We start from the raw sequence: 57,671 nt of genomic DNA, 5'->3' as shown, positions 1-57,671 counted from the left end.
CCCAAGCGATGGGTGGTCTTACAACCAATTACGAGCTGGTGAAATACGATAAGCTGGATGAAGCTGCCTTGAATAAGGATGTAGCTGATGGAGTTATCGAAGGGTATATTCAATTTCAAGCACAAGAGGGAAGTGAATTCCCGGCTGTAATTTATAGCTCAGAAGATGATGCCATTAGTCCAGAGCTTCAATCTACACTGCAAGCTGCACTCCAAGGACCTAAGACCCGCAGCGTAGTGGAAGGGTTAACCCTAACGGATGAGCAGATTAAAGAGATTAATACCCCTGTTCAGATTAATGCTCAAAGTGTCAGCGGTTTAGGCACTGGAGAAGAGAACGGTACGCCTGCTGAAAAAGCAGAAGATGAAGCCATCAATTACGTAGTTGTATATGCACTGGTTATTTTGTTCTTCGTCACGCTGATGGGAACAGGAAACATGATTGCGTCGGAGGTTACAACGGAGAAAAGCTCCCGTATTATGGAGATCCTCATTACAAGTGTATCTCCACTCAGTCAAATGTTCGGTAAAGTCATCGGAATGTTCTTACTCGGACTTGCACAGATTGCTGCTTTTGGTGTGGTTGTCGCTGTGAACTTGATGCTTCCGCACAATGTTGATGCATTATCATCCCTGAATTTAGATTTGAATGCTGTTGATCCCATGTTACTCGTGTTCGGGCTTATCTTCTACATCTTTGGATATTTCCTATATGCGGTTATTTACGCAGCTGTTGGTTCCATTGTGAGCCGCACAGAAGATCTTGGTCAAGCGATTATGCCAATCACTATGCTGTCGCTTGCAGCATTCTACATTGCAATCTTCAGTCTCGGTGCACCGGACTCTACGCTGATGAAGGTAGCATCATACATTCCATTCATATCGCCAACGTCGATGATCGTCCGTATCGGTCTTGGGGAACCACCACTGTGGGAAATTCTCGCATCCCTTGCGATCCTGATCGTATCGATCTTACTCTTGGGTTGGTTGTCAGCGAAGATCTACCGCACCGGTGTTCTCATGTACGGTAAGCGTCCTAGCTTGAAAGAGCTTGGTAAAGCGATGAAAGCTTATAAGATGTAGAATTTTAGTAAATCTATTTAGCACAACTAAACTAAATAAAAAACACCTCCAAGAAGTTGCATTCATATCGAAAGATATGGATACAGTCTTGGAGGTGTTTTTTATTGGCGGCAAGGTTGTATGACAATTGAAATGAAACAGTTGTATGGCCTAAAAAGTATTATTTCGAATTAAATACTGAAAACTCCCAGAGAGAATATCCAAATATCGTCGCTCTTTTGTGACAGACTATTCTCACATATCGTCCAACAAGATTTAGATTATCGAGTTCATGTATTCCTTCCTTGCCTGCATGCTCGGAGTAAATCGTAGACCATTCTTCTGCGTCCTCAGAGATTTGAATATCATACGCTAAGGCGTGAGCACCCTCCCAGTGAAGTCGAATTTTGTTAAACTCCTTCTTCCAACCTAAGTCCACATAGATGGATTGATTGTCATTGTAATCACTGCTCCATCGGGTAGCTGGGTTGCCATCAACAACAAAGCAACTTAGAAACTCTTTACTTTCAACGGAGGATGCAAAAACAGGTTTATAGGATGATAGATTTCCATGCGTCTTTAATTCTGTGGTTGTGGCTACAACTTGTTTCTTTTCACTGATCTGCCCATATTGATTTTTTGCAATGATATGAACGGAATAGTCTTTGAGTGGTTCTAGATTGGGAATCGTATATTGGTTACAATCGCAACTTGCAATAAGTTCGTTGTTAAGAAAGATGTCATACTGTATGGATTCAAATTCCTGCTGCGGGTCTTCCCACACTAACCACATACTCGTATCGGTTACGTGTTCAACTAGAAATGTATTTGGGGGGGATAATTCATTTAGGATAAGGGTCTTTTTAACACCTGTTTTTATTTCATGTTGAATGTCTTGGAGACATTTCATGTCGAGTTGTTTAAGAACATCGCATTTTTCTTGGAACGTATTAATATCGAATCTTTTAGGGGCATAGGTAGCTTTCATGAGATAGTTCTTGATGGATTCTGCACTTTTGGAGATATGTTGCAAGGAAACGGTGGATGCCTCTGAAAAAGATGTTGCGTTCATAAACAAAGAGGTTAGCGCTCGCGACAGTGAAATAACACCAAAAACTTGAATGGTTCTGGTCATCCAGTGCTTCCATTCCATATGATGATAGTCATTTACGACCCCATCGTAAATAGAAAAATCATGAGAGAGATTTTGGATGCAATGCTCAAACAAAAGGATGAGCTTATTTTTTGCCTTATTATCGATTTCCGGATTGGTTAGCGCATACCGTGTTACGGTTCGTTTTTCTGCATTTACATGGTCGAAGCCTGCCTGGATAATTTCTTTTGAATAACTTTGTTCAAAGGGATAATCAATTACTGAATAACTGCCCTCAACATAGGATGTCAGTGTAAGGGAATGTTCACCATCAGGGTCGCTGTCCGTCATCTCCATATGAGGTATATACTTGTTTCTTGTCCAAATATAAACCTCAGATGAATGACTTAACATATCAGATATATGATGTTCAGCGGAATCGAAGTTTTCAAAAAGGACTTCAATTTCCTGGATACCAAGTAGTTCGTTGTCTAATTCAATGGCCCATGGATAACTCCAGCCATTCTTCCCACCTTGCATAATTTCCTTATAAATATTTGCATTATCTTCATACGCATTGAAAAAAAGATACTCAATAGGTGCTTTCCCTGTGAGCTGACGTAAAACTTGGGATTTTCGACAGTTCATATAACTATAGAATAAGGTGTTTGACAAAATATCCATATAATTAGATCGCCCCATAACTTATATTCTTGTTTCTCCACCTTTAAATTGGTAAATATTATACTATTTTACGTAATTAATCTATTTTATATCTCTAAATAAGTCAACAGTTTTATGCCTTTAAAACCGAATATCTCTTCGTTTTATTATTACATATATTTACTTATTATTTATATATTAGATTATTTTAGCATATCGATGAATATTATCACATTTTTTGTAAAATTCGTGGAAAACTATAATAAATCAGCGTTTAATAACCTTGTTGAGGTATTTTAACTGGAATAAACTACTAAATAGTATATTTATATACTTTTATTTCGTTTTCTTTTCAATAGGGATTTAATATTCGAAAAGTGAGGTAATTAATTTGGCCAAAAATGAAGTAGTAGTATGTAAGACATTTAGTTTTGATAGTGCACACCAGTTGGTAAACCACAAAGGGAAATGCGCAAATCTTCACGGACACACGTATAAATTAGAAGTGAAATTAAAATCAAGTCTTATCAGTGAATCGAATCCTTCTGACGAGGGTTTTGTAATTGATTTTAGTGATTTGAAATCAATTGTAAAAAGAGAGATCGTTGATAAACTGGATCATGCCTTTATTGCTCAGGGGAATGAACCGGCTTATGAAAAAATGATCGAATCCGGTTCTAAAGTATGTCATTTAGGTTTCCGTACAACAGTCGAAAATATGGCTTTATATATTTGCTGGCGTTTGATGGAGCTTAAGTTACCGTTATATTCTGTGCGTCTGTGGGAAACTCCAACCGGATGGGCAGAAGTTATGGCTGAAGATATCCCTGAGACTGGACCTTACTTTATGGCTGAATTAGGGGCGTACATTAATGAATAAGACAGTTAAGAAGTCAATCATTCCCATTTCGGAGATTTTTGGTCCAACCATTCAAGGTGAAGGCATGATAATTGGTAGAAAGACGATGTTCGTGAGAACATCCGGCTGTGATTATTCATGCTCATGGTGTGATTCTGCATTTACATGGAATGGTACTGAAAAAGCGACGATCCTAGAGCCAGGTAAAGTACTAGAGGAACTTAGAACTTTAGGTAAGGATAACTTCGATCACGTTACAATTACGGGCGGAAATCCGGCTTTAATTGGTCAAGGTATGCAAGATTTAATTCATCTCCTTCATGAAGATGGAATTTCAGTAGGGGTAGAAACTCAAGGTAGTAAGTATCAAGAGTGGTTTCTAAGCGTAGACGATATGGTCCTTTCTCCAAAACCACCAAGTTCAAAAATGAAGCCTGATCTCGAAACACTTGATGAAATAGTGAATAAGGTGAGCCAAGAGGGTAGGAAACTTAGCTTAAAAGTAGTTGTTTTTGATCAAGAGGATTATGATTTCGCAAAATTTTTGCATGATCGCTACCCATCCATTGAATTTTATTTATCCGTAGGAAATATCGAACCTTATAGTGAAGATGACGGCATTGACCACATCTTGAAAGGTTTAAGATGGCTATGTGATCGTGTCATTCAGGACCCGAGCATGAACGATGTCAGAGTATTGCCTCAACTGCACACATTAATTTGGGGAAACCAAAGAAAAGTGTAATTCAATCACACACCCTGAAATTCCATTACTCAACTCTTTTATTGCAAGATTTGAAATGTGCTCTGCACCGGTATTGGTACATTAATTGAAAATAAAATAGTAGGTTGTGATCTGAATGAAAAAAATAGAGTTTAGCAAGAAAGGACAACTAATTCTTGGTTTAAATGGATGGTTAGAAAGCGGACATGATGCATCTGCAGTACTTATTGAAGTCACGCCTCATTCCTGTGAGATTTTAGGGGGACTTGAAGAAGAAAAAGTTACACGGAATAAATGCGCCTTTGATACGTTCCCTGTAAAATCGATTGATTATTTGCTACAGACCTTTCAATTGGATGTAAATGATATTGACTATATCGTTTTTGGTTGGAATTATCCGAAGTTATACGATTTAAAGGGTGCTCGTTTTCCTTTTCCAGATGATAAGGATTTATTAAAGGAGCTATTCCCCGGTGCTGAGATTCATAAAGCTATTCCTATTAAATATATCGATCATCACCTGGCGCATGCCGCAAGTTCTTATAGAACATCAGGGTACAGTGATTCGTTGATTTTTGTGCTAGATGGACAAGGAGAAACAGAGTCTTCAAGTATTTGGATCGCGAAGAATGATAGTATCCAGCTTATTGATAATATTCAGGTAACAGAGTCTTTGGGCTACTTATATGAGGCAGTAAACAGAATGCTTAACTTTCAAAATCACGAATCTGGAAAAACGATGGGACTAGCTTCTTATGGAACCCCCCGTTATTTGGATGAGCTAAAAAAGTGCTTTGTTTTTAACGAGGGTAAAGTACATCTAAACGAATCGATGAACAGTATATACAAAAGGATAAATAGATTTGCAGATAAGAGTGCTCTTGGAGATCAAGCTGGTATAACAGCGATGTGGGAATTTTACTTTAAGGAAACACTAGGAATATCTCATTTGAAGGAAAAAGTAAATTCTTTCTACGAATTTGATGATGTCTATAAAGATCTGGCTGCTTCTGTTCAAGCATTACTCGAAAGTATTGCTTCACAAATGGTGGAGTGGCATGTGGGGATACATGGCATAGACCATATCTGTATGAGTGGTGGAGTAGCTTTAAATTGTATTATGAACGGTAAATTATTGAATTTGGATGGTGTCGAGAGCATTTTTATTAATCCAGCAGCAAATGATGCAGGTGTTTCACTCGGAGCTGGGTTAGAACTTGCTTATCAGTTAGGTTATCCAGTAAAACTAGAGGGCGATTTCTTCAACCCCTTTATTGGCATTGAGTATGAGAATGAAGAAATCATTGAACATTTAAATCGAAGGAATCTATCTTTTGAAGTGACCGATCGTGCCGAATCTTCCATTGCTGAAAGCATTGCAGAAGGCCATGTTGTTGCGTTATTCCAAGGTCGAAACGAATGGGGACCTCGTGCCTTAGGAAATCGAAGCATTATCTCTTCCGCCAAAGACGTAAAACGTCTGGATTACATTAATAGCGACATAAAGGTAAGAGAATTAGGGAGACCACTCGGACCTAGTATGTTAATAGCTGATAGTGTAGAAGTTGTAGACCATCTGAAATTGTATGGGAAATATATGAATATCGCTTATAAGGCAAGTGATTCTAGTTTAGCGCATCCTGCTATTATTCATGTGGATCAGACATTTAGACCCGAGTTTGTTGAAGAGGCTTTCAATCACGATTATTATAACCAGCTTTTAGCTATACGAAATAAAGTCGGAAGTTCAATTGTAATTAATACCTCATTTAATTTAAAGACACCCATTATCTTTCATATAGAGGACGCAATTGATTATTTTGTTAATAGTCCTTTAAATGTTTTAGTGTTTAACAACCAAATCATATTGAAGAAATGAAAATGAATGTACGATGTATCAATTTAAATAGGAGATCCAACTCCTCAACTACTAACAATAGGATGTGTATATATTATGGAACATTTATATAAAGAAATTATCGAAGGTATTGGAGAAGATAGCACGAGAGAGGGACTGCTAAAGACACCAGCACGTGCTGCTAAAGCGATGAGTTTTCTTACAAGTGGATACAATGAAGACTTAGATGAACTATTCAATGGAGCTATATTTAATGAAGACTCTCACGATCTAGTTATCGTAAAAAATATTGAATTTTATAGTTTGTGTGAACATCATTTGCTTCCTTTCTGGGGGACTTGCCACGTAGGTTATATCCCAAATGGAAAGATTGTAGGTTTGAGTAAAGTAGCACGGCTTGTCAATCATTATGCAAGAAGACTTCAAGTGCAAGAGAGATTGACTCAACAAGTTGCGAATACGCTTACAGACTATCTAGGAGCACAAGGGGTGTCTGTAATAATACAGGCAAAACATCTTTGCATGATGATGCGGGGGGTTGAAAAACAGAGCAGCGATACGTTAACCAAATCCATGACGGGTTGTTTCCTAGATTTAGACAGGAGAAACGATGAGTTTATGAAGTTAGTAGGCATGGGCTAATGGAAGGAGCAAATAAATTGGAGCATTCCTTAAGTGAAACTGTCATTCAACATATTGTTTCTCTTAAAAATATGGACTCAGAACGAATAGTTGACCTTGATAAGCCGCTTATTAGTTATGGAGTTGATTCTGTTACATTTATTCAACTCATACTCAGAATAGAGGAAGAGTTTGATGTTGAATTTGATGATAGCGTGCTGAATCAGAACGATTTATCTTCCATTAACAAGATTGTAATGCATCTTCAAGAATACCTTCGGAAGAAAAACTGTGAGGTTCTCTGATGAGATATTTAAATGAAATAGATTGTGAGCGTATTTCTCCCAGTTGGTCTGACACGATTACAGTAATCGAAAAAGCGGTTAGTTGTATGGATACGAAAGATTATGCTCAGCCTATTAAACCCTATTTAAAATATCGCGAGCCAGACAATCGAATCATTGCTATGCCTGCTTTTCTTGGTGGTGATTTCGATGTGGCAGGAATCAAATGGATAGCTAGTTTTCCTCGCAATCATAATTTAGGGCTGCCCCGTGCACATAGCAGCATCATACTGAACGACTCGCACACGGGCAAACCTATTAGTTTCATTAACGGTGCTTTATTAAGCATTATTAGAACGGCTTCAGTAAGTGGATTAATAATAAAGAAGTATTTGGAAGCAAGAGAAGATCAGTCAGTCAAAGTAGGCATTATAGGGTTTGGACCGATTGGTCAGTATCACTTGAATATGTGTGAACATTTAATTGGAAGTAAGCTCGATCAAGTCTATCTATATGATAAGAAAGGGATCGATCCTGACAAGATTAAGGAAGTCGCACCGTCTTGCAAGGTCAATATTGTTGATCATTGGGAAGATAGTTATGAAGAAGTTGATATTTGTATTACTTGTACAGTAGCTAGCGAAAGATACATAAATAAGAAACCTAAACAGGGCTCATTATTATTAAATGTATCATTACGTGATTATTGTACAGAAGCCATTTCTTTAGATGAGATGGTGATCGTCGTTGATGATTGGGATGAAGTTGCAAGAGCAGATACAGATATTGAAAGGCTGAAAGATTGTTATGGTTTAAGTAGAGAACAATGTATCTCGATAATGGAAGTTGTTTGCCATAATTACTTGAAATCGGTTTCTAGAAACCAATCGGTTATGTTCAACCCTATGGGGATGAGTGTGTTCGATGTTGCTATTGGGCATTGTTTTTATGAAGAAGCGGTTAAACGAGGCATCGGATTGATATTGGATTAAAAATCGTTAAAAGAATGGGGAATATTATGCAGTTATTAGAAAAAGTCGGTAATACGCCTCTGATAACGCTATTCATGAACGGATTTGAAGAGTTGGAACTATTCATCAAATTAGAATATTACAATCCCACTGGAAGTATCAAGGATAGAGCTGCATCGTTTATTTTGAATAAATTACTTGAAGAACGTCTGATTGATAAAGAGACAACAATTATTGAATCTTCTTCCGGGAATTTTGGAATCGCTCTATCTACTTACTGTAAATATCTTGGTTTAAAGTTTTTATGTGTAATTGATCCGAATATTACGAAAGTGAATGAAGCGTTAATTAGGAGCTTAAGTCATGAAGTTATAAAAGTAAGTTCCCCAGATAAACATGGAGGTTATTTGCTAAACAGAATTGAGAAAGTTCAAGAAGTGTTAGCTACACGTGATAATGCATACTGGATAAATCAATATGGAAGTCGTTATAACGCAGATGCCTATTATTCATCTCTTGGGAATGAGCTTTGTAATGAATTGGATCATATTGATTATGTTTTTATCGGTGTGAGTTCAGGGGGGACAATCACAGGTCTTTCAAGACGTATAAAGGAACAATATCCGAACTGTAAAATAGTAGCCGTAGATGCTGTCGGATCTGTAATTTTTGGAGGCTCTGCGAAGAAAAGATTTATCCCGGGTGTTGGTTCTAGTATGGTTCCTGACATTTTAGCCGATTCCCTTATAGATGAAGTCGTTAAAGTAGAGGAATTTAAAGCAATAAAAATGTGTCATCGCTTACTTAATGAATCCTTTATTCTTGCAGGAGGGTCCTCTGGTCTGGTGATTAGTGCTATAGAGGAATATTTTAAAGGGAAAGTGTTAACGAAAAAGCCTAAGGTATTAACCATATTTCCAGACAGAGGCGATCGATACATGGATACGATTTACAATCAAGATTGGATCCATCAACATTTTACAGCCTCAAATCTTGCGAATGAATTTTAGGGAGAGTGAATCTGATGAGTCAATTGGTGCATGATTATTTGAGAGATAATTTAGTACGTACAAGTGACAATGTTCTATTAAAAGAAAATAATGTGTGTATGACACACGGAGAACTTGAAAAGCATTCTAATCAGTTTTGTAACTTTTTGTTTGAATTAGGTGTTAGTAAAGGTGATAGGATCACATTATTAATGGATGCTTCTATAGATGCTATTGTGATGTTAGTGGGCATCATGAAGAGTGGTGCAATCTATGTCCCTATCAATGTCACTAGCAGTAAAGATAATATGAATCATATCATTAATGAGACGGAGTCGAAGTTGTTAATAGCAGAAGATAGATATCTGCACGATCTATTGCCTTTAGAGCGAATGAAGGAATTAAAAATTATTGTTCATGGTGACGGAAATGACCTGGCAGACTGCATCTTATTTGAAGAATATTCCCGTTTTCCTTTAGAGCTAGTAAAGAGGCCGATCATTGTAAGTAAAGATATTATAAACATTATGTTTACATCAGGAACAACTGGAAAGCCCAAGGGCGTCATGGTTAGACATGAAAATATTACTCCATTTATGAATTATGTTACTAAACGATTTAATCATAACGAAGGAACAAGAACTTTATGTAAAACGCCACTTTCATTTGATCCATTCCTTACAGAGATTGTCCCAAGCTTTATCGGTGGTGGATTCGTATATTTATATAAAGATATAGTATCCATAAAACATTTTCTTAAGGTACTGCAAGAAGAGAAAATAACAAATTTCGGGTGTGGTCCTTCTTTGTTATTACTTCTTGCAGAGCATAAAGATGTCCTTATTAAATATGACTTATCGCAGCTTGAGCAAATATATTTTGGATATGAAAATTGTCCAATTAATACAATCCGAGCATTACAGCAGTACTTACCTCAAACTACATTTATTAATGGATACGGCACAACCGAGACATATGCTTGTAGTACTTTCCACGAAATCAACTATATAGTTCCTGATCATATAGAAGGATTTCCTTTAGGAGAACCGATAGATGGTACAGAATTAATGATATTAAATGAGTCGAACCTAGTTACGGAACCCGATGAGATCGGAGAGTTGGTTGTAAGAGGGAACAGTATTATGAGTGGGTATTGGAAGAATCCGGATGCTACTTCAAATGCACTGCGTCTAAACCCATTATTCCCTGAAAGCATGGAGAAAGTATATTTTACAGGAGATCTAGTGAAGAGGAATCTGAATGGCGATATTTTGTTTGTTGGGCGTAAAGACACTCAAATAAAAATACAAGGTTATCGTGTGGAGATTTCTGAAGTGCAAATGATGATAGAAGCGCATTCGATAGTTAAAGAATGTTGTGTTATCGCTGTAGAAGATAGAGGGACCCATAAAATGATTTGTTATCTTGTTACAAAAGGTAACGCTAATAGTGAACTTGAGGAAGTTAAATCATATTTAATTGCCAATATTGAACCGTTTAAAGTACCCCAAGAGTGGATATTGATAGATTCGATCCCTAGAAACGCCAATAGCAAAGTGGATAGAAAAATGCTCCTGTCCAAATATCAAACGGTTTAATAGAAGGGGGAAAAGTGATGCATCCAACATCATTTGAAGAATTATCCGATAAATATGATTCTCGGGTTCATGTATTGATGGTATCCGGTAACGAACAAAAAGATAAATCAGCTATAACTAAAATGTTAGACTCCAACGTGCCCTCTAGATATATACTTCCATTAATGATTGCGCCTAATCATAATCCTCGTTACCAAACTTATTTATCTCAGTTAGTTATGACCTTCGACCTTCAAGACCATGAAATATATTATATTGAAGAAATACAGGCATTATACTCCGAAACTAGTGAGAAGAATATTCTTACGGAAGGTGAGGATGTATATGCTTTACCTCATTATTTTCTGACGGTTCTCTCTCTAGCCATTGCAAGAACGGAAGCAGTGGGGAGTGAATATCTGTGGGTTCCATGGACGAAACATGATATTCAGAACATTTCGTACCAAGTTAATGAATATATTGATGCAATCAATGAATTGGCGAATGTAGGAACATTAGAGGGGCATTTTATAGATATCAAATTCCCTATTCTAAATATGGATTTCCAATCTCGTGTCGATCAACCTGAACCGATCAGCGTAAATGACGATGAAGCCCTTATTATGTTCTCCGGAGGATTAGATTGCACAGTTGCTGCATACATCATGAAAGAATTGGGCAAAGGCATATCACTATACAACGTTCAATACGGCCAATCCAACCGTTATCAGGAACAATATTCGATCAAAAAAATAATTAATGACTTTAGGCAACATGACAATGTACCATATGACGAAATAACGCTGAGCTGCATCTCGAAGATTGGAGGCTCAGCTCTGTTACGAGATGATACTAAATTGCAGAATGATAATTCCAAATTAGAATATGTGCCTTTCCGTAATACAAACCTCCTTAACTTTGGAATTATCTATGCACTGAAAAATAACATTAAATTTATCGTCACAGGTGGACATCATGACGATACCCTCTCACCAGATAATAGACTCCCGTATTTTGAAGTGTTTCAAAAAGTCCTTAATCTCCAGAACTGCTCAAAAGAAATTGAACTGTACCCCGTACTATTGTATTTAGGTGGTAAAAGCGAATTGGTATATGTGGGTAGCCATTTGAATATTAATTTTAAACATTGCTGGTCGTGTCTGAATTATGTAGATCCCAAAGATGTGGGTGCTCATTACAAAGCATGTGGAAGCTGTGGTAACTGTGTTACTAGATATCATGCTTTTAGGAGAGTTGGCTTGGTTGATCCTATCGACTATGAAGTTGTGCCACGCGCGAGGGAACAATGGTATGGTTGGGCGAACGGTAGTGAAGAACTGCTTAAGAAGATGAATATTAGAAAAATAGAATTAACCACTAGTTCTTAGGAATTAGGAGGGGTGATGTACATGGTTAAGATCTATCGGAATGCTAACACAAATATCGAATATCGTGAAAAGTATGTTGAACATTTAGGTAGCAACCGAGTGCTAGATTTCCATAAGAGAATTCCTGGTTATCAACTTAGCCCACTCTGCAACATGGATGAGCTAGCTAGAGAAATTGGTGTTGGTGAATTGGTTGTAAAAGATGAGTCCAATCGGTATGGAATACAATCATTCAAAGGTTTGGGTGCGAGTTATTCTATATATTGTATCATCCGTGATATTTGGGGAAAAGTGAAACAAACAACATTTGAAGTGGAGTATTTATGGGATTCATCTCTTAATACACTAGAGTCTATTACTTTTACAGCAGCAACAGATGGTAATCATGGCAAGGCAGTTGCCTGGTTTTCGAAATTAATAGATCAACATGCTGTGATATATATGCCTAAGGATAGTGCTGATTCAAGAATTAAGAATATAGAGACAGAAGGGGCGAAAGTTGTACTCATCGACGGAACTTATGATGATTGTGTACAAGAGTGTAATAGGGATGCCCTTCAAAAGGGATGGCATATTGTATCTGATACGGCATATCCCAATAATATGGACCGACCACTTGATATCGTATTAGGCTATACTTCGTTGTTTAAAGAGTTGGAAATTCAAAGAGACAGAAGTTTTGACTATGTAATTGTTCCAGTGGGGGTTGGAGGTATTGCTTCAGCTGCAGCCCTTTATTTTCATCATTATAGAAAGTCTAACACCAAGATTATAACAGTCGAACCTTTAAGCTCAGACTGTATGATGGAATCTTTAATCAAAGGCGAGCCAACATTTAGCATAGGCAAACAAGATTCAATTATGGCGGGGCTAAATTGTGGATATCCCTCGCTAATAGCATGGGATTTATTGAAGAACAGCATCTATTTAAGTGTTGCAATATCAGATAATTACGTGACTAAAGCAATGAGAATGTATCATGAAGAAGGAATCATGGCAGGTGAAAGCGGTGCAGCTGCACTTGCTGGATTATTGGCCATTATGGATAATCAGGAGCTAGCCTGTGATTTGAATTTAGATAGCTCCTCCATTCTTCTTTTAAATACGGAAGGCATTACGAATCCTTCTTTCTACACTTCTATTATTGGAAATTAGGATTATATTAAAGTAGTTACTGATTAATAGGAGGAAATATGGACCTGACCATTCTAATTGCAGTGGCGAATGATTTGAGAATAGAACAATGTATTCAATCCATTGATGAAGATTGTGAAATACTCGTCATTGCTAACGGACCAACGCAAGAAGTTATGAAATTGCTTCAAAAATTGCAAGAAGAGAAGCAAAAACTAAGGATAGTAACGATTGATGAGAGGAATTTAAGTAAAGCAAGAGACGTTGGTATGCATGCTGCTACATATCCAAAGGTCATATTAATGGACTCTGATTGTGTGTTTTCAGCTGGGACCATTAGAAAGTTTTATGATGCATTGGAAGACGAAATGATTGTTAACGGGAAGATTAATTTTATGAGTAATGGTTGGGAGAGTAATATTGTTAAACAAGCGCGTGAGTATCTTAATGACCCAACCAATACAGGTTTTGCCTTTGCCCCTGGACTAGGTCTTAGAAAGGAACTTATTGATTATGTATATGGCTATTACTTTGATCATCAGATCAAATGGGTTGAGGATGCAGAACTCAATGTACGTATACGAAAATCTAAAGTTAGGGTCTTTCCTTTACCTACAGCAGAAATAAATCATGTACCGCTGAAGATAAAACAAGATCTACGTGCTGCTTTTTATTATGGGACTGGAAAAAGAATAGGAGTCAAGAAAGGGATTATGAGTGGTGTAGGGGCTTTCTGGCACGAAGTTCCTGATGTTGCGCGCAAAAAGGGTATTCAAACAGCAATATTTATGGTTGTGTGGAATTTGTTATATACATCGGGTTACTATCTGCAACCATATATTAAAACATAAACATATGTATACTCCTGGAGGGATTTTGCTTGTTAAAAAAGTGTTTTCTCATCTTTAAGTGGTGGATTGTTGCTTATATCGTTTTAGGATTTTTTCTGCAGTTTTGTAATACCTACGGAATAATGGTTTTTCAAAAAATACTAGATAAGGTATTGGTGGTCAATCAGCTTGAAGAACTTTTGCAACTGCTTATTCTTTACGGGGTATTGCTTGGTGCCTCCACGATAATTAGTTATGTCGTTGAGTATCCCCAAGTGTACTTATCGAATAGTATTTTAGAGCGTCTTAAAGTGATGGCATTAGGCAAAGTCTCAAAAATTGATTACCGCTCCTATCAAAATATAGGTACTGGAGAAATGATCAAGGTAATTGATAATGGTGCCTCTGCAGGGATGAACATGATTTATTCCTTCTATTTAAGGATATTTCATGAGTTATTGCCTACGATCATTTTCAGTTTATTATTTATCAGTTTTTACAATATCAAGATTATGTTCGTTATTGCTTTTGGATATCTTGTTATTTTTGTGCTTACCAATATACTGTTGAAATTTTTATACAATATCAAATCCTCCTTACTAGTCAGCCAAGAGAAAATGTCGAAGTATTCCATAAGAGGCTTCATGGAGCTTGTCGTCTTTCGAGTGAACAAAAGATATGAAAAAGAAATCAATCGCCTGAATATGACGGCAAATGATATTGTTAAGAAAAGTGCTCAAATCAGAATGATCCATGAATCATTCTTTGCTATCTTCGCTCTTTTGGTGAACATCATTAAAATTATTGTGTTGATTGTCGGCGTGAATAATATCTTAGCAGGAAATGCTTCGATTGGTATGATTGTGGCACTGATTATGTTTATTGATAAAGTATATATGCCAGTTGCGATTTTCAATGTCATCTATGTCGATTACAAATTAAATAAAGTGACCTACAAAAGATTCGAAGAATTCTTAAACTCACCTGAAGATAAAAACTTAGAGTCTGGAGAGGAATTAAAAAGTTTCTCTGGTGCAGTTAAATTTGAAGACGTGACATTTAGTTATGGAGATACCAATTTCTTGAATCATATTTCGTTTTCAATAGACAAGGGTAGTTCTGTAGCGATTGTCGGGTTAAGTGGAAGCGGGAAGTCGACGATTGTTAAATTAATGTTAGGGCTTTTGAAGAAGTCGTCTGGAAAAATATTGATTGATAATCAGGACATTGATAATGTTAAACTTAACAGCTTTTACGATCATATTTCATATATTTCTCAAGAAGCGCCGATATTTGACACTTCCATACGCAGCAACATTATTTTTGATGACAAGATACCTGATGATGAAATATATGAAATAATGGATAAAGTTCATCTTAAAGATAAAATTCTCAGTTTCCCAGAGAAGCTTGATACATTAGTTGGCGAAAAAGGAATGAAGTTATCGGGTGGCGAAAGACAAAGATTAGCATTTGGTAGGATCATTGCGCAGAAAAGAAATTTAATAATCCTTGATGAGCCGGTATCTGCGCTTGATAATATAACAGAAAAAAGTATTATGGATACGATTTTAACGCTCTATAAGGAGAAGACAGTAGTCATTATTGCCCATAGACTTGGTTTTGTGAAGAATGTAGATAAGATACTACTTGTCAGAGATGGAATGATTGTTGGAGAAGGCAACTTTGATCACCTCTATAAAAACAATAGTTATTTCCAAGAACTATGGAATAAAGATTCCAAGAACGAAGACGATAGTGAGTTGTTATCGAGGGTTTAATGTTATGCATTTGAAACTCTATTATGGGTAGATGAAGGAGAGTCTAATATGAAACATTGGAAAAGATCACTCTTATCGCTCATCATTTCTGCAGGCATGCTCGTATCAGCGGCTCCTGCATGGGCTGCTCCACAACAGCTAGCATTGAAAGTGAATAATCAAAACGTTGAGTTTACTTTGAATGTACCGATCGTTGATCAAGGCACTACCATGGTACCTTTGAGAACAACGCTTGAGGCAATGAATGTGAAACTGACGGGTGTGCAGGATGGAAACATCTCGGTTGTTATTAATGGCAAGAAAATTACGTTAAAGAGTAAGACCAAACAGATTAATGGCGTAACCTATGCACCGATTAGAATCGTTGGTGAAGCTGCTGGCTACGAAGTGCGCTGGGACCAGAAGTCCCGCACAGTGCTCTTGCTATCGAAGTCAGTTAAGGAAGGCGCACGTGGCTTCATGTGGGAAGTGAAGAATAACGGGAATACCGTTTATCTTGTCGGATCGATTCATATCGCTGACGATAGCTTTTACCCTTTGCGTTCTGCCTTTGAAGAAGCTTTCGCGGAAGCGGATTATCTTGGAGTTGAGATTGACATCAGCAAAGCGGCAGACAAAGAGCAGCAGCAACTGATTATGAATATGGGGACGTATCAGGATGGTACGACACTGAAGGATCATGTCTCCAAAGATACATATGCGAAATTAGGAGGAATTCTTAAACAATACGAGATGCAGCCTAATGCCTTGGACGCGTTTAAGCCATGGGTAGTTGAGACGACCATCAGTAGTCTGAAGTCGATGGCAGCTGGCTACGAAGCCGAAGCCGGTATCGATTTGTATTTCATCCAGAAAGCGATTGAACGCAAATTGCCGGTCCTTGAGCTGGAGTCCTATCAATCCCAACTGAGCATGTTCGATGGCTTCTCCAAGGAGCTTCAAGAGAAGAATCTGAAATCTACATTGGATAATTTCGACACGCTGGATGACAGCGTAGGGCAATTGACGGATATGTGGAAATCAGGGAATGATCAACTGTTGCTCGATTTCACAAACAGCATGGCCGTTGACCCAGAGTATAATAAAGCGATGCTGATTGACCGGAATATAGGCATGGCTGATAAAATCGATGGTTATCTGAAGAGTGATAAGAAAGCAGAGTATTTTATCGTAGTTGGCGCAGCCCACTATCTGGGTGAGCAGGGGGTTATCAAATTGCTGGAGGATAAAGGGTATACGGTCGTACGTAAATAAAGGAGAGTACAACCTTTATTCAATATAGATTTAAGAACCTTGATGACCAGACAAAAATGGGTCATCAAGGTTTTTTTGTGGGGAAATATTGAACGCGCGTTATTACTAATCAATCGCTCAGAGATAAAGAGACAGCATCTCTTTTGTTCAAAAAGTACTAAAGCGGGTACTTACATTTAGTTGGTAAAGAGATTAATGATCTAAATTGGAGCAGGAAAGGTGACGAGGATGCGAAATTCAAAATTCTTAACAGGCATTATTTCGATAGCTGCCGTCTTTACACTATCTGCATGTGCAGAAAACGGTGATCATACACATACACCTAATGAAGACTCGACAAATATTGAAATGAATGAAGGACATGGATCACATGATGGTATGAACCATTCTGGCTCAGGGGAAGTGCCAAAGGATTTAGCTGTTGCTGAGAATCCAACCTATCCGGTGGATAGCCAGGCGATTATTCAGACAGATCACATGAAGGGGATGCAGGGAGCCGTTGGGATTATTGCAGGTGCTTACACCACAACGGTATATAGCGTGTCTTACACACCTACTACGGGTGGTGAACAGGTGAAGGATCATAAATGGGTCATTCATGAAGAGATTGACAAGCATGGAGAAGAACCCTTTAAAGAAGGAGACGAGGTTACTTTAAGAGCAGACCATATGGAAGGGATGGATGGCGCTACCGCGGTCATCGATTCTGCTGAGGCAACGACTGTTTACATGGTGAATTACAAAGATACGGAATCCGGTGAGGAAGTTACGAATCATAAATGGGTGACAGAAGCGGAGCTATCACCTGTTGAATAAGAGGGAGACACCTGAACTCATTAAGCATCTAAGTATCGTACACTTGTACAAGAGAGCTTGTATAAGAGATCAGGTGAACGTGTCTACAACTCCATAGCTTTCCATACATTCAAGGCGGCCCCGGTAACGACGGCGGCCTCTTTGAGTTGTCCTTTGGAGAATTGTGGGGTGTACTTGGGGTAGTAGTAGGCATTTTTCATAGCAATATCCGTAGCTGTCTCGAAATACATCTGACTAGAATTGATCAACGCTCCGCCCAGAATAACCTTCTCTGGATGAAAAATATTAATCAGGTTAGCTAGTCCAATGCCGAAATAAGTGGCAGATTGGCTGAATAGTTCCTGCGCGTAGGAATCACCCGAACGCTGAGCCTGCAGCAGCAGATCAAAGTTGATCTGCTCTGGCGGGACTTCCTTATGTTGAAGCAGGGGGAATCTGCCCATCTTCGCTTGTGTCTGCGCTTGCTTCTCCAATGCTTCTATGGAGGCATAGGCTTCGAGGGCCCCATAATTGCCAGAGTTGTTTAACCTTGGTCCATCCGTCTGAATAATCATTTGTCCAATGGAGCCTTCCATATCCATCGTTCCATGGACGATTCTTCCGTGTGACATCATCGCAGAACGCAGGCTGACTCCGGCATGAACATATAGTGCATGCTGAATATTCTCATGGCGAAGCGCCCATTGTTCGCCCATTAATGCAGCATTAGCGCCATTCTCAAGGCGAGTCTGCCATCCTGTTTCTTTCTGAAATAAATCACAAATCTGAATATGAGACCAACCCTTAGCTGGGAAATACAAAGGATCGAGAATGGTACCAGCCGAACGATCCAAGGGGCCTACAGCACCAATTCCAAGGCCGAGTACTTTCTCAGGTGCAATGCCATGATCTCTAAGAAACATTCGGATTTGACGAATGGTGTATTCGAAGAAACGCTCAGGGGTCATCGCTTCATCCATGCGCCAATGAATGAGTGACTTGGGATTCAGATGCATATCAAACAGACCAAGCGATGAATGAATCCTCGACACTTCGAGTCCGAAAATATATCCATAGTCAGCATTAATTTGATACAAGATAGGCCGTCGTCCACCTCGGGATGGGCCTAAATCAGCAGCTTGAATCAAACCTTCCTCGATCATTTCCTCAAGCATACGGGTTAGAGTACTGCTGGTGAGATTCGTATATGCTAGCAGGTCGGCTTTTGCTGCCGTTCCCTTTTCAGCGATGAAAGAATAAATGAGTTTTTTAGACGATGGAATGTTTTCATTCTGCATTCGATTCTCCTGATTCTCCTTGAATTGAATTTGCGAATTGTTATCCTGATTATAGCGGATGAATAGTGCTTTTTCCACGGCTTACTTAATACCATATTAGTATAAAGTGTGATGAGTATAACAGTTAGTTATGTGGAATGGAATTTACATCATTTGTTTTATAGCCTTTTTTATCCATTTTTTATATTGGGAGATCTAAATTTACTAAAGTTTATTCCAAAATGAAATAAAGGTGGTACAATGGAGTTAACGAATGAAGGGAGGTGGAGATTGATGAGTATGACGCGTGATAAATGGAGCATGGTTTTGCAGCTGTTTGCGACCTTTTTTCGGATCGGTCCTTCAACTTTTGGTGGCGGCTATGCGATGATTCCAGTCATCGAGAGGGAAATCCTAGAGAAGAAACAATGGATTGATGAGAAGGAAATGGCGGACATGGTTTCACTGTCAGGATCGGCACCTGGAGGTGTAGGGGTGAACGCAGCCGCATTTGTTGGATACCGAAAAGCTGGATTAGCTGGCGCTGTAGCAGCCGTTGCAGGAATTACGCTTCCGACATTTTTGATCGTAATAGCACTAAGCGTCTTCTACCTCCTCTTCCATGATAATCCTAAGGTCGAAGCGGCTTTGCAAGGGGTGCAAGGAGCAGTTATTGCCTTGATCCTTATGGCTGCTTATCGGATGGCGAAACAAGCGGTGTTTGATGTGGCAACAACTTTCATGGCGGTTAGTGTCGTGTTAATTTTGCTACTGGTCCCAATCAGCCCGATATATATGATCGTGTTCGGCTTACTAGCGGGTATTGTATTGGTTAAAGGAAAGGAATGGATCGGACTTAAAGTACGTACAGAGAAAGAGCATGAGTCTGTATCCAGTCAAGAGTCAATCTATCCAGAATACTACATTTAATGGACTTATTCGAAAGAAGGAGAGTTATGCTCTGGGAATTATTTATTACCTTTTTAAAAATCGGCTTCGTTTCTTTTGGCGGGGGATATGCGGTCATTCCATTGATTCAATATGAGGTCTCTGGTAACGGATGGTTAACCATGACAGAGTTCCAAGAGGCAGTGTCGCTTGCGGGCATGGCACCGGGACCTATTGCCACGAATAGTGCCACGCTAATTGGTTACAAAGCTGCTGGACCACTTGGAGCGATCATGTCCACCTTGGGGATGGTACTTCCATCTCTCATTATTATCATCGGACTGGCGGCGCTTTTTTTTCGCGTGCAAAATAACAAGTGGGTTAAATCGTCTTTTTATGGACTAAGACCTATTGTAACGGGGCTTATCGTCTATGCAGCTATCCACTTTGGGTTTTTGGGGAAACAGGAATCCGTTATTTCCTGGGTGAGTATTGGTACTCTCCTGATCTGTGGGGTTAGTATATTCCTCTTGTTAAAATATAAATTTCATCCATTTATGCTTATTCTTGCGGCAGGGGCTGCAGGCATCGTATTATTTTAATAGATTGAATTTATTTCGTTGCTTTCAAAAGTTATGAGAGAATTCAGTGTACTATAACGATCCTTGGAGGCATTCAAGTGAACAAACCAACATCCTGCTGTGCAGGTACCAGAGAACAAGTCACATTGCAAAAATCGGGGAACACGCAGCAAGATGCAACAGTGGTTCAAGATGTGAGCAAGCCGAGTTTAGATCACATGGTAACGATTCCTGGCGGGTCTTTTGCGATGGGAACAGATACGAAGGAAGGATTCCCAGCAGATGGTGAGGGACCTGTTCGTCAAGTTGTACTGGATTCTTTTCAGATTTCTCCGTATGCGGTTACAAATGCAGATTTTAAGCTTTTCGTGGATGCCACGGGATATATAACAGAAGCAGAACAATTTGGCTGGTCCTATGTCTTTCATCTGCTAGCTTCAGAACAGATCAAAGAATCGGTTGCGAATGTGCCTCAGGAAGTGCCTTGGTGGCTCGTAGTAGAGGGGGCTTACTGGCGTACGCCAGAAGGTCCGGATTCTCATATTTTGGACCGGATGAATCATCCTGTTATCCATATATCCTGGAATGATGCAGAGGCTTACTGTAAATGGGCAGGAGTTCGACTTCCAACGGAAGCGGAATGGGAGTACGCAGCACGAGGAGGATTAGAGCGGAAGACCTATCCATGGGGGGACCTGCTAAAAATGAATGGCGAGCATCGTTGCAACATTTGGCAAGGGAAGTTCCCAACCCATAACAGTGCCCTTGATGGCTATATTGGCACAGCTCCAGTCGATGTCTATGAACCGAATGGATATGGACTATATAATATGTCAGGGAACGTATGGGAGTGGTGCAGTGATTGGTTTAGTCCTGCTTATCATCTTAAGACAGCGGCACATAATCCAGAATATAAGCAGGCAACAGGAAGACGATCCATGCGTGGAGGCTCTTATTTATGTCATAGATCCTATTGCAATCGTTATCGAGTAGCAGCACGAAGCTCGAATACACCAGATAGCTCAACAGGTAATTGTGGGTTCCGAGTGGCTCGGTCGCTGACTCCATAAGCAGTGGGTTTGAATTACAAGATAAGGGGGAGTGCAGTATGATGAGTCTGCATTCCTCTTTTTCTATAGGAAATTACATTAATTGTTCTTATTCCTCTTATAGAAATACTTGCAACAAAAAAAATGATATGATAATGTATATGTGTAACCGGTTACACATGGATAAGGAGATATGATCATGGCGACAATTAAAGAGGTAGCAATCACCGCAGGTGTGTCTGTTGCGACAGTTTCAAGAGTACTGAACCAGAACGGATACGTTCATGAAGATACTCGCAAGAAAGTAGATGAAGCGATTCGCCAGCTGAACTATACACCGAATGAAGTGGCGCGTTCTTTATATAAGAGAAAGTCGAAGTTAATTGGATTGTTGCTTCCGGACATTACGAATCCATACTTCCCGCAGTTAGCTCGGGGTGTGGAAGACCAGATGCAGGAGAACGAATACCGTTTGATCTTCGGGAATAGTGATGAAAGCCTGCAGAAAGAGATGGACTATATCCAGACCTTCGTACAAAACAATGTCGTGGGTGTTATCTCCTCAACAAACGACCCTGATGCTGACATTTACACCGGGTTAAAGATACCGGTTGTATTCTTAGACAGAACCTCGAATGATCGTCCTTCCGTCTACGCCGATGGTCGAGAAGGTGGCGGGATCGCTGCTCGCGAGATTGTACAGCGTGGTAGTAAACGGATCATTGTATTGCAAGGCCCAGCGCATGTGCGCCCCGCTATTGACCGTTTTGAGGGAGCAATTGAGGTTCTGGATAAACAAGGTGTTAACTATAGTGTGCTTGAAACGACATCCTTTTCTTTAACCGAAGCCGAAGATTGGGCCCAGGAATTATTCCGTAAGTACCCAGACACGGATGGCATTATAGCGAGTAATGATATGGTTGCATCCGCTGTATTGCAGGAGGCGCATCGGTTAGGGAAAAGGGTGCCGGAAGATGTACAGATTATTGGGTTTGACGATATTCCGTTAAGCAGACTGCTCGCCCCATCCCTATCTACTATTCATCAGCCGGCTTATGAAATGGGGCGCGAAGCAGCGCGATTGCTCATTCAGCTTATTGAAGGAGAGCATGTAGAACGCAACAGTATGAAATTCCCTGTGGAGTTTATAGAACGACAGACAACAAGAAAGGTTGATTAAGAGATGACGAAAATAACGGTAGTAGGTAGTGCTTCGATGGATTTGGTGGTATCTTCAAACAAACGTCCCGCTGCAGGGGAGACCGTGCTTGGTAACAGCTTTAAGACAGTTCCTGGAGGTAAGGGAGCCAATCAAGCTGTTGCTGCAGCTAGACTTGGCGCAGAAGTAACGATGATCGGGTGTGTTGGCGATGATCATCTAGGCAACTCGATTTTGGACAACTTCAAATCAAACGGTGTGATCACAGATTATGTACAACCGATTGCTGGTATGGAGAGTGGCACAGCTCACATCATATTGGCTGAGGGAGATAACAGTATTGTAGTCGTTAAAGCTGCTAATGATTGTGTTACACCGACTTATGTTGATCAAGCAGAAGAAGCTATTAAGGGATCGGATATCGTCATGATCCAGCAAGAAATCCCCGAAGAAACCGTCGTTCATGTCAGCGAAATGTGCGCAAAGTATAATGTTCCGCTTTTGCTGAACCCTGCACCAGCTCGATTTGTACCTCAGTCTGTTGTTGAACAGGCCGCTTATATTACACCGAATGAACATGAAGCAGCTATTCTATTCGGTGATGAGCCGCTGAGTGATGTATTGCGCCGCTATCCGAATAAGCTGCTAGTAACAGAAGGTAAGAACGGAGTCCGTTATTTTGATGGGACAGAGGAAGTTGTCGTGTCTGGTTATACCGTAAATGCGGTGGATACAACGGGTGCGGGTGATACGTTTAATGGAGCATTCGCAGTGGCATTAGCAGAAGGAAAGAGCCTGAAAGATAGCTTGAAATTTGCGAATCGGGCAGCATCCCTGTCGGTTACGAAATTTGGTGCGCAAGGCGGTATGCCAACCCGCAGTGAAGTTGAAAGCAGTCTCTAAGAGATTACTCATGAATTTTGGGTCACAACTTGAATGAAAGCAGCCTGCTTTCCCAGATATTATCTAGGGAGAGCAGGCTGTTTTATGTTGGAAGATGCCGCGTATGCATAGTGATGACTTTAATCTCCCTTGCGCAGATGGGAGGGAGGGCGTCCCTTTAACGATTTATATACCCGATTGAAAGTTCGAATACTTGTGAAGCCGCATTCCATTGCAATGTCAGTAATACTTAATTCTGTGGATTCCAATTTGATTTCAGCGAGGGATATGCGAACGGTGTTCAAGTATGTCTTAAAGTTAAGCCCGAGTGTGGACTTAAAGGTTCGACTGAAATGATGGGGATCCATATTAAAATGCCGGGCAATCGATTCAAGTGTTATTTCTGAGCAGCAGTTGTTTTCTATATAGGACAGGATTTTCTGCATCCGTGCTCTTTGCTCATGGGGCTCCTTATCCTTGGGAAGTGTATGGATGTATCTTGGAAGAGAGCCACATAGCTGAAGCAGGAGACCCTTAATGACCATCGTATATCCAGTCGGGGTGTCCTTATTCTCTTGAAGAATCGAATACATGAGATCAACTAAATAGGCTGTTTCCGCATTTTGCGACAAGTAATGAGTAGCGAACTGGAAGTCGCCAGGCCATATACGCAAGGAACCAAGCAATTCCGGTTTGAAGATCAGGATAATCACCCTTGAATCTTTACCCTTGTCATGTTCAAAGTAATGGATGTCATTGCTGCCACATACAACAAACCCACCTTCTCTGACAAGCTGTTTCTCCTCGTTCACTCCGATCCATAATGAACCAGATTCCACATAGATGAGTTCAACTTCCGGATGACAGTGAGGATGGTAGCTGATATTGTTCTGAGAAATGACAGTGAGCGGCAATTCGCTCTCGAAATGCCAATCCTGATAAAAAAACTTCATACTACATGTTCACCACCAGACATCATAGGCTGCAAAGGAAGTATTCCTTCCGGCAATTTTATCATAGTTATGCATCTAGTTGTCCAGAAGTAAGGGCTTTATTCGCTCCTTTATATAGTCATAGCTCGGTCTGGCATCCTGCTTCGCATAAAAGCGGAGTGCATCCACCGCTTTGAACAACATGTAGCAGCGAAGTCTTTCTTCGAAATGAGGAATGTCTATATCGTGTGATCTACATATGTCCCGTACTTTCTGAGGGAAATCCAGCGCAGGCCACCAAAAGTGAAGACCGGCAACGTCAAGCATGAAATCACCATGCATAGCCATTTCCCAATCCACGATACCTGTAACCTTGTTACCGTCTGACAGCATATTTCCTAAATGAAAGTCACCATGCACGAGGAGCGGGCTCTTTGGAGCATATCGAAGCAGTTTCATCATTGCCGAGAAGCCCTCCTCGAATAGGGGACGCTCCAAAAAACTCTCGTCATATAGCCGTGTCCAATCTTGATAAAATCCGTCTGGGTCAATCGCAAAAAACTTTTCGATAGTCTCGGTCCAAGAGGTAGATGTGGTGCTGCCATCTGGCCCGATCCAGCCATAACCGTGGATATGGTCAATGTTCAATTGCCCTAGCTTAACCAGTTGTCTGGCAACATCCATTAATATAAGCTCTTGCTGGACTGGATCAAAGGTACTTATCGGATTTCCGATAACTTTCTCTGTGATCGAATAGAATCCCTCGTCTATTTCTCCAACCTTGATGACCTTGGGAATGGGGAGACGCGAACCATAGGCTTCATACATATAGCTTGCTTTCACTAATGAATCTTTTTTTTCTTTAAAATGGGCAACGTACGCTTGCCCCTCCCATTCGAAACTGAACACTCTGCTAAGTTCCCCCATCTCTATAGGGGAGAGATTAGCTATGGTGCTGCCAAGGATAGCTGTTAAATATTCCGTAGCGCTTTGAATGTCCATACTTAATTTAAATGACTTCACAAGATCATCTCCATTCAAGTAGTGTGATGAACTCGGTCAAAAGAACGCAAAAAAGTCGTGACGAACCCTTACATAGGATCAGTCACGACTTTGAACCGCTTTTAGCAGTATACACTTGTCCTGCTAAGGCGGTACATTCCAATCGCAGTTATGATGATCGAGTTCTTCTAAGCATCTATGCTTGAGCATGCCATGAGAAAGAAACGTCTACGGACGTGTCAAAAAATCTTAGAGCATTCGTATCAAGCATAGGCGTTATTCAATTATTCATTATTGAATAACTGCCAAGAACACGGTCATCATCATCATGATTGGAACACCTCCGTTGATTAATTAGGTTATATTGTAGTTCAACATATCTAGAAATACAATACCTGAAATCAAGCACTTTACAGAGTAAAAGGCCGTCCGACCAGTGGCTCGGCAGGCTCACACGTGCTCTTCATGTCATAGTAACTGCCAGAATCAGAAGAGAGATGGAATGCCCACATGGCCTCCAGCACATGATAAGCAACATGGCCGCTGGCACGGTGTTTGCGCTGCAACAGCAGAGCGTCAGCCATATCAGCCGGGCCGATGCCCCGGTTATTGCCATCATATCCGTGAATCAAAGGCTGCTTCGTCCAATCGTTTTCTCCAGACTTACGGTACATGACTTCACCACCAAATCCATTGGGGTCAGGCACAAGTAGGCTGCCTTCAGTACCATGGATTTCGATATGAGGAAGTGAACTGCCTCCGAAAATATCGAAGCTGGTAATCATCGTTGCGACAGCACCATTATGAAATTCCATCGTACCCGCAACATGGGTTGGAACGGTTACAGGAATGGGTTGACCATATTTTTTCTCACTCGTAATGATTCGCTCTGGTAGAGCTTTACTCGTAATACCAGCCACTCTTCGAACAGGTCCGAGTAACTGAACCAGTGCGGTCAAGTAATAAGGGCCCATATCAAACATTGGTCCGCCGCCATCTGCGTAATAAAATTCTGGATCAGGATGCCAGGACTCGTGACCGCGGCTCATCATGAAGGCAGTAGCCGCCACTGGGCGACCAATGGCTCCTTCAGTTATTAATTTCAGAGCCGTCTGAACTCCAGCTCCCAGAAAAGTATCAGGTGCACTGCCGACAAGCAAACCATTTTTCTCGGCAGTCTCAAGCACTGCCTGTCCTTGTTCAAGCGTCAAGGCTAAGGGCTTTTCAACATATACATGCTTACCTGCTTCTAGCACCTGCAAGCTTACCTGAGCGTGAACGGCTGGAATAGTAAGGTTAATCACAAGTTCAATCTCTGAATGGGCCAGCAGTTCTTCGACCGTGCAAGCCAAAGGGATATCATATTTATCTGCTTGAATTCTGGCTTTATCCATATCAAGATCGGCACAGGCGATGAGTTCTAAGGTACTGAATTTTTTGCCGTTTTCCAAATAGATCCCACTTATATTCCCACAGCCAATAATACCTACTTTAATGGTTCGTTGTGTATGCATATCGTTATCTCCTCTACTTCATCTCAGCCATCTTGTAACCTTCAGCGGCCCATAGGAATCCGCGTGCCATTAATTCCTTAACGCTCGGCATTTCAATAATGCTCGCCTGATGGCCGAGTGAGTTGTAATATACTCTTCCATGCCCCCAGCGCTTTGTCCAGATTACAGGCATATCTACAGCCTTATTGAATCGGTGGGGGCCGTCAGCGATCGGGAAGCGGGTTGTGGCAAGTACCTCGACTGCTGGGTCTACATGCAGATAATACTGCTCTGATACGACAGTGAAATCTTCGATTCCCTGAACAATCGGACTAGAGCTCTGTTTGATCTCTACTGTATATTTCACGTTGTCATTGCCGGGATGTGCAACCCACTGGCCTCCGGTCATGAATTGCCAGTCCACGTTGTTGCGGAACGAATCGCACATCCCACCGTGACATCCTGCGAGTCCTGTACCGCCCTGAACGGCAGCAGATACGTTCTGTACATATTCCTGAGGAATTTCGCCCATCGTCCACACTGGGACGATGAGATCCAATTCTTTTAGCTTCGATTCATCGGCAAATGCATCAAGTGTATTCGCAACCTCTACGTGAAACTGCTCTTTTGTAAGCATATCTGCAAAAATTTCAGCAACCTGTTGTGGTTCATGACCATCCCAGCCGCCCCATACAATCAGTGCTTTTTTCATGGTAAGTACATCTCCCTTTGTTGTTATAATTCTGAAATCTTCACCCAGCGTCGTTCTTCTATGGAACGTTCGACCGCTTCAAGTACTGCCTGACATTGAACTCCGTCATGGAAATTCGGCTCGGGCTGTCTGTCTTCTGCAATAGCGGTCGTGAACTCTAACATTTCGTGTATAAAAGTATGTTCGAAGCCAATGGTATGACCTGGAGGCCACCAAGCTTCAGCGTAGGCATGTGCAGGATCTGTTGCCAGTACGCGGCGGAATCCCTGCACATCCTCATCATCTGAAGTGAAGTAGACATCAAGCTCATTCATACGCTCGAAATCAAATTTCACACTGCCAAGACTGCCATTAATCTCAAAAGAATTTGTGCTCCGGTGTCCGGCCGCAAACCTTGTTGCTTCGAAGCTACCGAGGGCTCCGCTTTTGAACCGAGCCATAAATAAAGTGGCATCATCCACGGTTACTTTGCCTTTTGGAGCATTCTTATTACCCTTGGCACTGAGTCCCGTCATTTCCTCTGCCAATGGCCGCTCTTTAATGAAAGTTTCGCTCATTCCGATCACCTCGTCTATTTCACCGACGAGATAATGGGCAAGATCAATCAGATGGGCGCCAAGGTCTCCGTGAGAACCGGAACCAGCAATATCCTTTTGTAATCTCCAGACAAGTGGGAACGCCGGGTCCATGATCCAATCCTGCAAGAACCAAGCCCGAAAATGATAAATGGTTCCTAGTCTCCCGCTCTCGATAAGCTTTTTGACAAGCTGAACAGCAGGGGAGAAGCGGTAGTTAAATCCGGTCATATGCTTAATTCCTGCTTCTTCTGCGGCGACTAGCATCTCTCTAGCATCATGTAGGCTCAGTGCGAGAGGCTTTTCACAGAAAATATGTTTACCTGATTTAGCGGCGGCAAGTGCAATCTCCTTATGTGCATTACTAGGTGCATTGATATCAATGACATCAATATCATCTCTTGCAATCAGCTCTCTCCAATCGGTTTCTGTACTCATCCATCCGAACTGGGAAGCGGCAAGTTTAACAGCATTTTCATTGCGACCACATATCGCCGTCATCTCCGGTTTTACAGCATCAGGGAAAAACATAGGCAGGGAACGGTAAGCGTTGCTGTGTGCCTTCCCCATAAACTTGTATCCGATCATACCGATGCGAAGTTCTCTCATCATAACCTCCCAAGTTGAAGAAATGGTGTAGCGCTTACATATCTAGATTCTTTCATTATAAAAAACAATCTTATATTCCTCTCGCCAGTTTATGTTTTGTGGTGGACAAAAATTGTTGTAAAGGCGTTATTTTTTGATTATAGGGGTACATAAAGATTGAAGAGAGAACGAGTAGAAGTTAAAGGGGGATGTATAGTTGGATTCTGTATTGTACCTAATTATTACAGTGTTATATGTCGTATTGTTTGGTGTTGGGATCGTTTTGTGGAAACAGGATTCCTCTCGCCCGATTCGTTATCTGTTGTTTATCGTCACAGCAGCGCTCATATGGGATAACGGTATTATGGGTATTGGGAAATGGATTGGAGAGGGGGAAATGTTAGAGAGTATGAACCTGATCCGTTTCTGGTTGCATGCGTTCTGCACACCACTACTTACTGTGATCTCACTAGGTCTGATGCAGCGATCTGGTATCCAATGGGCTCAGAGAGGTATAGCCATTTGGGGAGCTTGGATTTTCACAATTGTACTTATTGTGCTAGAACTGGTTACGGAAACTTTATCTTTAGCGATTAAGCCTGTATTGGAGTATGGAGCTTTGCGTTATGTGCCCGTAGAGAAGGGGAGTGGTCCTCCGCTTATGGTCCTTCTGATCTTGATTCCGTTGTTTATAGCAGGAGTTACCCTCTGGAAGAGAAAGGTCACTTCTGCGTTGTTTTGGGGAACACTCATTATGACTATCGGTAGTGCCGTTCCTATACCGGTAGCTAGCTCTGCAGTGACCAATATATTCGAGCTGGTGCTGATTGCATCTCTGTGGCTTTCTATTCAAAAAACAAATACACGCTTGGCGGCAAGCTAAAATATTGCCATACATGATCCTGTTAGGTCTCTTAGACCTAACTTTTTTTGTGTTGAATTCATAAATTGGGGCTTTCAGCAAACACTCAGCGTGGCCTAAGGGTGTCATAATCCTGCTCTAAGTTCATCCTCAGGTTCGGGTTCTATACTTCGTTGTGTAGGACAAAACAAATCTAACGAAAGGAAGAGAGATTATGAAACAGAAGCGGGGATTGTCATGGATCTGGATAGGCATTTTGGCAATTGTCATCGTATGGCTTGGTATTAAAGCGGTTAGTGTAATCGGTCATGTAGGACCTAACGAGCTGTCTCGTGGATTTGGACGGGGGCACGAGTTTGGACATCGAGGTGGAATTTTCAATGGTAGACCTCATCCTGTTATGGGACTGATGAGTATGTCAGCACTCCTTATGGTATTCATAAAAGTCTTCTTACTTGGAACATTTGCTGTCGTATGGGCAAAGGGGCGGGGACTGCTTAAATGGGCAGGAGCTCTGCTCACTGGATTGTCATTAATGAGCTTACTGACGCCATTTTGGGGACTTGTTGTAATGATTCTGTTGTTCCTTGCACATATCAGAATGAACCGATTAAAAGATGATTATGGAGATACACCGGTTGTTCCAATTCATCATTCTGTTAATGGACTGAACACGTCCATGACATCGTCATATGAACGCGGAAGAATGCTTGATGAATAGGAGAAGCGTAATCATAAGGAGGAGAATGAATAATGAGTATTTTCGGAAGAGTGAAAGAGATGGCAGAAGCGGATATTCATCACATGCTGGATAAGATGGAGGACCCCATTCGTATGGCCAAGCAGTACATCCGGCAGGTAGAACAACAATTAGATGAGACGCGGCATGCTTTGTTTCAGCAGGTGAATGCAGAGCAACACTATGATGTTATGATTGCAAAAGCTAGTCAAATAGCGGTTAAAAGACTTCGCCAAGCGGAATTAGCGATTGAACGTAACGAGGAGTCTATTGCTGAAATTGCTGTACAGGACAAGCTGTATCATCAGCACTTAGTACAGGAATATGAAGGACAAAGAGAAGTCATCCGACAGCAGGCTAATACGCTAAGAGAACAGATTGTGCAATTAACGGATATGCATCAAGATCTACAGAATCGTTTATTCTTTCTTGAGTCACGTCTTCAAGCTGCTCAAAGTGTAAAAGCTGCTTCATCCACCATTGGAAGTCTTGATCAAGAAAAGTTAGCAAGAGGCTTTACACGAATGGAGGAAAGGCTCCGTTATTTAGAGATGGGTGTCCATTCGCAGCAATATGGTTCAGCTGTGTTGGATCCGGCAGGAAAGCTTGATGCTTATGAATCACAAGAAACAATTAAAGCTGAACTTAACAGGATTAAAGAGTCCCAAGGAAAGAAATAGGGACGACTAACTAAAATCGATACTCGAAATGGGTATCGATTTTTTGTATTAAAGGGAAAATAAATATTGACCTTAACGTTACGTGAAGGTGTAGAGTGAAATTGTCAGGAGGTAAACTCATGGAATATACCGTTCAGAAACTCGGAGCGCTTGCAGGGATAAGTACGAGAACACTTCGCTACTATGATGAGGTTGGAATTCTGAAGCCGACTAGGCTGAGTACAGCGGGCTATCGTATTTATGGGGAGGCAGAGGTAGACCGATTACAGCAAATTTTGTTTTACAGGGAACTCGGGCTGCCGCTAGAGCAGATTAAAGAAATGATGTCCTCTCCTTCTTATGATAGTACCGCTGCCCTGAGGCATCACCGTGAGCTGCTTCAGGACAGACGTAGACAGTTAGATCTTTTAATTAAGAATGTGGACAAAACCATTGCTTCAAGGGAAGGGAGAATGAGTATGAGTGACGAAGAGAAATTCGAAGGATTTAAACAGACGATGGTCGATGAGAATGAGAAGAAGTATGGCAAAGAGATTCGTAAAAGCTATGGTGATGATGCCGTTGATCAGACGAATGCCAAGCTGAAAGGCATGACTAAACAGCAATATGAGGAGGTTACCCGGCTTGAGCAAGAAGTAAAAGCAGCTCTATCGGAAGCTTTCAAGCAGGGAGATCCAGCAGGTGAGCTTGCACAAAAGGCAGCAGAGCTTCATAAGCAATGGTTGACGTTTTATTGGAAGGAATATAGTAAAGAAGCCCATGCAGGTCTAGCCCAGATGTACGTTGACGATGAGCGTTTCACAGCATACTATGATGCTGAACAGCCTGGAACAGCCGAATTTCTAAGAGATGCCATCCTCATCTATACAAATATCGAACAGTCCTAGAAATATGATGAAGAACTTTAGGCCATCCTAATTGATAATGATCAATAGGGATGGTCTTGTTGTATATATATCCCTGTTTATTTCCCACAAATAACCACTTGTTTTGTAGGGAAGTTTACAGGTTATAATATGATTTTCAGAATGTTATTTTAGGACTAGATTATACAACGAGAGGAACATCATATGGAGCAGGCAATTCAATATTTTATTGATACTATTAATGACTTTATCTGGTCGAAACTGTTAATTGTGATGCTGATCGGTGGTGGTCTGTATTTCACCTTTAGAACAAGATTTATGCAGTTTCGTCTTTTTCCAGAGATGCTTCGTGTTATAAGGGAATCGAAGGATAGTGAGCCAGGCAGTATTTCTCCTTTTCAGGCGTTTGCCATTAGTATGGCGGCCCGAGTAGGCACAGGAAATATTACCGGAGTTGCGCTCGCTATATCACTAGGGGGACCCGGATCCGTATTCTGGATGTGGATCATTGCGATCATTGGATCGGCTTCGAGTTTTATTGAGAGTACTTTAGCTCAGATATACAAGATTAAAGATCATAAGACAGGCGGTTTTCGCGGAGGTCCAGCGTATTACATGCAACTAGGATTGAACAAACGCTGGATGGGGGCGCTTTTTGCGGTGCTCATTACGTTGTCCTTCGGTCTTGTGTTTAATGCGGTTCAATCGAATACGATAACCGTTGCATTTGAGAACTCGTTCGGTATTAATCGATTCACGCTGGGGATTATTATGGCTGTGATTTTTGCGGCTATCATTTTCGGTGGTGTGAAGCGAATTGCAAAATGGTCCGAGCTGATCGTGGTAGTGCTGGCTGTAATTTATGTTGGTACAGCATTGTTTATTGTTCTCATCAACATAACCAAATTGCCAGATGTACTTGCACTTATCGTGAAAAGCGCATTTGGTTTCGAGCAAGCTTTCGGTGGAGCTGTTGGGGCTGCGCTCATGAACGGGATCAAGCGTGGCTTGTTCTCTAATGAAGCGGGTATGGGTAGTGCGCCGAACGCTGCTGCCACTGCAACGACAAGTCATCCGGCCAAGCAAGGGTTAATTCAGTCTTTGGGTGTATTGATTGATACCCTGGTCATTTGTACAAGCACCGCGTTTATTATCCTGTTCACAGGAGCTTATAAACAAACTGGGCTGGATGGAATCGAACTCACTCAAGCAGCGTTAGGAATGCAGCTTGGTCCATGGGCTTCTGATTTCCTAGCGATCATGATCTTCTTGTTCGCGTTCAGTACCCTGCTAGGAAACTATTATTATGGTGAGACGAATATTGAGTTTCTTAACTCCAAGCGGATTTGGGTCTGGATTTACCGAGCGTGTGTGCTTGGTATGGTTATCTTCGGCTCAGTGACGAGCGTGCAACTGGTGTGGAATATGGCTGATTTGTTTATGGGATTGATGGCCATCGTCAATCTGATCGCAATAGCCTTACTTTCCAAATTTGCCTTTGCGACCCTTAAAGACTATATGAAGCAGAAGAAAGCAGGGCTTGACCCTGTCTTCACTAAGAATAACATCAAAGGTCTCCACAATGTGGAGTGCTGGGATGAACCAATAGACAATAAGTAATCATATGAATGATTAACCATATAAACGCTGTATTCTGTAGCTGATTGCTGCGAATACGGCGTTTTTTGTGTTGTAACAACTAACTTATTCATGAAATAGGTGTTATACAAGTTGAACAGGATGGAGGGATGAACTAGATATGAAGGATCATGATAATGCTGAAACAGTGGAGTTCACGACAGATTTAATGGTACAGAGAAAGAGAAGGATTAAATGGAGAAATAGGATAAGAATTGGTATGAGGCTGATAGCGATTTTCTTTATCGTTTCTTTTGTATTCTTAATATATAGCTGGGGAACCTATTTCTATTATGAGAAATCCGGTAAGAACTTTCAGTTCGAACGTGCTGTCGTTACCTTGACCGAGTTGAATGGACATAAGATAGATAAAGAACTTGGATTAGTGAGGTTAAGCCCGATGCTTAAACAATCGGTCTCCACCAAAGTATACCGACAGATCGGAGAGCGAAGACGGATCGTAGGTGAGTTGCACGCGGAACAAAGCTTGTTTGGTGAACTGAAATATACTGTGAAGGGTGTTTCACAGTATTTGGACAATAGCGGATTAGACCTTTGGATGCCGATGACAGTTATTTATGGTGGCGGAGATACGGTTCGTAAAAGGGAGAAGGAAGATAAGTTAGAGCAGTTAAGTCATATCGAGGATGGATTTGTAGCAGAGATGAGCTTCACCTTAAATAAAGCCGTGCCACCCCAGCAGCTTGCCGAGCTTTTGGCTGACTATGATCTGTGGATTACGGGGATGGCTATGTATTCAGGAGAACTTCAAGAAGTGAAAGTATCTAATTATTCCTCAGCTGGAGATTCGATTAGTGCACCTCACCTAACGTTAAGGCCCTTTTTCAGTTACTCGGAAGATGGATTAGGAAGAGCAGAAAGCCTTAGTATTACGAGCGATGATATAGATCTCGCAGTAGAGCAAATGCTGAAGGATCTGGAGTGGCTGACAGCACATGTAACCTACAATGGAGTTCTTGAGGATCAACAGCGCCTCGCTTTTATAAAGAAACACGGTGTCCAAGTATATGGTGCAGTCGTTACAGGTCCGGTTAGAGAGCTGGAAAAGTTAAAGGATGTACCTGAACTTAGCAACTTTGGACTGGGCCAGATAGAAGTGTGGGATTGGAATTAAGTAGCTTTCGCCCATATCAGATGAACCATCCCCCCATAATAGCGCTCAGTCTTTATTAATTCCACATCAGAAGAGCGAATAATACCTAGAATATCTCGATTAAAGTGACATCCAGATATACGGCGGGCAATCGGATTCAAGATATTCTGTGTTGTACCAAGCAGCTTGTTATGGCTGATTCCATGCTCAAGAAAGCAGATTTCACCACCCGGTTTACACCACTGATTCATTTTATTTACGACGTGTAAGGGATCATCATATCCGCAGAGTGACAAGGTGGACACAACAGCATCGAAGGATCTTTCGGGTAGCTGAAGCTTCTCGATGTCTTGCTGCTTGAATGTCACCTTGAGATCTAGATTTGAAGCCATTCGTTGTGCACTTCTTAGCATTTCAGGACTAAAGTCAACGGCAGTTAGATCGACCGTATCCGAATTGTAATAAGGAAAGTTAGCTCCAGCGCCGACTGCAAGCTCCAGCACGTTTCCATCTAGATGTTGTAGCAGACGGCTTCTCCATACGCCAAGCGTACGTTGTCTGCTATTGCGCTCATACATGGCGGCCTGTTTGTTAAATTTACGAATCAGTGCGTTTTTATCCAAATGAAAGACTCCTTGTTATCAAGACATAAGAAGATCGGATGCAAGAAGGCATCCGATCTATTGAATCAGCTCTGTTTTATTCTCGCGGAAGTCGACGAGCGACACCGGAGCTGATCGCTGCTTTAACAACGAGCTCACGGATCGCTTTTACAACGTTCTGGTTAAATACACTTGGTATGATATACGAAGAATTGCGCTCTTCATCCGAGACCGCAGAAGCGATAGCCTCTGCAGCTGCAAGCTTCATTTCTTCGTTAATTGTCGTAGCTCTGCAATCTAACGCTGCACGAAAAATACCCGGGAAGCAGAGTACATTGTTAATTTGGTTCGGGTAATCAGAGCGACCCGTAGCAATAACGGACACAATATCCTCTACTTCTTCTGGACGTATCTCAGGTGTTGGGTTGGCCATAGCAAAGACAATCGGATTATCCGCCATAGACTGCACATCCTCGCGTTTTAGCAGACCACCGGCTGAAAGGCCAATGAAGACATCGGCTCCTTTAATGACTTCCTGTAAGGAACCTTTAATGCGGTTCGGATTGGTGTTCTCAGCATACCATTGCCACATGCTATTGTTGTAGGTGTTTCCGGATACTAGAGCACCTTCTCGATCCACACCGATAAGCTCTTTGACTCCGGCTGACAGCAGTATTTTGCTGCAAGCAACACCTGCTGCCCCAATACCACACACGATAATCTTCACTTGGTCAATGGACTTGCCAGCGACTTTTAATGCATTGATCAGTGCTGCATAAAGGACAACAGCAGTTCCATGCTGGTCGTCATGAAAGACGGGAATATCAAGCTCATTACGAAGCCGATCTTCAATTTCGAAGCAGCGTGGAGACGCGATATCCTCCAGGTTAATCCCACCAAAGGCGGGTGCGATTGCTTTGATGCAGGAGATAATCTCTTCGGTATCCTGTGTGTCTAGACAGATGGGAAATGAATCGACACCGGCGAGCTGCTTGAATAGCATCGCTTTTCCCTCCATAACAGGCATGGCGGCATAGGGGCCTATATTACCAAGACCTAATACCGCGCTTCCATCGGAGATAACGGCTACCGTATTTCTTTTGATGGTTAAAGTGTAGGCTTTCTTTGGATCCTCATGAATAGCCGTACATACCCGGGCTACATCAGGTGTATATACACGCGACAGATCGTCACGATTTTGAATCTTTATCTTGGGTTGAGTTTCGATTTTGCCTCCCAAGTGCATAAGGAAGGTACGGTCTGAAATATTGACTAGACGAACACCTTGCAAGTTCTTGACAGCAGTAGTGATCTTACCGATATCAACGCTATCGGTTACCGTGATCGTGATATCTCGTACAGTGGTATGTCCGCTTGCTGATATGACATCAATGGCGACCATATCGCCACCCGCATCAAAGATCGTCGAAGCGACCTGTCCGAATTTAATTTCCTGCGTGTTCATTTCAAGCCTGAGAATGATGCTTTTTCCCCCGAGTCCAGTGTTCTCCATGGTTACCTCCATCATTGTATTCAGATAACTTGCACTAATCAGTTCGTGATAGGGCATACGGATTCCTCTATTTAGCTTATGTAGAAGGAGTCTGCTAATTTAATGCAATTGTCTGTGTTTGTATCGAAATTAGGCATGATAAGCCTTAGTACTGAGGATGTTATAAGTGTTACCATTTAACATGTATAGATGCAATGACATTTATCAGTGCCGCTCTTTCTGTGATACAATGACGATAACATATGGACTAGGAGTTGAAATCGATGGACAAAACATTAAACGAGCAGGAGCTTGTCGACTATATCGTAGGACAGACAAAAGCGACTCCACAGAACATTCGCCTTGTGATTAAGCATGAACAGGCATTTATAGAAAATGCACATAAAGGTGCCAAAGGCGATATCGACATCGACAGCGATGATCTTGTGGATTATGTCATGAGCCGCAAGGATGTTAAGCTGGACGAGCTTACGGTAGAGAACATCTTGGATGCGGAGATGGATTACCTCACGAAAAAAGGCTTTGTAAGCTATATGGATTAAGCGTTACGAATGAAGTAGGTTCATGTCTTCCCTGGTGGGGTTGCATGGGCCTTTTTTATATTTACATAATCTATGACTTGGACTAACATTGTCCGAATGTTCGGAATGTACAATGATATAAAAAGGGTCTTAGCAGAGAAGGGATGTATACATGAAGGATATACTGAGTTCAGTTCGGCAACGGGTAGCAAGTTTAAATGGTGAGCATAGAGGCTTGGATCATATAGATTTGATTCAGATTGGTTCAGGCATAATGAAGGAAATTCCAGCATATTTGAGGCAAAAAGGATTCCAGCGTGCTGTTATTGTGGTTGATGCTAACACCTATCGCTGCGCTGGTCGAAACTTAGAGTCGTTGCTGCGGCAAGCGGAAATTGAGGTTCATAGAACGATGCTCTCTCCAGACACGAAAGGGGATGTGTTCGCGGATGAGGCTTCACTCCTTCATGTCATTCTGGATATTCAGAAGTCCAACGCTGATGTAATATTGGCTGTAGGTGGAGGCACAATTCATGATATATCGCGGTATGCAGCATTTACAGTTGGCATCTCCTTTGTAGCAGTCCCAACTGCTCCTTCGGTAGATGGTTTTACTTCGAAAGGGGCACCGATTATCGTTCGTGGGAAGAAAATAACCATTCCAGCAATTGGCCCATCAGCGGTTTTTGCTGATACAGAAGTATTAATTAAGGCTCCCGCTTCTCTCATCGCAGCGGGGTTTGGCGATATGCTCGGTAAATACACATCCTTGTTCGATTGGCGGTTTGGTTCGATGGTGTCTGGAGAGCCGTACATGGAGTTGTCTGCTGAATTAACAAGATCTGCGCTTAAGAAATGTGTGGATCACGTAGACCACATTGCAGAACGAAGTGAAGTAGGAATTACGGTTCTGATGGAGTCTCTACTTGAATCAGGTCTTGCGATGCTGCTATTCGGTCAATCACACCCTGCCTCTGGTTCAGAACATCACATGTCGCATTTCTGGGAGATGGAATACATTCGTCTGGGTAAGAAACAGCTTCTGCATGGAGCCAAGGTGGGCGTTGCCTGCATTGAGATATCTAAGTTATATCATCGTATTCGTAGGGAAGGGCCGGATAAGTGGAGTTATGAGGCTGCTTTCGGGTCTGGAGATAAAGGCGGTGCAGCATCCATTTACGTGAACTGGGATATCATTGCTGAAGAGATTGCATTAATTCCGAGCGAAGAGACCCTTCGGAGCCTGATGCTTCAACTTGGTGGTCCGGTATCACCTGCGGAGCTTGGGATTGGCTATGATCTGCTGGATCTTAGCCAGCGGGAGTCACATGGTGTGCGACCTCATCGATATACACTGCTTCGGGCGTATAATGAGCGAAACCGTGAGCAGAGCGGAGGTGCACCGTGGAGAAGCGACCGCTAATCGAGATAAAGACTGTCTTATAAGCAGAAGAACCTGCATAAGACAGTTTTTTTGTTATCTAATAAAAGAGGTTTAGTAATTCATAGATGGATCTTCTGTTAGCGAATAAATAAGGTATAATGTTGGTAATGAAAGCGCTACTCATTACTTGTTCATAATCGCGGTGCAATGAAGCAGCATTATTCTACTTAAGAAAAGCGAGGTTGCAGAATGAAACGTTGGATTGGAATCGACATTGGTGGAACAGGAATCAAAGGAGCATTGGTGGATACGGATGGTAACATGACAGAGCCGATAGAAGTGAGAACTCCAGCTCTGGAAGGTAGTGAACGTATTTTGGAAGCGGCTACAAATGTAATACGTGCACTTGAACAACAAGCTGAAGGCGCTGAAATTATCGGAATTGGTATCGGTACTGCTGGCCGAGTAGACCGTACGACGGGAAGCATTATTTACGCAACGGATAACATGCCAGGCTGGACGGGTACAGAAATTAAGAAAGAAATTGAGAGTCGCTTTCCCTACCGTGTTTCCGTTGAGAATGATGTGAACGCGGCGGCTTGGGGTGAGGCATGGCTTGGTTCAGGTAAAGGGGTCCATTCCTTTATGCTCGTTGCGCTAGGCACCGGGATTGGTGGAGCTTTCGTTTACGAAGGAAAGGTACTGCCAGGTCTGCGCGGTGGATTTGCAGAGATTGGTCACCTCATCGTGGATAAAGATGGAGCTGCATGTACTTGCGGTCAACAGGGCTGCTGGGAGACCAAGTGCTCAGGTACAGCGCTTAGCCGGATCGCGAAGTCTGTGAATCCCGAGTGGAGCAGCAGATACCTCGTACAAGCTTATGAAGAAGGTAATCAGGAAGCTACTGCAGCGATGGACGTATATTTGTCCGATCTGGCAAGGGGACTTATCTCTGTTCAGCAAGCATTTGATCCAGAAGCAATTATCCTGGGCGGTGGGGTATCTGACGGTTATCTTTCATGGAGTAAGGAACTAAATGACAAGCTTCAAGAGATGTGTGTGCTGCCTGTACGTCTTGCCAAGGCGGAACTAGGAAACCGGGCTGGTATCATCGGAGCTGTGAAGTGGGCTATGACGGATCAAGCAAATTAAGAAGAGAAGGAGAGGTTTGCATGAATGTTGCTATTATCGGCTGCGGAACCATGGGTACGACTCATGCTCACAATCTAGGTAAAATGCCAGGAGTGCAGGTGTCCGGAGTTGCAGACTTGATACAAGATCGTGCCAATCGAGCGGCGTCTGCGAGCGGGGCTAAAGCTTACACGGACTGGGAAGAGATGCTTGAGAAAGAGAAACCCGAAACGGTTGTTGTATGCGTACCCTCATTTTTGCATAAAACTTTTGTTCTTAAGCTTGCTGAGCGTGGACTGCATGTCATCTGTGAAAAACCTGCTGCGCTGTCGCTCGAAGATGCCAAGGAAATGGAAGCGGTATGTAGCAAGCAGGGCGTACGGTTGTTTATCGGCCATGTGGTTCGCTTTTTCCCGAATTATCGAAATGCCTATGATCAGGTGAAGTCCGGTAGCATCGGTGAGGCCAAAATGGCACACTTCAAGCGTTGTGGTTCTTTTCCGCAAGGGGTAGATCAGTGGTACCATGATCACACCAAGAGTGGTGGTGTCATTATGGATTTGATGATTCATGATATCGATTATGCGAGTTGGTTGTTTGGTGATTTAGAATCTGTGTATGCATCGATTACGAAATCATCCAAAACGGAAATGGAATATGCTCAGGTAACGATGAAGTTTGTAAGCGGAGCTATTGCCAATCTGACAGGCTATTGGGGTTATTCAGGACCATTTACGACTCAATTTGAAATCTCAGGCAAAGAGGGTATCATCCGTTTTGATAGTAATCAGATTCAGGCTGTTGATGTACGAAGAGCTTCTAGAAAAGGTGGACAGAATTCAGCTGTTCAGGTACCATCCAGCCCTACGCTTCACGATCCTTATTACGATGAGGTACAGCACTTTATTCAGTGTATTCGGGAAGGCAGTGAGCCGATTGTCAGCGCAGCCGATGCTTGCCGAGCTGTTGAGATCGCCTTGGCTTGCGAAAAGTCAGCTAGTACAGGACAACCTGTTCGTATGGGAGGGGTAACGTCATGTACAAAATGAAAGTAGGCTTTATAAGCTTTGCTCATATGCATGCTGTAAGTTATCTGAATGCCATGCTTCAGAGAAATGACGTTGAAGTCATTGGCATTGCGGATGAGAATGCTGAACGTGTTGCTCCATTTACGAATCCCCGTGGAATCGCATATTATGAGGACTATAACGAGCTGCTTGCACAGGATGTGGATGCCGTTGTGATCTGTTCAGAGAATGCCCGTCATGCGGAGCTTACGCTTAAAGCAGCTGAAGCTGGCAAGCATATTCTCTGCGAGAAGCCGCTTGGCTTATCGGAAGAAGAAATGCTTCAGATGATTCAGGTATGTAAGGATCAGGGCGTTCAGTTAATGACGGCATTTCCCTGTCGCTATCTGACATCTGTTCGCCAAGCGAAGCAGGCGGTTGATGTCGGCCTAGTCGGAGAGATTGTAGCGATGAAGGGGACGAACCGCGGCACGATGCCTGGTGGATGGTTCCTTGAGAAAGAACACTCCGGTGGAGGTGCTGTTCTTGATCACACCGTTCATGTTATGGACTTGATGCATTGGTTTACAGGGAGTGTAGTAGAGGAAGTTTATGCTCATGCTGATACGCTGTTCCACGATACGGATATTGATGATGCAGGTATGGTGCATGTAAAATTCGCTAATGGTGTATTTGCCGTACTCGATCCGAGTTGGTCCCGTTCCCGTAGTTTTCCGACCTGGGGAGACGTGACTCTAGAGATTATTGGAACCCAAGGCAGTCTCACCATCGATGCTTTTGCTCAGAAGAACGATGTGTACAGTGATGCTGCGATGAAGGCGAACTGGAGTTATTGGGGAGACGATATGGATATCGGACTCGTGAACAGTTTCGTGGATAGTATTATTCAAGGTAAGCCTGTTCAAATATCAGGTGAAGACGGTTATCTGTCTGCTCGGGTAGGGCTTGCTGCTTATGAGTCTGCTCGTACGGGTAAACCGGTCCAATTAAAGACGTTGCAAGACTAACAGAGGGCCTCCATAAGTATAATTAGATACCTTATTAAGAAGAGCATTCGTGAAGCAGTTAGCTTTATGAATGCTCTTCTTTCTAGTTTGTGAAAGGTAAAGCGACTGTAATTATTGCATCATGTAGGCAACTTTGAACTTGCTGGCTGCGTTTTATATGAAAGGGGGGGATACCCATGATACGAAAATTGATCTTGCTTGCGCTAACCAATCTGCTCGGAGTCACTTTACTCACGGGATGTGCTAAATCCAGTTCAGAAGCTTGCTACGCAGGTATCTTAACCATAGACGACCAGGAATATCTGTTGAGTGGCGACGTAGATAACAAGGACTTCACAGGCGGAGAAAAACTAGGAGAGGTACAAAAGAAAGTAGATCCCGATGTATTCCCGAAAGAAAGTTTCTCATCTAACATCTTAGAGATTGGTGAAGAGATCTATTCCTCGAATGAGGATAGCACAATTCTGATCGTGAAGCGTGGGGATGGAGAATATTTAAAGTTCCAGCGGAGGGACCAATAAAAGTGAAAAGGACGCCTCCTCGGCCAATGACCTGACCATAGGAGACGTCCTTTTTTAGCTTAATACCAAACATTAAAACCAAACGAGATAAATCACAGCCGCTAGCACAATACGATAGATCGCAAACGGCACGAGCTTGACCTTGTTAATCAGCTTCAGGAAGAAGCGGATGGAAACAAGAGCGAATACGAATGCACTAATAAATCCAGCGATAAAGAACGGCAGTGCGCTTACTGAGAAGTATTCTAAGTTTTTTACAAGTGACAATAGACTTGCACCGAACATAATAGGTACGGCCATGATGAACGTAAAGTCCGCTGCGGCGCGGTGGCTCATCCCGAGCATAACACCACCGGAGATCGTTGATCCCGAGCGTGAGAAGCCTGGCCATAGGGACAAGCACTGGATAAGACCCACACTGAAAGCTTTCTTGTAAGTAATCTGGTCAACCGTTACGATACTCGGCTCTTTTTTGCTGAACTTGTCCGCAATGATCATGAAGATCGCACCGACTACAAGGCCGATTAATACCGTCTCAATTGAGAATAGATGATCATCGATATAATCCTCGAACAATACACCAAGGATACCTGCTGGAATTAATCCAACGATAACTTGAGTCAGTTTCAAACGACCGGTTCCGGCAGGAGCACCTTGATCCGGCTTTTTGCGTTTGATGTTCAGAAGATCGAGGAAACGGTCTTTAAACACGACGAGTACGGCGAGAATGGAACCAAGCTGAATGACGACTTTAAAAGTATTGGCAACATATTTAGTTAGGAACTCTTCAGATTGCAGCCACATATCGTCAACGATAATCATATGGCCTGTAGAGGATACAGGAGCGAATTCGGTCAAGCCCTCCACCATACCGAGAATAATGGCTTTAATAAACAAAATAAAATCCATAAACACGAACCTCTCCCTTATTTCAAATAATAGTGCACATCCTAAACTTAAGCAGATTTTCTTCGTTTGCGGATAAAGAGAACAACGAATACAACAGCTGCTATGGCAATAACGGCATAAGCTATATTAGAGTATACATCCATGAAGGCCAGTATGTCTCCCCAAGACTCCCCGAGAATAGCCCCCAGCGTGACGAGCAGTACGTTCCAGATGAGCGTCCCGAGCGTTGTGAACAATAGAAACATACCAAATTTCATATTGGACATCCCTGCTGGAATGGAGATTAGACTTCGGATCAAGGGAATCATACGGCAGAAGAACACTGTCCAATAGCCATACTTGTCAAACCACGAATCCGCTTTGTGAATATCCTCTTTTTTTACTCTTAAAATATGTCCCCAGCGGTCGATGATCTTCTCAAGTCTTTCTACATCAAGCAGTAATCCGATACCGTACAGTATAACAGCTCCAATTACGGAACCAATAGTAGCTGATAGAATGACACCGGGAACCGTAAGATCCGTGTAAGTGGTCATGAACCCACCAAAGGTCAATATTACCTCAGATGGAATCGGCGGAAATACGTTCTCCAGTGCGATCATCAGGAGGATACCGAAGTAACCGAACTGCTCCATAAAATGTGTAATCCAGTTTTCCAAGTAAGTACACCTCTTTCAAATGTTTAACCTATCCATTCATGATCCATATGAATTGTTTTTAAATCAGTGCCTTTTTCAGCTTGCGCAAGTACTGACTTCGAATGAAGAGGAAATATAGGACCTGTGCAATAAGAAAGCCAACAAGCACAATGCCCATTTCTGCTGCAATCGATAAGAAGAAGTAGCTTTGAAGAGCTATAAAAGCGAAGATACTATGAAGAATCGCTGTGCCAATCGGTACGAAGAACAGGAGGGCTAGCTGCCCTGTGACAATTCGGCTGAACTCTCGGTCTGTCAGTCCCATTCTGGACACCGTGGCATAGAATCGGAAGTCATAATCCAAATCTGCATATAAGCGGAAATATAGAAAGCTTCCTGCGGCTATGAAAAATACAGTCCCCACTAGTAAGGCAGCAAATAACATCATACTATATAAGCTGCTCTTTAAGGCAAATAGCGTTCCGCTAACCGTAAGGGCATACGGCTTATCCATTTCATAACGAACGGCTCCTCTTGTAGAGATGTGAGAGGCAATACCTTCCGTTTGTTGGAAATCTTCTACATAGAAGCCTGTATAATGATCCGTTCTCAAGGGCGAGGAGATTTGACTGAACCGTAAGTCGCTAACAACAAGTCCACCGAATAGAGAATCCTCATCCAGCTCAGGCAGCAAGTATTCAGGAATCGCGACATAGCGAGTATAGCCAATCTCATTAATCTCAGTTTCCGAGTCCTGGAGCATGTAGGTTGCTTGTGCACGCTCCCGGATATGAGTTCGGTTATTTTGCGAATTGACAAGTACAAGAGCATCGTTTCCACTTAAGGGTTCTTCGTCAAAGGGGAATCCAGCCATGACAGCGGCTCTACGGTAGTCAGAGAATGACATCAACGGCAACTGCTCTGGTGGATCCTTCATCGTTGATGATTCGACGCCGACATATTTAACGGGCAGTGACAGCGACTCGAACGATATGTGTCTTTCTGTTAGGTCATGCCGAATTTCTTGCAGATGCTGTTGTTCCATCAAATCACCTGCTTTAGCCATATAGCCAATAGCAGCAGGATAGTCTTCATTAAATTGTTTTGTCAGCACAGGAATGGAAGCGAACACGCCAACAGAACAGAAAGACACAGCTAACACGGTCGTTACCATAAATAACATCTGAGCATTATCCTTTAAGCGAAAGTCCAGGCTCGAAAGGGAAATTAACCGAGTTCGGTTCCAAGTGAAACGCCTGCTGTGCTTAAGCAATCGGATCAGGAAAATACTTAGCTGTGTATATAATAAGTAGGTTCCAATTATGGTCATTAAGGTCACGGGAAACATGCGATACATTAATGAAGCTGCAGTCGTGGTTGCTGCCAAAGTATAACTGATCAATAAGAGTGCTGCAGCAACCCATGACAAAAGTGGTGATACTTGTGCCTCAGGCTTCGGCTTAAGTCCAGACTGAAATAGTTCAATGAGTGTATCTGGCCGAAGTATGAGAGATGTAAAGAGAGAAATCATAACGAACAGCAGCATGTATCCTCCTACCGTTAACCCTATGGCTTGCAGCGATAGGTGAAAAGGTAGCGGCGGGACACTTAGAAAGACGGAGCCTGCCATGAGAAACAGCTTGCCTGTAATGATCCCGGATATGATTCCGGTTAAGATGGACCCGATCCCGATAATCATATTTTCTAGAAAGACCATGATATTGAACTGACGCTGCGTCATCCCGTGCATGAATAGAACACCAAACTCACGTTTTCGTGTTTTGAGAAATGAGCTTACTGAATACAGCACGAAAAAAAATGAGAATACGTACATGATCAGCTCAGCCCCAACCATAGCTTGCAGCACCACAGGATAGAACATCTCATCACGAATCTCCGGATTAAAGATGAACAAGGCGCACACAAAGAAAATCATGACCGAAAAGGAGCTGCTCAGAAAATAGGCGGCATATGTACGCTTGTTTCTGACAACATTCCTAAAAACGAATTGCCGAAAGGTCATGGTTTCCTCCTCCAAGAAGTGCAAGCATGTCGATGATCTTCTGGAAGAAAGCCTGACGGTTATCTCCGCAATAGATCTCATTATATAACTGGCCGTCCTTAATGAACAAGACGCGATCACAGTAGCTAGCAGCTACGGGATCATGTGTCACCATAAGTACAGTGGCCGAAGCCTCTTTGCTCATGCCAGACAGGGCCTGCATTACATCCTTGGAAGCTTTGGAATCTAGATTACCTGTCGGCTCATCTGCAAGAATAAGGGAAGGCTGCTGAATCAGTGCCCGTGCGATAGCAGTTCGCTGCATTTGGCCCCCTGAAATTTCATAGGTACGTTTGTTTAAAATGGACTGGATTCCGAGCTTTTCTGTAATCTCGCTCAGCTTTCTGTCCATTTCACGCAAGGGCTCACCATCTAAGGTTAAAGGGAGAACAATGTTCTCAGCTACCGTCAGCGTATCGAGCAGATTGAAATGCTGAAACACAAACCCCAGCTCACGCCGGCGGAACAGCGCAGCTTCCTTACGATCCAAAAGATGCGGGTTTCGTCCATTGATGTTTACTTCACCAGCTGTCGGTTGATCGATGGTTGCGATTAGGTTGAGAAGTGTTGTTTTTCCACTACCGGATGGCCCCATGATGCCCACGAACTCACCCCGCTCGGCGGAAAAGTGAATATTATTCAGCGCTTGATGCGCCACCCGGCCTTCGTAAATTTTGGTTAGATGCTGGACACTTAGGATGGCCATCCTTGTCACACTCCTTGCCTTGTATCTTTATTGTAGACAGTGCATGAAGCTATCGCCATGGTGATAACTTACAGTTACCTTACAACTCTGTAAGGTTCAAGCATTGTGAAACTGAATACGGACCGTAGTTCCCTCGCCAACCGTGGATTCTATAGACAGATCATGGCCAAGCTTGCTGCATATCTGCTTCACCAGATATAATCCCATACCGGTCGATTCCTGGTACTTTCTCCCATTCTCTCCAGTGAAGTATGGGTCAAACACACGTGGCAGGTCGCTTACAGGAATGCCGATTCCTTCATCTCTAATTTCTAATACAACATCTGTACCCTGGCGATAGCCTTTAAAATAGATTTTTCCCCGTTCAGATGCGGTGTAACGAACGGCATTCGTAATCAGCTGGGACAGGACAAAGGACAACCATTTTTCATCGGAAGTCACAGATAGGTCTGCTTCGATATCTATGGAAGGGAAGATTCGGCTGCGGATAAACAATCGTTTCTGCTCTGATGCGGCTGACCTTACAATCTGCTCCAGAGGTATTGTTTCTACATAGAAATCTCGCTCGAAAGTATCTAGACGAGCAGTATGAAGCACGAGGTCGAGCCCTTTCTTAAGCCGATCTAACTCGTCCCCGATCGCTGTTGAATCCGGGTCATCCTTCTTCTGCAGGATCAGATGAATGACGGATATCGGAGTCTTCATCTGATGAGCCCATTGATTGATAAACTGGATATGAGACTCAATTTTATGTTTATAGTTGTGCAGATCGGTGGTGTAATGACGGAATTGGCTCCGAAGCACCTGCTGCAGTGCTTCGGCGAGTGGGGTCTGGGAAGGATCACCCGAGAATTCTCCCTGAAAAGGCTCAGGGGAGGCATGAGGATGTTCCAATCGGGTGTAGAAAGAGCGGTTAGCGATGTAGCGGAAGACAAGATAGCCGATGAGCAGACAGCCACTGATCAAGCAGGCATAGATGCTGACCTCCATATTTCGGAATCCGTCCAGCCAATAAATAAGAGTGATGATAAGAAGTTGAGTAATGTATACAAAGATCAAAGGACGCTGTTCACGCAAAAATAACTTCATATCTACACACTCCAATTCGGACTAAGGCGATACCCTCGTCCTCTGATTGTCTGAACACCATCTTCAATACCAAGCAGAGCGAGCTTCTTACGTACACGGGTGACGTAAACGTTAAGGGTGTTGTCATCGACAAAGGCTTGATCATCCCATATCTTCTCGAGTAAACGGTCCCGGCTTACAACTTGTCCAGATCGCTGCATGAGCTCGTCCAGTATTTTAGCTTCGGTGTGGCTAAGGTCAGTCTGGGCATTGCCGAGGGTTATAGAGAGTCGTTCAACATCCAGTGTCAGACCGTCAATGGTCAGTGTTCGATCATTATTGGTAGCAGCATATGAGCCGTAGGCTCTCCGAAGCTGACTTTTGATTTTGGCCATCGCAATTTCGTAGTCAAAAGGCTTGGTTATATAATCATCGGCACCATTCTCAAGCGCCATTACCTGATCCATCTTGCCATCACGGGCAGAGATAAAGATGATGGGGCAGGTGGAGATGCTACGGAATTGGCGGCACCAATAATAGCCATCATACTTAGGAAGATTGACGTCAAGAAGAACAAGCTGGGGATCATAGGCTTCGAATTGACTGCGTATAGTCTCGAAGTCGTTTACAGACTGTGTGATGTAACCGAATTTATGAAGATGCTCTTTGAGTAGGCTGACCAGGTGAACGTCATCCTCAACGATAAATATTTTGAACATATCGAAAATCCCCTTCTTCAGGCATTAACAAGTGTATTTGACTGTAATTGTACCAAATTGTCGATGACAAAGGAAAAACGTCACCTCTAAGAACGAGTTAACGTTTTTCGTGATTGAATATTTGTAAGTTGTTTTATAGAATCATGTAACAGAAGTGGAAATTATAAAGAGGAGAGGATCAGGTAATGAAAGAACAATATAGTCAGCTTTTCGAAGTATTGAAACTGAAGAACGGCATCGAGCTCAAGAACCGAATTGTTATGGCACCGATGACGAATTACTCCTCGAATGAAGATGGAACGGTATCTGATGAGGAAATTAACTACTACATTCGCAGATCGGACGGAGCAGGTATGGTCGTTACTGCATGCACATATGTTACGGAGAATGGGAAGGGATTCCCAGGGGAGTTCGCAGGAAATTCAGATGACATGATTCCGAGCCTGCGCCGTCTAGCAGAAGCTATTCAAGGTCAGGGCGCGAAAGCTGTTCTACAAATCTTCCACGGTGGACGTTCCTGTCCGCCAGAGCTAGTACCGGGCGGTGATGTGCTAAGTGCGAGTGCCGTAGCTTCAGTAGAGCAGCCAGATGTGCTACCACGTAGTCTTACGGAATCTGAAATCGAGGGCATTATCCGAGACTTTGGGGAAACAACCCGAAGAGCGATTGAAGCCGGTTACGATGGTGTTGAACTTCACGGCGCGAACGGATATTTATTCCAACAGTTCTTCTCGCCTCATTCTAACCGCAGGGAAGATCGTTTCGGTGGAAGTGTAGATAAACGAATGACCTTTGCCTTAGCGGTGGTTAACGAAGTGAAGCGGGTTATAGCAGAGCACGCCAAGACACCTTTCATTATTGGATACCGTTTCTCTCCGGAAGAGACGACAACACCTGGCATTACGATGGATGACACCTTGAAGCTGGTGGATACATTAGCAGATCAGGGACTGGATTATTTACATGTTTCTCTGATGGACTATAAATCGAAACCAAGAGTGGGAGTGGATGAGAGTAAGTCCCGCCTCGAGTGGATCGTTGACACTGTTCGGGACAGAGTACCCGTTATTGGTGTAGGTGGTGTTCATACACCGGATGAGGCTGTGGAGGTGCTGGAGACAGGCGCTGTGCTTGTCGCGCTTGGTCGTGAATTGATCATGGAGCCTGATTGGGTATCCAAGGTAGCTGAAGGACGAGAGTCTGAGATCAAGACCACGCTGAGTAAGGAAGACCAAGAGCGGTTGGTCATACCTGATCGGTTGTGGCACTACATTATGATTCGGACGGGATGGTTTCCAGTCGAGCAGTAACGATAATTACTTCTAAAAAAAGCCGCGGTTGAGCGATAATAACTCTTCCGGCGGCTTTTTTGTTGCCTGTGGTTGTATTTACAAGGACAGTCCTTCACTGGTTAATGTAATGGAATGGAGACGCGAAACATAGAGCCTTCGCCAAGCTTGCTATCTACGTCAATCGTACCGCCATGGGCTTCCACAATGGATTGTGTGATTGCTAAACCAAGACCCGAACCTCCGTATTTGCGACTTCGAGAATGATCACTGCGATAGAAACGTTCAAACAGATGGGGCAGATGATCGGCAGGTATGCCCGGTCCATTATCATGTACGGCCAGAATGACCTGGCGGGCGTTGTTGGTTAAACTAATCTCAATCCTTCCCTTCACAGGATCGGTGTGCTGGACTGCGTTATGGAACAGATTCAGGATTACCTGCTTGAATTTGTCCGGATCGCATAGGCACACCAAATCTGGCTTCAGATTAACAATGAGCTGACGTTCACCCGCGAGCATTTCCATATGAGGCTGCAATTCCCTTACGAGCAGTTCAAGTTGGATATCTTGCTGCTTAAGCTCAGGAGCACGGTCGAGCTTGGCGAGAAGCAGCAGATCCTCGATCAGTTTCTTCATTCGCTTAGACTCTCCGTGCATACTGCGCAGAGCTGCTTCCAGTTGCTCAGGATGATTGGCGGCTCCGCGGAGCAGCACCTCTAGAAAGCCATGAATAGAAGTTAGTGGAGTCCGAAGTTCATGGGATGCATCTGCGATAAAGCGACGCATTTGCTCCTTGGATTCGCGCTCTGCACGAAAGGATGCATCTAAACGTTCCAGCATGCCATTGAACGACTCCGCCAGTCGGTCGATCTCCACCTGCCCTTGATTTGTTGGAAAGCGGTCTGCAAGATTCCCCGCATCCGTTCGTTTTACGGTCTCTACCATATTATTGAGTGGATTTAAGGTTTTGCGCAAAATGGGTAGATAGAGTAGAAGGCCTCCGGCCATGGCGAGTAGGGCAAGTATAGTAAAGGTTAAAAGCTGACGCAGGATAACCTCTTTAATGGGAGCTGTGTCTTTTCCCATTTGCAGTAATCCCACAGAATTTGAAGGATTGCCCGCAGGGAGAAAGACAAGTAACTGCTCTCCCTCATTAGGATCCTTGGCTACCCGGTACGTTGCAGGTTTTCGTTCCTTTATCTCATCCATAATAGAATTATAGGTAGCAATGTCCAGTTGAGGCGCACGCCGTCCTGAAGTGATCTGCAGGTCATTAACATGGCCGTCCGAATCTACGAAAGCTAGGGAAGTGTCCGGCAGGAAGAACAGAGGCCTTCCTTTATTTTCAGGTGCTCTATCCTGATCTTCATTACTTATCTGGCTCGTATGCTGCTTCTCTAGTATATTTCTCGAATTATTCCAGACGTCTCTTGGCACAGACCGGAGCTGAGTAATCATTGCATCAGCCTGACTACGGTACATTACATTTTGCATCAACACATATTGCAGGAATCCGATCAGAATGAGAAGAATAGCAAGAACGAGCAGAGACCTGGATAATAGTTGAATTCTCAGCGAACTTGGCTTTTGAAATAATCTCCTTATGTCTTTCATGGAAGATCTACCCGGTATCCAGCTCCCCGAAGAGTGCGGATAAGGACATGTTCCTTATCACCCAGCTTTTCACGGAGTGAGCGGATATACACCTCAACAATGTTGTCCTCGCCACCAAAGTCATAGTCCCAGACGATATTGAGAATTTTGCTCTTGCTTAACACGGTACCATGTTTGGTTACTAATAGTTTTAGAAGATCGTACTCCGTGGGTGAGAGAGTAAGTGCCTGTCCCAGGTACGAAATTTCTTTCTTCCGGTCATCTATTCGGAATGGTCCGACGGTTATCTCTCCAAAAAGATACGGGAATTGATTGCGGAGCCGGGCCTGAATTCTAGCAAGCAGCTCCTCGAAGCTGAAGGGTTTGATCATATAATCATCTGCGCCCGTTGTCAGTCCGCGCACACGGTCATCCACCTCATCCTTTGCCGTAAGCATGATAATAGCGGCCTCGTGCTTATTCTCTTTTAACTGCCGGCATACTTCAAACCCATCGATTCCCGGCATCATAATATCAAGGACAATGACATGAGGATTGAAGCGCTCAGCCAATTGAACAGCACTCATACTATCCGTCGACGATTCAACGATAAATCCTTCACTTCGGAGCCCAAGTTCGAGGAATTGAAGAATATTCGGCTCATCATCGACTATCAAAATTTTAATACCTTCTATATTATTCACGTTATATGCCTCCGTCATGATTTTAGCTCTAAGATTTTAAGACAACTAACAACTATGATACAACGCAAGTCTGAGGATTTCCTAAAAGTAGACTGAATGCAAGCTGAAAAGCAGTCCAAATAATACTAGTATAGCCATACTTGATAATATCTTAAAGTTGTATATTATGAGTTCAAGAGACAGAAATCATACAAAATTGTAAGGAGGAGACAGGACATGAGAGGGATGCTATATCCGCCCGAATTGCAAGTCAAGGGTTTTATCGATGGGAGGAAGATTTCGGAGTTGAAGCCAATCGGCTTATCGGGAGAGGGCTCTGCTATTACACGGGTAGGTCCTTTATTTTACTGGTCCTGGTTTTACGCACCTCTTGAAGGCTATGTAAGATTGCACTCGCATCAAGGATTTGAAATTATCACCTATATGATACATGGCAGGGCAATTCATATAGATAAACTCGGCACGAAAAGCGAAGTGGATGCCGGCGGCTTACAGTTAATGCGTTCTGGTTCTGGAATTCAGCATGAGGAACGATTTATAGGACCGGATGCAGAGGGATTTCAGATATGGTTAGAGCCTCTTCTCAGAGATGCATTGAAGCAAAATCCATCTTTTCGACAATATCGACACTGCGATTTTCATATCAAGCGTGAGGATGGTACCGTTCTAAAGACAGTCATCGGTGATGGATCTCCTGCTGATGTATCTGTGGACGTAAGAATGTACGAGGTTCAACTTCATGCTGGCAAAGTGATGGACTATTCCTTACAGACCGGGCGTATATTAAGCGCACTTGCCATCCGAGGTAGTGGAAGCTTTAGTGGACAAGCGGATGGGGAAGAATTAAAGTTTCGCCATCAAGACGTTGTGCTGCTCAGTTCAGATACCGAGGAATCTATCCAGCTGACCGCTGCTGAGGGTTTACGAATGATTTTAATTGATGTTCCAGAGAATCCGGGTTATTCACTTTATGCGAAGAGACCTTAAAGCAATAAGTGAACAAAGATTACATTCAGAGGATCGCCTCCACATATTCGTGGGCTGACGGTTCTTTTTTTTATGCCATGGAAAATATACGAAAATCTCATTTGAAGAATAATCCTACATACCCACCATTATGTGTGATTTGCGACAAAAGTCCTAGTTAATTACAAAATTTGGTGGTCTTTTTTGTGAGAATGGGAGCATGCCGTCCCGGTTTTAGCCTGTCTATAATGGGGGACGGGAAGACGAAGATCATTATTTCGACATCCTAGAATCTTTACGACATCAGGAGGAAAACATCATGATGAAAATGAATTGGAAAAAAGTAATGGCTGGGGCGATGTTGTCTGCAGCAGTTATGAGTTCTTACACATACGGATCAACAACGACTTATGCAGCAGCTGCATCAACTGCTCAGGTCACTGTACAGCAGGGACAAGCGAAAGGGAATGTTAATTTAAGAAGTAAGCCATCTACATCGGGTAAAATTATTACGCAGATTAGAAAGGGCGAGAAGGTTGAAGTTATCAACAAAACCAGCAGCTCATGGTATGAAGTAAAGACAAGCACGGGAAAACAAGGCTATGCTTCTTCAAAATACATCACAGTGAGCAGCTCCAATACAGGAAATGGTGGAAGCTCATCTAACGATAATAGCAATTCGAATACGAATAGCTCTGCCGTTATCGAGAAGGTTATCCAGACAGGTATGAAATACCTAGGCACGCCATATGAGTATGGATCGGACCGTAATAATACCAAAACGTTCGATTGCTCAGACTTTGTTCGTCAGGCATACTTGGAAGGGGCTGGCATTAAACTGCCGAGCAATTCCCGCACCCAAGGCGCTTGGATCAAAGATAAAGGAACAGATGTCAGCAAGATCAGTCAGTTGAAGCGTGGCGATCTAGTCTTCTTCATGAGCTATAAGGGCTCCTCTGCATCTAATTATGCAGGTATCGACAAGTCCAAGGAACGTATTACCCACGTAGCGATCTACTTAGGAGATAACAAGCTCTTACACACGTACTCCCAGAAATCGGGTGGTGTATTGGTCGGCGATTTCAGTAGCTCTTGGAAGAATCGTGTCCTCTTCGGTGGAAGTGTACTTTAAAGCTATAGCATTATATATTAAACGCGGAAGATCAGGTTTAAACACCTGTTCTCCGCTTTTTTTATATTTGCAATTGTGGATATAATTTCGTATGGTGTAACTTAATCAGAATCCAATCAACGAATGATGGATAAATAGGAGTGACATCTTATGAATGGACAGAATCGTTCCGATATTAAACCGGGTATTGAAGTCGATATTGTATTGAAGCAAGATCAGCGGACAGGAAAGCTGACACGCGGTATTGTGAAGGATATACTCACTAACTCTCCTCGACATCCGTATGGCATTAAGGTCCGTTTACAGGACGGACAAGTCGGTCGTGTCCAAGCTATTCATACCACATAACCCATTAAAGGACATCTTACGAGATGATCCTTTTTTTTATGTGAAATGATAGTTACATACATACAAGGTTTGGTTTTGTGGGTGTTAAACATATGCGGGATAAAGGAATGGAAGATTAACAAGTAAATGTAAAGTGAAAAATAAAGATACATGGAAAAATAAAGGGGGATCTTATGTTTAATTGATCCTTAAAACGGTTGAACCTTATATATATTAGTACTATTAAATGTCTCTGATAAATGAAATCAAAAAGGATTTAGATGATTGGAAGGATGGAGGTGAAACATAGATGTCGTATACGGTAGTAGAATTATCGCGCTTGTCAGGTGTCAGTGTAGAAACATTGATTTATTATGATGAGATAGGCCTGTTGAGTCCGATTCCAACAACCGTGACCACAAACGGATCTTCGTTATATGAGGAGAGTCATCTGTTAAAGTTGCAGCAGATCATGCTTTATCGTGAGGTAGGTTTAACCGTAGATGAAATTAGAATACGAATAGATCAGAAGATGGATAATACTGATAAGTTATTGTTCCACAAAGAGCGACTGCTTAGTAAGCAGTACCGTATTCAGGTGTTGATCGATACGATTAATTATACGATTGATTATTTGAAGCGAGGGAATGAACTATCCCATCAGCGGCTTTATGACGGCTTCGATTTAACGTTGCAGGATCAAGAGAGAAACCAGACACCGAACAATAATAGCGCGAAGCCGTCAACCACTGAGCATTCGGAGGAAGCTAACCCCAAATGGTCCAAAGATGATTATCTAAACACCCAAAGAGAAGCAGATCGGATCTATATCGATCTGTGTAATGCTCTGGAAAAGGGTGAGGATCCTGGTAGCCCATCCGTCCAAATGGTCATCAAGCGTCACTATGAATGGGTAAGTCACTTCTATACCCCTACAAAAGAGATCTATAGCGGCCTTGGTGAGCTTTATGTGGATCATGAAGATTTTAAGCAACTATATGCTGGCTACCATCCTCAACTAGCACAGTATCTACGTGATGGCATGAAGATCTATGCAGAGCAGCACATGTAATAACATGTGAGAGTTTATAATTGACCCTCTAGAATGTGTACAAACTGTTCAAGGAATTGTTGGTCCTCTTGATCAAAACGGCTCTTTAGCGGACTGTCTATGTCCAACACCCCATATAAATGTCCATCTTTTAAGATAGGTACCACAATTTCGCTATTGGATGCGGCATCACAAGCGATATGCCCTGGAAACTGATGGACATCATCGACAACAAGTGTACGAAGTTCACCAGCTGCTGTTCCACATACACCACGATTCATGGGGATACGAATACAAGCGGGAAGTCCTTGAAACGGACCAAGTACAAGCTCTTTACCGTCATAAAGATAGAATCCAACCCAATTGATATCTGTTAGAAAATGATTGAGCAGTGCTGACGCATTGGCGAGATTAGCTACGGCGCTGGGCTCATCGTGAATAAGTGCTTTAAGCTGTTGAAGGACTTGGGAGAATTGTTCACTGCGTGTGCCCCCATAGGATATATTTTGGAACATATGCATCTTCCCTTCTTGGATGTAGTGACTAATCTTAATTAATTTAAGATAGTACACCACTTGGATGGCGTCAAGCATGAAGGTTTATGGGAACAACGGTTACTAGGATCGTCTGATTCCAGAGTAATCTGGCGGGGTAATGATTGTTGATACCAGGCCGCAGCCTGAAGAGTGGAGGGAGAGAACGGAATGCGTGCAGATGTACAAAACTTGTTTATTGGCATTCATATGCTCTATCACGCCCATGAACGGGATCTCACAATAAGTGATATGCAACCCGAGTTAGAGCGTCACGGTTATAAGGTTGCTGATCGTGAAGTGAAGCAGGAGCTTGAGCGGTTGACGGAGGAGAATTTCTTGACATCTCACGGTGATGGTTACAGCATCACAGGGGCAGGAATAGAGGAGTTTAAAGAAATTCAACGAAGACTGAAAGAGCTGAGTGATGAGGTGCTTAAACCGGTAAAACGGAAACAAGCAGATACTATAGTTTAAACAATGTTTAGATTAGGCGGTTTTCTGTCCCGCAGCGAAACAGCCCCCGAAAGAGTGCTAACCTTTCTGGGGGCTGTTTTTTATACGGTTCCGAGGGAGTTATCTTGGAAATAATCCATTTCACTCTGCTCGGCGGCAGCTTTTGGTTCTCGTATGCCTATATACTCATTCAGGAAAGAGTGAATTTCATCGCGATATTGATTCGGTCCAATATGATACGCGTTGGCATGAATTGCACCCTCGATAAGTACAAGCTTTTTAGGACCTGGTTTTGCATCATACATTTCTAGACTCATTCGAGTGGGTACATAGGTGTCCTTGGTGCCGTGAACGAACATCACCGGTATGTGACTATTTCGTACAGAGCGGATCGGGCTGACTTGCTCAAAGCTAAAGCCAGCTTTTTTTCGAATTCGATTGTTGACCCATTGGAAAAAAGGGACAGAAGGAATTTTGTTGAGTTTCGTTATTTGATGCTTCATCAGATCGGTCAGATCAGAATAAGGGCAGTCTGCAATAACAGCTTTAACCTGAGGTGCAGCTATGGATAAATACTCTAGGACCGTTCCGCCTCCAAGAGACTGACCATGAAGCCCAATTTTGGTATCTACACCATGCTGCTCTACAAGCCAATTTACCCAGGTCTGAATGTCGTATTTCTCATAATAACCATAGGTGGTATACCGTCCTTCACTTTGGCCATGCCGACGTTGATCAATAAGAAGAACGTTATAGCCTTCATCGGTGAATATATCAATGAACTGAGTGGAGACGGCCCTGGAGCCCGTGTATCCGTGTACGATAATCATCCAGCGCTTGGAATCAGGATATGGCTTGATGGCCGCACCACTTAACTTCAGCCCGTCAAT

The 57,671-nt window shown here is 42.6% G+C and carries 57 protein-coding genes (2 of these 57 cut by a window edge); 38 read left to right on the top strand and 19 right to left on the bottom strand.

All coding sequences use genetic code 11. The annotated features are described in order from the left end of the window. A protein-coding gene (locus tag AC3WJJ_RS16180) for an ABC transporter permease (protein WP_492542268.1) crosses the window boundary here: on the top strand, positions 1-1,082 show its 3' portion. It extends 211 nt beyond the left edge of the window; only the last 1,082 of its 1,293 coding nucleotides appear in the window; its start codon lies off the left edge, out of view; the stop codon is at positions 1,080-1,082. Positions 1,083-1,242: 160 nt separating this feature from the next. On the opposite strand, the gene AC3WJJ_RS16175 is transcribed toward AC3WJJ_RS16180, so the two are convergent. Next, entirely contained in the window at positions 1,243-2,838 is a 1,596-nt protein-coding gene (locus tag AC3WJJ_RS16175; protein WP_492542266.1) for a discoidin domain-containing protein, read from the bottom strand. A 370-nt stretch (positions 2,839-3,208) separates the two neighbouring features. On the opposite strand from AC3WJJ_RS16175, the gene queD reads away from it, so the two are divergent. The 14 genes from queD (at position 3,209) to AC3WJJ_RS16105 (ending at position 17,903) form a co-directional block, all read left to right on the top strand. Beyond that, positions 3,209-3,697: a 6-carboxytetrahydropterin synthase QueD gene (gene queD / locus AC3WJJ_RS16170; protein ID WP_492542264.1), complete on the top strand. Its 489-nt coding sequence runs from the start codon at positions 3,209-3,211 to the stop codon at positions 3,695-3,697. Next, entirely contained in the window at positions 3,690-4,421 is a 732-nt protein-coding gene (queE, locus tag AC3WJJ_RS16165) for a 7-carboxy-7-deazaguanine synthase QueE (RefSeq protein WP_492542262.1), read from the top strand. The genes queD and queE overlap by 8 nt, the downstream gene beginning before the upstream one ends. A 115-nt stretch (positions 4,422-4,536) precedes the next feature. Then, complete coding sequence (locus AC3WJJ_RS16160) at positions 4,537-6,279, top strand: carbamoyltransferase C-terminal domain-containing protein (RefSeq protein WP_492542260.1); 1,743 nt, start codon at positions 4,537-4,539, stop codon at positions 6,277-6,279. Between the two features lie 75 nt (positions 6,280-6,354). After that, on the top strand, positions 6,355-6,900 hold the full coding sequence (folE, locus tag AC3WJJ_RS16155) for a GTP cyclohydrolase I FolE (RefSeq protein ID WP_492542258.1): 546 nt from the start codon (positions 6,355-6,357) through the stop codon (positions 6,898-6,900). Next, the gene (locus AC3WJJ_RS16150) at positions 6,900-7,184 is read left to right on the top strand and encodes an acyl carrier protein (protein ID WP_492542256.1); all 285 of its coding nucleotides are present in this window, start codon (positions 6,900-6,902) and stop codon (positions 7,182-7,184) included. Before folE ends, AC3WJJ_RS16150 begins: the two co-directional genes overlap by 1 nt. Further along, positions 7,184-8,155: a 2,3-diaminopropionate biosynthesis protein SbnB gene (locus AC3WJJ_RS16145; protein ID WP_492542254.1), complete on the top strand. Its 972-nt coding sequence runs from the start codon at positions 7,184-7,186 to the stop codon at positions 8,153-8,155. Before AC3WJJ_RS16150 ends, AC3WJJ_RS16145 begins: the two co-directional genes overlap by 1 nt. 26 nt (positions 8,156-8,181) lie before the next feature. After that, positions 8,182-9,144 (top strand): 2,3-diaminopropionate biosynthesis protein SbnA, encoded by a 963-nt coding sequence (sbnA, locus tag AC3WJJ_RS16140; protein WP_492542253.1) that lies wholly within the window; start codon positions 8,182-8,184, stop codon positions 9,142-9,144. A 14-nt stretch (positions 9,145-9,158) separates the two neighbouring features. Then, positions 9,159-10,721, top strand: coding sequence for an AMP-binding protein (locus AC3WJJ_RS16135; RefSeq protein WP_492542251.1), 1,563 nt, complete (start codon positions 9,159-9,161; stop codon positions 10,719-10,721). A gap of 17 nt (positions 10,722-10,738) precedes the next feature. After that, positions 10,739-12,088: a 7-cyano-7-deazaguanine synthase gene (locus AC3WJJ_RS16130; RefSeq protein ID WP_492542249.1), complete on the top strand. Its 1,350-nt coding sequence runs from the start codon at positions 10,739-10,741 to the stop codon at positions 12,086-12,088. Positions 12,089-12,109: 21 nt separating this feature from the next. Beyond that, entirely contained in the window at positions 12,110-13,243 is a 1,134-nt protein-coding gene (locus tag AC3WJJ_RS16125; RefSeq protein ID WP_492542247.1) for a diaminopropionate ammonia-lyase, read from the top strand. Between the two features lie 38 nt (positions 13,244-13,281). Further along, positions 13,282-14,073, top strand: coding sequence for a glycosyltransferase family 2 protein (locus tag AC3WJJ_RS16120; RefSeq protein WP_492542245.1), 792 nt, complete (start codon positions 13,282-13,284; stop codon positions 14,071-14,073). A gap of 29 nt (positions 14,074-14,102) precedes the next feature. Further along, positions 14,103-15,833, top strand: a complete 1,731-nt coding sequence (locus tag AC3WJJ_RS16115) for an ABC transporter ATP-binding protein (RefSeq protein ID WP_492542243.1) — start codon at positions 14,103-14,105, stop codon at positions 15,831-15,833. A 48-nt stretch (positions 15,834-15,881) separates the two neighbouring features. Beyond that, on the top strand, positions 15,882-17,087 hold the full coding sequence (locus AC3WJJ_RS16110; RefSeq protein WP_492542241.1) for a TraB/GumN family protein: 1,206 nt from the start codon (positions 15,882-15,884) through the stop codon (positions 17,085-17,087). Between the two features lie 228 nt (positions 17,088-17,315). Beyond that, positions 17,316-17,903, top strand: a complete 588-nt coding sequence (locus AC3WJJ_RS16105; protein ID WP_492542239.1) for a YdhK family protein — start codon at positions 17,316-17,318, stop codon at positions 17,901-17,903. 83 nt (positions 17,904-17,986) lie between these two features. On the opposite strand, the gene AC3WJJ_RS16100 is transcribed toward AC3WJJ_RS16105, so the two are convergent. Further along, positions 17,987-19,180 carry an ROK family protein gene (locus tag AC3WJJ_RS16100; RefSeq protein WP_492542237.1) on the bottom strand — a complete coding sequence of 398 codons (1,194 nt, stop codon included), beginning with the start codon at positions 19,178-19,180 and terminating at the stop codon, positions 17,987-17,989. Between the two features lie 273 nt (positions 19,181-19,453). Here AC3WJJ_RS16100 and AC3WJJ_RS16095 point away from each other — a divergent pair, with 273 nt between their 5' ends. The 5 genes from AC3WJJ_RS16095 (at position 19,454) to rbsK (ending at position 23,739) form a co-directional block, all read left to right on the top strand. Further along, on the top strand, positions 19,454-20,089 hold the full coding sequence (locus AC3WJJ_RS16095; RefSeq protein ID WP_492542235.1) for a chromate transporter: 636 nt from the start codon (positions 19,454-19,456) through the stop codon (positions 20,087-20,089). A gap of 26 nt (positions 20,090-20,115) precedes the next feature. After that, positions 20,116-20,649, top strand: a complete 534-nt coding sequence (locus AC3WJJ_RS16090; RefSeq protein WP_422659663.1) for a chromate transporter — start codon at positions 20,116-20,118, stop codon at positions 20,647-20,649. A gap of 161 nt (positions 20,650-20,810) precedes the next feature. Beyond that, positions 20,811-21,698, top strand: a complete 888-nt coding sequence (locus tag AC3WJJ_RS16085) for a formylglycine-generating enzyme family protein (RefSeq protein ID WP_492543052.1) — start codon at positions 20,811-20,813, stop codon at positions 21,696-21,698. 178 nt (positions 21,699-21,876) lie between these two features. Further along, positions 21,877-22,857, top strand: coding sequence for a LacI family DNA-binding transcriptional regulator (locus tag AC3WJJ_RS16080; protein WP_492542233.1), 981 nt, complete (start codon positions 21,877-21,879; stop codon positions 22,855-22,857). A gap of 3 nt (positions 22,858-22,860) precedes the next feature. Further along, on the top strand, positions 22,861-23,739 hold the full coding sequence (gene rbsK, locus AC3WJJ_RS16075; RefSeq protein ID WP_492542231.1) for a ribokinase: 879 nt from the start codon (positions 22,861-22,863) through the stop codon (positions 23,737-23,739). 119 nt (positions 23,740-23,858) lie between these two features. Here the strand turns inward: rbsK and AC3WJJ_RS16070 are convergent, their stop codons facing one another. From AC3WJJ_RS16070 to AC3WJJ_RS16050, 5 genes are all read right to left on the bottom strand, one after another. Beyond that, entirely contained in the window at positions 23,859-24,671 is an 813-nt protein-coding gene (locus AC3WJJ_RS16070; protein ID WP_492542230.1) for an AraC family transcriptional regulator, read from the bottom strand. A gap of 75 nt (positions 24,672-24,746) precedes the next feature. Then, positions 24,747-25,673: an aminoglycoside phosphotransferase family protein gene (locus AC3WJJ_RS16065; RefSeq protein ID WP_492542228.1), complete on the bottom strand. Its 927-nt coding sequence runs from the start codon at positions 25,671-25,673 to the stop codon at positions 24,747-24,749. Between the two features lie 389 nt (positions 25,674-26,062). Then, entirely contained in the window at positions 26,063-27,166 is a 1,104-nt protein-coding gene (locus AC3WJJ_RS16060) for a Gfo/Idh/MocA family protein (protein WP_492542226.1), read from the bottom strand. A 13-nt stretch (positions 27,167-27,179) separates the two neighbouring features. After that, positions 27,180-27,857, bottom strand: coding sequence for a ThuA domain-containing protein (locus tag AC3WJJ_RS16055; RefSeq protein ID WP_492542224.1), 678 nt, complete (start codon positions 27,855-27,857; stop codon positions 27,180-27,182). Positions 27,858-27,880: 23 nt separating this feature from the next. Beyond that, complete coding sequence (locus AC3WJJ_RS16050) at positions 27,881-29,044, bottom strand: Gfo/Idh/MocA family protein (RefSeq protein ID WP_492542222.1); 1,164 nt, start codon at positions 29,042-29,044, stop codon at positions 27,881-27,883. A gap of 193 nt (positions 29,045-29,237) precedes the next feature. Between AC3WJJ_RS16050 and AC3WJJ_RS16045 the strand changes: the two genes are divergently transcribed. From AC3WJJ_RS16045 to AC3WJJ_RS16020, 6 genes are all read left to right on the top strand, one after another. Then, positions 29,238-29,903, top strand: a complete 666-nt coding sequence (locus AC3WJJ_RS16045) for a hypothetical protein (RefSeq protein WP_492542220.1) — start codon at positions 29,238-29,240, stop codon at positions 29,901-29,903. A gap of 193 nt (positions 29,904-30,096) precedes the next feature. Further along, the gene (locus AC3WJJ_RS16040) at positions 30,097-30,603 is read left to right on the top strand and encodes a hypothetical protein (RefSeq protein ID WP_492542218.1); all 507 of its coding nucleotides are present in this window, start codon (positions 30,097-30,099) and stop codon (positions 30,601-30,603) included. 32 nt (positions 30,604-30,635) lie between these two features. Then, positions 30,636-31,301: a PspA/IM30 family protein gene (locus AC3WJJ_RS16035; protein ID WP_492542216.1), complete on the top strand. Its 666-nt coding sequence runs from the start codon at positions 30,636-30,638 to the stop codon at positions 31,299-31,301. 119 nt (positions 31,302-31,420) lie between these two features. Continuing rightward, positions 31,421-32,188 (top strand): MerR family transcriptional regulator, encoded by a 768-nt coding sequence (locus AC3WJJ_RS16030; RefSeq protein WP_492542214.1) that lies wholly within the window; start codon positions 31,421-31,423, stop codon positions 32,186-32,188. A 183-nt stretch (positions 32,189-32,371) separates the two neighbouring features. Next, positions 32,372-33,787 (top strand): alanine/glycine:cation symporter family protein, encoded by a 1,416-nt coding sequence (locus AC3WJJ_RS16025; protein WP_492542213.1) that lies wholly within the window; start codon positions 32,372-32,374, stop codon positions 33,785-33,787. Between the two features lie 139 nt (positions 33,788-33,926). Further along, a complete protein-coding gene (locus AC3WJJ_RS16020) occupies positions 33,927-34,940 on the top strand; it encodes an anti sigma factor C-terminal domain-containing protein (protein ID WP_492542211.1) in 1,014 nt (337 codons plus the stop codon). Here the strand turns inward: AC3WJJ_RS16020 and AC3WJJ_RS16015 are convergent. Both AC3WJJ_RS16015 and AC3WJJ_RS16010 read right to left on the bottom strand, forming a co-directional pair. Beyond that, positions 34,937-35,542: a class I SAM-dependent methyltransferase gene (locus tag AC3WJJ_RS16015; RefSeq protein ID WP_492542209.1), complete on the bottom strand. Its 606-nt coding sequence runs from the start codon at positions 35,540-35,542 to the stop codon at positions 34,937-34,939. The genes AC3WJJ_RS16020 and AC3WJJ_RS16015 overlap by 4 nt on opposite strands. A gap of 76 nt (positions 35,543-35,618) precedes the next feature. After that, a complete protein-coding gene (locus AC3WJJ_RS16010; protein WP_492543050.1) occupies positions 35,619-37,034 on the bottom strand; it encodes an NAD-dependent malic enzyme in 1,416 nt (471 codons plus the stop codon). Positions 37,035-37,297: 263 nt separating this feature from the next. On the opposite strand from AC3WJJ_RS16010, the gene AC3WJJ_RS16005 reads away from it, so the two are divergent. The 6 genes from AC3WJJ_RS16005 to AC3WJJ_RS15980 all read left to right on the top strand — a co-directional run bounded on the left by AC3WJJ_RS16005 (position 37,298) and on the right by AC3WJJ_RS15980 (position 42,626). Further along, the gene (locus AC3WJJ_RS16005) at positions 37,298-37,576 is read left to right on the top strand and encodes a hypothetical protein (RefSeq protein WP_492542207.1); all 279 of its coding nucleotides are present in this window, start codon (positions 37,298-37,300) and stop codon (positions 37,574-37,576) included. A 151-nt stretch (positions 37,577-37,727) separates the two neighbouring features. Then, a complete protein-coding gene (locus AC3WJJ_RS16000; protein WP_492542205.1) occupies positions 37,728-38,978 on the top strand; it encodes a sn-glycerol-1-phosphate dehydrogenase in 1,251 nt (416 codons plus the stop codon). A gap of 210 nt (positions 38,979-39,188) precedes the next feature. Beyond that, complete coding sequence (locus AC3WJJ_RS15995) at positions 39,189-40,091, top strand: ROK family protein (RefSeq protein ID WP_492542203.1); 903 nt, start codon at positions 39,189-39,191, stop codon at positions 40,089-40,091. Positions 40,092-40,111: 20 nt separating this feature from the next. After that, entirely contained in the window at positions 40,112-41,119 is a 1,008-nt protein-coding gene (locus AC3WJJ_RS15990) for a Gfo/Idh/MocA family protein (protein WP_492542201.1), read from the top strand. After that, on the top strand, positions 41,107-42,105 hold the full coding sequence (locus AC3WJJ_RS15985; protein WP_492542199.1) for a Gfo/Idh/MocA family protein: 999 nt from the start codon (positions 41,107-41,109) through the stop codon (positions 42,103-42,105). Before AC3WJJ_RS15990 ends, AC3WJJ_RS15985 begins: the two co-directional genes overlap by 13 nt. Positions 42,106-42,281: 176 nt before the next feature. Next, entirely contained in the window at positions 42,282-42,626 is a 345-nt protein-coding gene (locus tag AC3WJJ_RS15980; protein ID WP_492542197.1) for a hypothetical protein, read from the top strand. 72 nt (positions 42,627-42,698) lie between these two features. On the opposite strand, the gene AC3WJJ_RS15975 is transcribed toward AC3WJJ_RS15980, so the two are convergent. The 6 genes from AC3WJJ_RS15975 to AC3WJJ_RS15950 form a co-directional block, all read right to left on the bottom strand. After that, on the bottom strand, positions 42,699-43,535 hold the full coding sequence (locus AC3WJJ_RS15975) for an undecaprenyl-diphosphate phosphatase (RefSeq protein ID WP_492542195.1): 837 nt from the start codon (positions 43,533-43,535) through the stop codon (positions 42,699-42,701). A gap of 47 nt (positions 43,536-43,582) precedes the next feature. After that, positions 43,583-44,194, bottom strand: a complete 612-nt coding sequence (locus tag AC3WJJ_RS15970) for a DedA family protein (protein WP_492542193.1) — start codon at positions 44,192-44,194, stop codon at positions 43,583-43,585. A gap of 58 nt (positions 44,195-44,252) precedes the next feature. Next, positions 44,253-46,196 carry an FtsX-like permease family protein gene (locus AC3WJJ_RS15965; RefSeq protein ID WP_492542191.1) on the bottom strand — a complete coding sequence of 648 codons (1,944 nt, stop codon included), beginning with the start codon at positions 46,194-46,196 and terminating at the stop codon, positions 44,253-44,255. Beyond that, positions 46,171-46,941, bottom strand: a complete 771-nt coding sequence (locus tag AC3WJJ_RS15960; RefSeq protein WP_422659687.1) for an ABC transporter ATP-binding protein — start codon at positions 46,939-46,941, stop codon at positions 46,171-46,173. The genes AC3WJJ_RS15965 and AC3WJJ_RS15960 overlap by 26 nt, the downstream gene beginning before the upstream one ends. Positions 46,942-47,037: 96 nt before the next feature. After that, positions 47,038-48,030, bottom strand: a complete 993-nt coding sequence (locus AC3WJJ_RS15955; protein WP_492542190.1) for a HAMP domain-containing histidine kinase — start codon at positions 48,028-48,030, stop codon at positions 47,038-47,040. Positions 48,031-48,032: 2 nt separating this feature from the next. Further along, positions 48,033-48,728 (bottom strand): response regulator transcription factor, encoded by a 696-nt coding sequence (locus AC3WJJ_RS15950; RefSeq protein ID WP_422659689.1) that lies wholly within the window; start codon positions 48,726-48,728, stop codon positions 48,033-48,035. Between the two features lie 185 nt (positions 48,729-48,913). Here AC3WJJ_RS15950 and AC3WJJ_RS15945 point away from each other — a divergent pair, with 185 nt between their 5' ends. Further along, positions 48,914-50,038 (top strand): NADH-dependent flavin oxidoreductase, encoded by a 1,125-nt coding sequence (locus AC3WJJ_RS15945; protein ID WP_492542188.1) that lies wholly within the window; start codon positions 48,914-48,916, stop codon positions 50,036-50,038. Between the two features lie 101 nt (positions 50,039-50,139). On the opposite strand, the gene AC3WJJ_RS15940 is transcribed toward AC3WJJ_RS15945, so the two are convergent. Together AC3WJJ_RS15940 and AC3WJJ_RS15935 are read right to left on the bottom strand one after the other, a co-directional pair. Next, positions 50,140-51,633 carry a sensor histidine kinase gene (locus AC3WJJ_RS15940; RefSeq protein WP_492542186.1) on the bottom strand — a complete coding sequence of 498 codons (1,494 nt, stop codon included), beginning with the start codon at positions 51,631-51,633 and terminating at the stop codon, positions 50,140-50,142. Further along, a complete protein-coding gene (locus AC3WJJ_RS15935) occupies positions 51,630-52,334 on the bottom strand; it encodes a response regulator transcription factor (RefSeq protein ID WP_492542184.1) in 705 nt (234 codons plus the stop codon). Before AC3WJJ_RS15935 ends, AC3WJJ_RS15940 begins: the two co-directional genes overlap by 4 nt. Positions 52,335-52,532: 198 nt before the next feature. On the opposite strand from AC3WJJ_RS15935, the gene AC3WJJ_RS15930 reads away from it, so the two are divergent. From AC3WJJ_RS15930 to AC3WJJ_RS15915, 4 genes are all read left to right on the top strand, one after another. Then, a complete protein-coding gene (locus tag AC3WJJ_RS15930) occupies positions 52,533-53,303 on the top strand; it encodes a pirin family protein (protein ID WP_492542182.1) in 771 nt (256 codons plus the stop codon). 298 nt (positions 53,304-53,601) lie between these two features. Then, positions 53,602-54,414, top strand: coding sequence for a C40 family peptidase (locus tag AC3WJJ_RS15925; RefSeq protein WP_492542180.1), 813 nt, complete (start codon positions 53,602-53,604; stop codon positions 54,412-54,414). 150 nt (positions 54,415-54,564) lie between these two features. After that, positions 54,565-54,762 (top strand): YwbE family protein, encoded by a 198-nt coding sequence (locus tag AC3WJJ_RS15920; RefSeq protein ID WP_492542178.1) that lies wholly within the window; start codon positions 54,565-54,567, stop codon positions 54,760-54,762. Positions 54,763-55,051: 289 nt separating this feature from the next. Continuing rightward, positions 55,052-55,813: a MerR family transcriptional regulator gene (locus AC3WJJ_RS15915; protein ID WP_492542176.1), complete on the top strand. Its 762-nt coding sequence runs from the start codon at positions 55,052-55,054 to the stop codon at positions 55,811-55,813. A 14-nt stretch (positions 55,814-55,827) separates the two neighbouring features. On the opposite strand, the gene AC3WJJ_RS15910 is transcribed toward AC3WJJ_RS15915, so the two are convergent. Further along, a complete protein-coding gene (locus AC3WJJ_RS15910; RefSeq protein WP_492543048.1) occupies positions 55,828-56,307 on the bottom strand; it encodes a GAF domain-containing protein in 480 nt (159 codons plus the stop codon). Between the two features lie 189 nt (positions 56,308-56,496). On the opposite strand from AC3WJJ_RS15910, the gene AC3WJJ_RS15905 reads away from it, so the two are divergent. Continuing rightward, on the top strand, positions 56,497-56,802 hold the full coding sequence (locus AC3WJJ_RS15905; protein WP_492542174.1) for a hypothetical protein: 306 nt from the start codon (positions 56,497-56,499) through the stop codon (positions 56,800-56,802). An 80-nt stretch (positions 56,803-56,882) separates the two neighbouring features. Here the strand turns inward: AC3WJJ_RS15905 and AC3WJJ_RS15900 are convergent, their stop codons facing one another. Next, positions 56,883-57,671, bottom strand: partial view of an alpha/beta hydrolase gene (locus AC3WJJ_RS15900; protein WP_492542172.1) — the 3' portion only. 192 nt of this gene lie beyond the right edge of the window; 789 of the gene's 981 nt are visible here — the last part of the coding sequence; its start codon lies beyond the right edge, outside the window; the stop codon is at positions 56,883-56,885.

It is taken from the genome of Paenibacillus sp. FW507-14B1B (assembly GCF_058781425.1).
This window is presented reverse-complemented; position numbering and strand designations above follow the sequence as displayed.

Coding starts and splice junctions, on each gene's coding strand:
- AC3WJJ_RS16030 (WP_492542214.1), top strand. CDS start 31,421: ATGGAATATACCGTTCAGAAACTCGGAGCGCTTGCAGGGATAAGTACG.
- AC3WJJ_RS15955 (WP_492542190.1), bottom strand. CDS start 48,030: ATGAAGTTATTTTTGCGTGAACAGCGTCCTTTGATCTTTGTATACATT.
- AC3WJJ_RS16125 (WP_492542247.1), top strand. CDS start 12,110: ATGGTTAAGATCTATCGGAATGCTAACACAAATATCGAATATCGTGAA.
- AC3WJJ_RS16090 (WP_422659663.1), top strand. CDS start 20,116: ATGCTCTGGGAATTATTTATTACCTTTTTAAAAATCGGCTTCGTTTCT.
- AC3WJJ_RS15920 (WP_492542178.1), top strand. CDS start 54,565: ATGAATGGACAGAATCGTTCCGATATTAAACCGGGTATTGAAGTCGAT.
- AC3WJJ_RS15950 (WP_422659689.1), bottom strand. CDS start 48,728: ATGTTCAAAATATTTATCGTTGAGGATGACGTTCACCTGGTCAGCCTA.
- AC3WJJ_RS15990 (WP_492542201.1), top strand. CDS start 40,112: ATGAATGTTGCTATTATCGGCTGCGGAACCATGGGTACGACTCATGCT.
- AC3WJJ_RS15930 (WP_492542182.1), top strand. CDS start 52,533: ATGAGAGGGATGCTATATCCGCCCGAATTGCAAGTCAAGGGTTTTATC.
- AC3WJJ_RS15940 (WP_492542186.1), bottom strand. CDS start 51,633: ATGAAAGACATAAGGAGATTATTTCAAAAGCCAAGTTCGCTGAGAATT.
- AC3WJJ_RS16040 (WP_492542218.1), top strand. CDS start 30,097: ATGAAACAGAAGCGGGGATTGTCATGGATCTGGATAGGCATTTTGGCA.
- AC3WJJ_RS16020 (WP_492542211.1), top strand. CDS start 33,927: ATGAAGGATCATGATAATGCTGAAACAGTGGAGTTCACGACAGATTTA.
- AC3WJJ_RS16095 (WP_492542235.1), top strand. CDS start 19,454: ATGAGTATGACGCGTGATAAATGGAGCATGGTTTTGCAGCTGTTTGCG.
- rbsK (WP_492542231.1), top strand. CDS start 22,861: ATGACGAAAATAACGGTAGTAGGTAGTGCTTCGATGGATTTGGTGGTA.
- AC3WJJ_RS16000 (WP_492542205.1), top strand. CDS start 37,728: ATGAAGGATATACTGAGTTCAGTTCGGCAACGGGTAGCAAGTTTAAAT.
- sbnA (WP_492542253.1), top strand. CDS start 8,182: ATGCAGTTATTAGAAAAAGTCGGTAATACGCCTCTGATAACGCTATTC.
- AC3WJJ_RS16025 (WP_492542213.1), top strand. CDS start 32,372: ATGGAGCAGGCAATTCAATATTTTATTGATACTATTAATGACTTTATC.
- AC3WJJ_RS15995 (WP_492542203.1), top strand. CDS start 39,189: ATGAAACGTTGGATTGGAATCGACATTGGTGGAACAGGAATCAAAGGA.
- AC3WJJ_RS15935 (WP_492542184.1), bottom strand. CDS start 52,334: ATGACGGAGGCATATAACGTGAATAATATAGAAGGTATTAAAATTTTG.
- AC3WJJ_RS16010 (WP_492543050.1), bottom strand. CDS start 37,034: ATGGAGAACACTGGACTCGGGGGAAAAAGCATCATTCTCAGGCTTGAA.
- AC3WJJ_RS16060 (WP_492542226.1), bottom strand. CDS start 27,166: ATGCATACACAACGAACCATTAAAGTAGGTATTATTGGCTGTGGGAAT.
- AC3WJJ_RS15965 (WP_492542191.1), bottom strand. CDS start 46,196: ATGACCTTTCGGCAATTCGTTTTTAGGAATGTTGTCAGAAACAAGCGT.
- AC3WJJ_RS15985 (WP_492542199.1), top strand. CDS start 41,107: ATGTACAAAATGAAAGTAGGCTTTATAAGCTTTGCTCATATGCATGCT.
- AC3WJJ_RS16080 (WP_492542233.1), top strand. CDS start 21,877: ATGGCGACAATTAAAGAGGTAGCAATCACCGCAGGTGTGTCTGTTGCG.
- AC3WJJ_RS15975 (WP_492542195.1), bottom strand. CDS start 43,535: ATGGATTTTATTTTGTTTATTAAAGCCATTATTCTCGGTATGGTGGAG.
- AC3WJJ_RS16005 (WP_492542207.1), top strand. CDS start 37,298: ATGGACAAAACATTAAACGAGCAGGAGCTTGTCGACTATATCGTAGGA.
- AC3WJJ_RS16055 (WP_492542224.1), bottom strand. CDS start 27,857: ATGAAAAAAGCACTGATTGTATGGGGCGGCTGGGATGGTCATGAACCA.
- AC3WJJ_RS15905 (WP_492542174.1), top strand. CDS start 56,497: ATGCGTGCAGATGTACAAAACTTGTTTATTGGCATTCATATGCTCTAT.
- AC3WJJ_RS16110 (WP_492542241.1), top strand. CDS start 15,882: ATGAAACATTGGAAAAGATCACTCTTATCGCTCATCATTTCTGCAGGC.
- AC3WJJ_RS16035 (WP_492542216.1), top strand. CDS start 30,636: ATGAGTATTTTCGGAAGAGTGAAAGAGATGGCAGAAGCGGATATTCAT.
- AC3WJJ_RS16070 (WP_492542230.1), bottom strand. CDS start 24,671: ATGAAGTTTTTTTATCAGGATTGGCATTTCGAGAGCGAATTGCCGCTC.
- AC3WJJ_RS15945 (WP_492542188.1), top strand. CDS start 48,914: ATGAAAGAACAATATAGTCAGCTTTTCGAAGTATTGAAACTGAAGAAC.
- AC3WJJ_RS16100 (WP_492542237.1), bottom strand. CDS start 19,180: ATGCAGAATGAAAACATTCCATCGTCTAAAAAACTCATTTATTCTTTC.
- AC3WJJ_RS15915 (WP_492542176.1), top strand. CDS start 55,052: ATGTCGTATACGGTAGTAGAATTATCGCGCTTGTCAGGTGTCAGTGTA.
- folE (WP_492542258.1), top strand. CDS start 6,355: ATGGAACATTTATATAAAGAAATTATCGAAGGTATTGGAGAAGATAGC.
- AC3WJJ_RS15980 (WP_492542197.1), top strand. CDS start 42,282: ATGATACGAAAATTGATCTTGCTTGCGCTAACCAATCTGCTCGGAGTC.
- AC3WJJ_RS16105 (WP_492542239.1), top strand. CDS start 17,316: ATGCGAAATTCAAAATTCTTAACAGGCATTATTTCGATAGCTGCCGTC.
- AC3WJJ_RS16150 (WP_492542256.1), top strand. CDS start 6,900: ATGGAAGGAGCAAATAAATTGGAGCATTCCTTAAGTGAAACTGTCATT.
- AC3WJJ_RS16135 (WP_492542251.1), top strand. CDS start 9,159: ATGAGTCAATTGGTGCATGATTATTTGAGAGATAATTTAGTACGTACA.
- AC3WJJ_RS16120 (WP_492542245.1), top strand. CDS start 13,282: ATGGACCTGACCATTCTAATTGCAGTGGCGAATGATTTGAGAATAGAA.
- AC3WJJ_RS15960 (WP_422659687.1), bottom strand. CDS start 46,941: ATGGCCATCCTAAGTGTCCAGCATCTAACCAAAATTTACGAAGGCCGG.
- queE (WP_492542262.1), top strand. CDS start 3,690: ATGAATAAGACAGTTAAGAAGTCAATCATTCCCATTTCGGAGATTTTT.
- AC3WJJ_RS16130 (WP_492542249.1), top strand. CDS start 10,739: ATGCATCCAACATCATTTGAAGAATTATCCGATAAATATGATTCTCGG.
- AC3WJJ_RS15910 (WP_492543048.1), bottom strand. CDS start 56,307: ATGTTCCAAAATATATCCTATGGGGGCACACGCAGTGAACAATTCTCC.
- AC3WJJ_RS16175 (WP_492542266.1), bottom strand. CDS start 2,838: ATGGATATTTTGTCAAACACCTTATTCTATAGTTATATGAACTGTCGA.
- AC3WJJ_RS16050 (WP_492542222.1), bottom strand. CDS start 29,044: ATGATGAGAGAACTTCGCATCGGTATGATCGGATACAAGTTTATGGGG.
- AC3WJJ_RS16145 (WP_492542254.1), top strand. CDS start 7,184: ATGAGATATTTAAATGAAATAGATTGTGAGCGTATTTCTCCCAGTTGG.
- AC3WJJ_RS15925 (WP_492542180.1), top strand. CDS start 53,602: ATGATGAAAATGAATTGGAAAAAAGTAATGGCTGGGGCGATGTTGTCT.
- AC3WJJ_RS16160 (WP_492542260.1), top strand. CDS start 4,537: ATGAAAAAAATAGAGTTTAGCAAGAAAGGACAACTAATTCTTGGTTTA.